The sequence below is a fragment of the Serratia sp. A07 genome (assembly GCF_058725505.1).
This window is the reverse complement of the sequence record NZ_JBZXDO010000015.1, coordinates 56,423-112,795: the sequence shown is the minus strand read 5'-3', so window position 1 is coordinate 112,795 and position 56,373 is coordinate 56,423. Positions and strand designations below refer to the sequence as shown.

Annotated in this window: 54 protein-coding genes (2 of these 54 only partly in view); 30 read left to right on the top strand and 24 right to left on the bottom strand. The window is 60.6% G+C overall.

Annotated elements, in window-relative coordinates:
• On the top strand, window positions 1-765 hold the 3' portion of the coding sequence (gene sthA / locus AC4PR2_RS16230; protein WP_004931047.1) for a Si-specific NAD(P)(+) transhydrogenase. The gene continues 633 nt to the left of window position 1, outside the view; only the last 765 of its 1,398 coding nucleotides appear in the window; its start codon lies off the left edge, out of view; the stop codon is at window positions 763-765.
• Here the strand turns inward: sthA and oxyR are convergent.
• The gene (gene oxyR / locus AC4PR2_RS16225) at window positions 748-1,665 is read right to left on the bottom strand and encodes a DNA-binding transcriptional regulator OxyR (protein ID WP_033636422.1); all 918 of its coding nucleotides are present in this window, start codon (window positions 1,663-1,665) and stop codon (window positions 748-750) included. The genes sthA and oxyR overlap by 18 nt on opposite strands.
• A 151-nt stretch (window positions 1,666-1,816) precedes the next feature.
• Here oxyR and AC4PR2_RS16220 point away from each other — a divergent pair, with 151 nt between their 5' ends.
• The 3 genes from AC4PR2_RS16220 to AC4PR2_RS16210 all read left to right on the top strand — a co-directional run bounded on the left by AC4PR2_RS16220 (window position 1,817) and on the right by AC4PR2_RS16210 (window position 4,577).
• Window positions 1,817-2,548, top strand: coding sequence for a glutathione peroxidase (locus AC4PR2_RS16220; protein WP_019452251.1), 732 nt, complete (start codon window positions 1,817-1,819; stop codon window positions 2,546-2,548).
• A gap of 72 nt (window positions 2,549-2,620) precedes the next feature.
• Window positions 2,621-4,069, top strand: a complete 1,449-nt coding sequence (locus AC4PR2_RS16215) for a dihydrolipoyl dehydrogenase (protein WP_197803994.1) — start codon at window positions 2,621-2,623, stop codon at window positions 4,067-4,069.
• Window positions 4,070-4,250: 181 nt separating this feature from the next.
• Entirely contained in the window at window positions 4,251-4,577 is a 327-nt protein-coding gene (locus AC4PR2_RS16210; RefSeq protein ID WP_197803993.1) for a toxin-antitoxin system HicB family antitoxin, read from the top strand.
• A 36-nt stretch (window positions 4,578-4,613) separates the two neighbouring features.
• On the opposite strand, the gene argH is transcribed toward AC4PR2_RS16210, so the two are convergent.
• The 4 genes from argH to argC all read right to left on the bottom strand — a co-directional run bounded on the left by argH (window position 4,614) and on the right by argC (window position 9,100).
• Entirely contained in the window at window positions 4,614-5,987 is a 1,374-nt protein-coding gene (gene argH / locus AC4PR2_RS16205; protein ID WP_043140965.1) for an argininosuccinate lyase, read from the bottom strand.
• 68 nt (window positions 5,988-6,055) lie between these two features.
• Window positions 6,056-7,276 carry an argininosuccinate synthase gene (locus AC4PR2_RS16200; RefSeq protein ID WP_019452247.1) on the bottom strand — a complete coding sequence of 407 codons (1,221 nt, stop codon included), beginning with the start codon at window positions 7,274-7,276 and terminating at the stop codon, window positions 6,056-6,058.
• Window positions 7,277-7,301: 25 nt separating this feature from the next.
• A complete protein-coding gene (argB, locus tag AC4PR2_RS16195) occupies window positions 7,302-8,075 on the bottom strand; it encodes an acetylglutamate kinase (protein ID WP_038872691.1) in 774 nt (257 codons plus the stop codon).
• 20 nt (window positions 8,076-8,095) lie between these two features.
• Window positions 8,096-9,100 (bottom strand): N-acetyl-gamma-glutamyl-phosphate reductase, encoded by a 1,005-nt coding sequence (argC, locus tag AC4PR2_RS16190; protein WP_025304655.1) that lies wholly within the window; start codon window positions 9,098-9,100, stop codon window positions 8,096-8,098.
• Between the two features lie 216 nt (window positions 9,101-9,316).
• Between argC and argE the strand changes: the two genes are divergently transcribed.
• Window positions 9,317-10,462, top strand: coding sequence for an acetylornithine deacetylase (gene argE, locus AC4PR2_RS16185; RefSeq protein ID WP_033649896.1), 1,146 nt, complete (start codon window positions 9,317-9,319; stop codon window positions 10,460-10,462).
• A 258-nt stretch (window positions 10,463-10,720) separates the two neighbouring features.
• On the top strand, window positions 10,721-13,357 hold the full coding sequence (ppc, locus tag AC4PR2_RS16180) for a phosphoenolpyruvate carboxylase (RefSeq protein WP_492175282.1): 2,637 nt from the start codon (window positions 10,721-10,723) through the stop codon (window positions 13,355-13,357).
• Window positions 13,358-13,466: 109 nt separating this feature from the next.
• Here ppc and metF read toward each other — a convergent pair whose 3' ends face one another.
• The 3 genes from metF to metB form a co-directional block, all read right to left on the bottom strand.
• On the bottom strand, window positions 13,467-14,363 hold the full coding sequence (gene metF, locus AC4PR2_RS16175; RefSeq protein ID WP_197803991.1) for a methylenetetrahydrofolate reductase: 897 nt from the start codon (window positions 14,361-14,363) through the stop codon (window positions 13,467-13,469).
• A 228-nt stretch (window positions 14,364-14,591) separates the two neighbouring features.
• Window positions 14,592-17,027, bottom strand: coding sequence for a bifunctional aspartate kinase/homoserine dehydrogenase II (locus AC4PR2_RS16170; protein WP_492175281.1), 2,436 nt, complete (start codon window positions 17,025-17,027; stop codon window positions 14,592-14,594).
• Between the two features lie 2 nt (window positions 17,028-17,029).
• Complete coding sequence (gene metB, locus AC4PR2_RS16165) at window positions 17,030-18,190, bottom strand: cystathionine gamma-synthase (RefSeq protein ID WP_060448501.1); 1,161 nt, start codon at window positions 18,188-18,190, stop codon at window positions 17,030-17,032.
• 304 nt (window positions 18,191-18,494) lie between these two features.
• Here metB and metJ point away from each other — a divergent pair, with 304 nt between their 5' ends.
• Window positions 18,495-18,812, top strand: a complete 318-nt coding sequence (gene metJ / locus AC4PR2_RS16160; protein WP_006317756.1) for a met regulon transcriptional regulator MetJ — start codon at window positions 18,495-18,497, stop codon at window positions 18,810-18,812.
• 77 nt (window positions 18,813-18,889) lie between these two features.
• Here metJ and rpmE read toward each other — a convergent pair whose 3' ends face one another.
• Window positions 18,890-19,105: a 50S ribosomal protein L31 gene (gene rpmE / locus AC4PR2_RS16155; RefSeq protein ID WP_004931078.1), complete on the bottom strand. Its 216-nt coding sequence runs from the start codon at window positions 19,103-19,105 to the stop codon at window positions 18,890-18,892.
• Window positions 19,106-19,304: 199 nt separating this feature from the next.
• Here rpmE and priA point away from each other — a divergent pair, with 199 nt between their 5' ends.
• The 7 genes from priA (at window position 19,305) to rraA (ending at window position 27,376) form a co-directional block, all read left to right on the top strand.
• Entirely contained in the window at window positions 19,305-21,500 is a 2,196-nt protein-coding gene (priA, locus tag AC4PR2_RS16150) for a primosomal protein N' (protein ID WP_492175280.1), read from the top strand.
• Between the two features lie 291 nt (window positions 21,501-21,791).
• Window positions 21,792-22,820, top strand: a complete 1,029-nt coding sequence (gene cytR / locus AC4PR2_RS16145) for a DNA-binding transcriptional regulator CytR (protein ID WP_038872675.1) — start codon at window positions 21,792-21,794, stop codon at window positions 22,818-22,820.
• A gap of 65 nt (window positions 22,821-22,885) precedes the next feature.
• On the top strand, window positions 22,886-23,821 hold the full coding sequence (gene ftsN, locus AC4PR2_RS16140; protein WP_087762548.1) for a cell division protein FtsN: 936 nt from the start codon (window positions 22,886-22,888) through the stop codon (window positions 23,819-23,821).
• A 102-nt stretch (window positions 23,822-23,923) separates the two neighbouring features.
• A complete protein-coding gene (hslV, locus tag AC4PR2_RS16135) occupies window positions 23,924-24,454 on the top strand; it encodes an ATP-dependent protease subunit HslV (RefSeq protein ID WP_004931085.1) in 531 nt (176 codons plus the stop codon).
• Between the two features lie 12 nt (window positions 24,455-24,466).
• A complete protein-coding gene (gene hslU / locus AC4PR2_RS16130; RefSeq protein ID WP_025304663.1) occupies window positions 24,467-25,801 on the top strand; it encodes an ATP-dependent protease ATPase subunit HslU in 1,335 nt (444 codons plus the stop codon).
• Window positions 25,802-25,897: 96 nt separating this feature from the next.
• On the top strand, window positions 25,898-26,815 hold the full coding sequence (locus AC4PR2_RS16125) for a 1,4-dihydroxy-2-naphthoate polyprenyltransferase (RefSeq protein ID WP_015379416.1): 918 nt from the start codon (window positions 25,898-25,900) through the stop codon (window positions 26,813-26,815).
• 75 nt (window positions 26,816-26,890) lie between these two features.
• On the top strand, window positions 26,891-27,376 hold the full coding sequence (rraA, locus tag AC4PR2_RS16120) for a ribonuclease E activity regulator RraA (protein WP_038872664.1): 486 nt from the start codon (window positions 26,891-26,893) through the stop codon (window positions 27,374-27,376).
• Window positions 27,377-27,436: 60 nt separating this feature from the next.
• Here the strand turns inward: rraA and zapB are convergent, their stop codons facing one another.
• On the bottom strand, window positions 27,437-27,676 hold the full coding sequence (gene zapB, locus AC4PR2_RS16115) for a septal ring assembly protein ZapB (RefSeq protein WP_004931092.1): 240 nt from the start codon (window positions 27,674-27,676) through the stop codon (window positions 27,437-27,439).
• A 524-nt stretch (window positions 27,677-28,200) separates the two neighbouring features.
• Between zapB and AC4PR2_RS16110 the strand changes: the two genes are divergently transcribed.
• The 3 genes from AC4PR2_RS16110 to glpX all read left to right on the top strand — a co-directional run bounded on the left by AC4PR2_RS16110 (window position 28,201) and on the right by glpX (window position 31,736).
• Window positions 28,201-29,046 carry an MIP/aquaporin family protein gene (locus AC4PR2_RS16110; protein WP_038872721.1) on the top strand — a complete coding sequence of 282 codons (846 nt, stop codon included), beginning with the start codon at window positions 28,201-28,203 and terminating at the stop codon, window positions 29,044-29,046.
• A 42-nt stretch (window positions 29,047-29,088) separates the two neighbouring features.
• A complete protein-coding gene (gene glpK / locus AC4PR2_RS16105) occupies window positions 29,089-30,597 on the top strand; it encodes a glycerol kinase GlpK (protein ID WP_019452234.1) in 1,509 nt (502 codons plus the stop codon).
• 128 nt (window positions 30,598-30,725) lie between these two features.
• Window positions 30,726-31,736 carry a class II fructose-bisphosphatase gene (gene glpX / locus AC4PR2_RS16100; RefSeq protein ID WP_060441465.1) on the top strand — a complete coding sequence of 337 codons (1,011 nt, stop codon included), beginning with the start codon at window positions 30,726-30,728 and terminating at the stop codon, window positions 31,734-31,736.
• Window positions 31,737-31,776: 40 nt separating this feature from the next.
• On the opposite strand, the gene tehA is transcribed toward glpX, so the two are convergent.
• Both tehA and emrD read right to left on the bottom strand, forming a co-directional pair.
• Window positions 31,777-32,751: a dicarboxylate transporter/tellurite-resistance protein TehA gene (gene tehA / locus AC4PR2_RS16095; RefSeq protein WP_060424970.1), complete on the bottom strand. Its 975-nt coding sequence runs from the start codon at window positions 32,749-32,751 to the stop codon at window positions 31,777-31,779.
• Window positions 32,752-32,885: 134 nt separating this feature from the next.
• Complete coding sequence (gene emrD, locus AC4PR2_RS16090) at window positions 32,886-34,070, bottom strand: multidrug efflux MFS transporter EmrD (RefSeq protein WP_004931102.1); 1,185 nt, start codon at window positions 34,068-34,070, stop codon at window positions 32,886-32,888.
• Window positions 34,071-34,367: 297 nt separating this feature from the next.
• Here emrD and AC4PR2_RS16085 point away from each other — a divergent pair, with 297 nt between their 5' ends.
• Window positions 34,368-34,979 (top strand): helix-turn-helix transcriptional regulator, encoded by a 612-nt coding sequence (locus AC4PR2_RS16085; RefSeq protein ID WP_047729617.1) that lies wholly within the window; start codon window positions 34,368-34,370, stop codon window positions 34,977-34,979.
• A gap of 3 nt (window positions 34,980-34,982) precedes the next feature.
• The gene (fpr, locus tag AC4PR2_RS16080) at window positions 34,983-35,729 is read left to right on the top strand and encodes a ferredoxin--NADP(+) reductase (RefSeq protein WP_047729616.1); all 747 of its coding nucleotides are present in this window, start codon (window positions 34,983-34,985) and stop codon (window positions 35,727-35,729) included.
• Window positions 35,730-35,740: 11 nt separating this feature from the next.
• On the opposite strand, the gene AC4PR2_RS16075 is transcribed toward fpr, so the two are convergent.
• On the bottom strand, window positions 35,741-36,160 hold the full coding sequence (locus AC4PR2_RS16075; protein ID WP_019452229.1) for a DUF805 domain-containing protein: 420 nt from the start codon (window positions 36,158-36,160) through the stop codon (window positions 35,741-35,743).
• 199 nt (window positions 36,161-36,359) lie between these two features.
• Here AC4PR2_RS16075 and AC4PR2_RS16070 point away from each other — a divergent pair, with 199 nt between their 5' ends.
• Together AC4PR2_RS16070 and tpiA are read left to right on the top strand one after the other, a co-directional pair.
• Window positions 36,360-36,944: a DUF1454 family protein gene (locus AC4PR2_RS16070; protein WP_047729614.1), complete on the top strand. Its 585-nt coding sequence runs from the start codon at window positions 36,360-36,362 to the stop codon at window positions 36,942-36,944.
• Window positions 36,945-37,071: 127 nt separating this feature from the next.
• Complete coding sequence (gene tpiA / locus AC4PR2_RS16065) at window positions 37,072-37,839, top strand: triose-phosphate isomerase (protein WP_004931113.1); 768 nt, start codon at window positions 37,072-37,074, stop codon at window positions 37,837-37,839.
• Between the two features lie 65 nt (window positions 37,840-37,904).
• Here tpiA and AC4PR2_RS16060 read toward each other — a convergent pair whose 3' ends face one another.
• The 4 genes from AC4PR2_RS16060 to cpxP all read right to left on the bottom strand — a co-directional run bounded on the left by AC4PR2_RS16060 (window position 37,905) and on the right by cpxP (window position 41,789).
• Window positions 37,905-38,894, bottom strand: a complete 990-nt coding sequence (locus AC4PR2_RS16060; RefSeq protein ID WP_060424973.1) for a sulfate ABC transporter substrate-binding protein — start codon at window positions 38,892-38,894, stop codon at window positions 37,905-37,907.
• Window positions 38,895-39,080: 186 nt separating this feature from the next.
• Window positions 39,081-40,043: a 6-phosphofructokinase gene (gene pfkA, locus AC4PR2_RS16055; RefSeq protein WP_004931116.1), complete on the bottom strand. Its 963-nt coding sequence runs from the start codon at window positions 40,041-40,043 to the stop codon at window positions 39,081-39,083.
• 231 nt (window positions 40,044-40,274) lie between these two features.
• Entirely contained in the window at window positions 40,275-41,177 is a 903-nt protein-coding gene (fieF, locus tag AC4PR2_RS16050; RefSeq protein WP_443014788.1) for a CDF family cation-efflux transporter FieF, read from the bottom strand.
• 132 nt (window positions 41,178-41,309) lie between these two features.
• Window positions 41,310-41,789 carry a cell-envelope stress modulator CpxP gene (gene cpxP / locus AC4PR2_RS16045; RefSeq protein WP_004931122.1) on the bottom strand — a complete coding sequence of 160 codons (480 nt, stop codon included), beginning with the start codon at window positions 41,787-41,789 and terminating at the stop codon, window positions 41,310-41,312.
• Between the two features lie 148 nt (window positions 41,790-41,937).
• Here cpxP and cpxR point away from each other — a divergent pair, with 148 nt between their 5' ends.
• The 5 genes from cpxR to AC4PR2_RS16020 all read left to right on the top strand — a co-directional run bounded on the left by cpxR (window position 41,938) and on the right by AC4PR2_RS16020 (window position 46,144).
• Window positions 41,938-42,636, top strand: coding sequence for an envelope stress response regulator transcription factor CpxR (cpxR, locus tag AC4PR2_RS16040; protein WP_004931124.1), 699 nt, complete (start codon window positions 41,938-41,940; stop codon window positions 42,634-42,636).
• Window positions 42,633-44,027, top strand: a complete 1,395-nt coding sequence (gene cpxA / locus AC4PR2_RS16035) for an envelope stress sensor histidine kinase CpxA (protein WP_048232185.1) — start codon at window positions 42,633-42,635, stop codon at window positions 44,025-44,027. Before cpxR ends, cpxA begins: the two co-directional genes overlap by 4 nt.
• Before the next feature lie 43 nt (window positions 44,028-44,070).
• Window positions 44,071-44,544: a tRNA (uridine(34)/cytosine(34)/5-carboxymethylaminomethyluridine(34)-2'-O)-methyltransferase TrmL gene (trmL, locus tag AC4PR2_RS16030; RefSeq protein ID WP_004931130.1), complete on the top strand. Its 474-nt coding sequence runs from the start codon at window positions 44,071-44,073 to the stop codon at window positions 44,542-44,544.
• 50 nt (window positions 44,545-44,594) lie between these two features.
• Complete coding sequence (locus AC4PR2_RS16025; RefSeq protein ID WP_197803988.1) at window positions 44,595-45,368, top strand: CHAD domain-containing protein; 774 nt, start codon at window positions 44,595-44,597, stop codon at window positions 45,366-45,368.
• Window positions 45,369-45,472: 104 nt separating this feature from the next.
• Complete coding sequence (locus AC4PR2_RS16020) at window positions 45,473-46,144, top strand: DUF3313 family protein (RefSeq protein WP_197803987.1); 672 nt, start codon at window positions 45,473-45,475, stop codon at window positions 46,142-46,144.
• Between the two features lie 61 nt (window positions 46,145-46,205).
• Here the strand turns inward: AC4PR2_RS16020 and cysE are convergent, their stop codons facing one another.
• The 5 genes from cysE to AC4PR2_RS15995 form a co-directional block, all read right to left on the bottom strand.
• Entirely contained in the window at window positions 46,206-47,027 is an 822-nt protein-coding gene (cysE, locus tag AC4PR2_RS16015) for a serine O-acetyltransferase (protein ID WP_004931135.1), read from the bottom strand.
• Window positions 47,028-47,130: 103 nt separating this feature from the next.
• On the bottom strand, window positions 47,131-48,150 hold the full coding sequence (gpsA, locus tag AC4PR2_RS16010; protein WP_038872626.1) for an NAD(P)H-dependent glycerol-3-phosphate dehydrogenase: 1,020 nt from the start codon (window positions 48,148-48,150) through the stop codon (window positions 47,131-47,133).
• Complete coding sequence (gene secB / locus AC4PR2_RS16005) at window positions 48,150-48,620, bottom strand: protein-export chaperone SecB (RefSeq protein WP_025304678.1); 471 nt, start codon at window positions 48,618-48,620, stop codon at window positions 48,150-48,152. The genes gpsA and secB overlap by 1 nt, the downstream gene beginning before the upstream one ends.
• A 57-nt stretch (window positions 48,621-48,677) precedes the next feature.
• Entirely contained in the window at window positions 48,678-48,926 is a 249-nt protein-coding gene (gene grxC / locus AC4PR2_RS16000; protein WP_004931142.1) for a glutaredoxin 3, read from the bottom strand.
• A 28-nt stretch (window positions 48,927-48,954) separates the two neighbouring features.
• The gene (locus AC4PR2_RS15995) at window positions 48,955-49,389 is read right to left on the bottom strand and encodes a rhodanese-like domain-containing protein (RefSeq protein ID WP_038872623.1); all 435 of its coding nucleotides are present in this window, start codon (window positions 49,387-49,389) and stop codon (window positions 48,955-48,957) included.
• Between the two features lie 298 nt (window positions 49,390-49,687).
• On the opposite strand from AC4PR2_RS15995, the gene gpmM reads away from it, so the two are divergent.
• The 3 genes from gpmM to AC4PR2_RS15980 are packed head-to-tail and all read left to right on the top strand — an operon-like array spanning window position 49,688 to window position 53,532.
• Window positions 49,688-51,232 carry a 2,3-bisphosphoglycerate-independent phosphoglycerate mutase gene (gene gpmM, locus AC4PR2_RS15990; RefSeq protein WP_060424981.1) on the top strand — a complete coding sequence of 515 codons (1,545 nt, stop codon included), beginning with the start codon at window positions 49,688-49,690 and terminating at the stop codon, window positions 51,230-51,232.
• A gap of 9 nt (window positions 51,233-51,241) precedes the next feature.
• Window positions 51,242-52,576, top strand: coding sequence for a murein hydrolase activator EnvC (gene envC / locus AC4PR2_RS15985; protein ID WP_049201812.1), 1,335 nt, complete (start codon window positions 51,242-51,244; stop codon window positions 52,574-52,576).
• 2 nt (window positions 52,577-52,578) lie between these two features.
• The gene (locus AC4PR2_RS15980; protein WP_492175279.1) at window positions 52,579-53,532 is read left to right on the top strand and encodes a divergent polysaccharide deacetylase family protein; all 954 of its coding nucleotides are present in this window, start codon (window positions 52,579-52,581) and stop codon (window positions 53,530-53,532) included.
• 40 nt (window positions 53,533-53,572) lie between these two features.
• Here AC4PR2_RS15980 and tdh read toward each other — a convergent pair whose 3' ends face one another.
• Window positions 53,573-54,598: an L-threonine 3-dehydrogenase gene (gene tdh, locus AC4PR2_RS15975; protein WP_025304682.1), complete on the bottom strand. Its 1,026-nt coding sequence runs from the start codon at window positions 54,596-54,598 to the stop codon at window positions 53,573-53,575.
• Window positions 54,599-54,607: 9 nt separating this feature from the next.
• Window positions 54,608-55,804, bottom strand: a complete 1,197-nt coding sequence (gene kbl, locus AC4PR2_RS15970; protein ID WP_004931154.1) for a glycine C-acetyltransferase — start codon at window positions 55,802-55,804, stop codon at window positions 54,608-54,610.
• A 239-nt stretch (window positions 55,805-56,043) separates the two neighbouring features.
• On the opposite strand from kbl, the gene rfaD reads away from it, so the two are divergent.
• Window positions 56,044-56,373, top strand: partial view of an ADP-glyceromanno-heptose 6-epimerase gene (rfaD, locus tag AC4PR2_RS15965; protein ID WP_047729609.1) — the beginning only. It continues 600 nt past the right edge of the window; the window shows 330 of its 930 coding nt (coding positions 1-330); its start codon is at window positions 56,044-56,046; its stop codon lies off the right edge, out of view.

The following is a 56,373-nucleotide window of genomic DNA, read 5'->3' as shown; positions in this document are numbered from 1 at the left end:
GCGTTCCTCGATCAGGAGATGTCGGATTCGCTCTCTTACCACTTCTGGAACAACGGCGTGGTGATCCGCCACAACGAAGAGTTCGAGAAGATTGAAGGCACCGAAGACGGCGTGATCGTGCACCTGAAGTCCGGCAAGAAGGTGAAAGCGGACTGCCTGCTTTACGCCAACGGCCGTACCGGCAACACCGATTCGCTGGGGTTGGAAAACGTCGGCCTGGAATCGGACAGCCGCGGGCTGCTGAAGGTGAACAGCATGTACCAAACCGCGCTGTCGCACATCTACGCGGTCGGTGACGTGATCGGCTATCCGAGCCTGGCTTCCGCCGCCTACGATCAGGGCCGCATCGCCGCGCAGGCGATCGCTTCCGGCGAAGCCAGTGGTCACTTAATCGAAGATATCCCGACCGGCATCTACACCATTCCGGAAATCAGCTCCGTCGGCAAAACCGAGCAGGAACTGACGGCGATGAAGGTGCCGTATGAAGTGGGCCGCGCCCAGTTCAAACATCTGGCGCGTGCGCAGATCGCCGGGATGAACGTCGGCAGCCTGAAGATCCTGTTCCATCGCGACACCCTGCAGATCCTCGGGATCCACTGCTTCGGCGAGCGTGCGGCGGAGATCATCCACATCGGTCAGGCGATCATGGAACAGAAAGGTGAAGGCAATACTATCGAGTATTTCGTTAATACGACCTTCAACTATCCGACCATGGCCGAAGCCTACCGGGTGGCGGCGCTTAACGGCTTAAACCGCCTGTTTTAACGCGTTGTCGATGTAGCCCTGCATGTGCTCGCGGATCGCTTCGGCCAACTGCTCATAACGGCTGCGCAGTGGGGAACCGGGGCGATACACCAACGCGATGGTGCGCTTCGGTTCCGGCTTGTAGCAATCCAGATAGCAGACGCCGTCGCGTTCGCGCTGCGGCGGCACCGCCAGTGACGGCAGCAGGGTAATGCCGCTGCCGGCCGCGACCATATTACGCAGCGTTTCCAGACTGGTGGCGCGGAAGTGAGTATCTTCATCCGCGCCCGCCTGGAAGCAGAAGCCCATCGCCTGATCGCGCAGGCAGTGGCCATCTTCCAGCATCAGCAGCTTCTCTCCCGCCAAATCCGGCATCGCCACGCGCTCGCGCTGCGCCCACGGGTGATCGGAATACACCGCCAGCTTCATCGGTTCATCGAACAGAGGCACTTCGATAAACGCCTCGGTTTCCTTCACCAATGCCAGAATGGCGCAGTCCAATTTGCCGCTGTCGAGTTGCGCCAGCAGTTGCTGGGTTTGCGCTTCGTGCAGGTACATTTCCAGTTTCGGGAAAGTTTTGTGCAGCGTCGGGATGATCTGCGGCAGCAGATAAGGCCCCACGGTCGGGATCAGGCCGATGTGCAGCGGCCCGGACATGGCTTCGCCCTGCTGGCTGGCCATCTCCTTCAATACTTTCACTTCGCGCAGCACGGTACGCGCCTGCTCCACCAGCAACAGACCCGCCTGGGTGAACAGCACCTTGCGGCTGGTGCGCTCGAGCAGCATGACGCCCAACTCGTCTTCCAGCTTGCGGATCTGCCCGCTCAGCGTGGGCTGGCTCACATGGCATGAATCGGCCGCACGGCGGAAGTGCCGGTGCTCGGCCAAGGCGACCAGATACTCTAAATCACGAATATTCATTGTTTCCCTCCATTCCATGATAGCTCATGGCGATAGATAAGATAGCAATGAGCGATTAGATCTATCAAGCCCCAGCGACAATAATGTGTCCCAACGAAGCGATATCGCGCTAAATGCTAAAAATTACTTTTCCTAATTAAGGGGTTAATCAATGTTTACCAGTCAAGAAGGCAAGAAAGTTCCTCAGGTTACTTTCCACACCCGTCAGGGCGACCAATGGATTGATGTGACCACTGATGACCTGTTCAAAAACAAAACGGTCATCGTGTTCTCGCTGCCGGGCGCGTTCACGCCGACCTGCTCTTCGAGCCATCTGCCGCGCTACAACGAGCTGTCCAGCGTATTCAAACAGCACGGCGTCGACGGTATTCTGTGCGTCTCGGTGAACGACACCTTCGTGATGAACGCATGGAAAGCCGATCAGCATGCGGAAAACATCACCTTCGTGCCGGACGGCAACGGTGAATTCACCAAAGGCATGAACATGCTGGTCGAGAAAGCGGATCTGGGCTTTGGCCCTCGTTCATGGCGCTACTCGATGCTGGTACGCGACGGTGTGGTCGAGAAAATGTTCGTCGAACCGAACAAACCGGGCGACCCGTTTGAGGTGTCCGACGCAGACACCATGCTGAAATACCTGGCGCCGGAATTCAAAGTGCAGGAGTCGGTCTCCCTGTTCACCAAACCAGGCTGCCCATTCTGCGCCAAAGCCAAACAGATGCTGCAAGAACGCGGCATTCAGTATGAAGAGATCGTGCTGGGCAAAGACGCCACCACCGTCAGCCTGCGCGCCGTCAGCGGCCGCGCCACGGTGCCGCAAGTGTTCATCGGCGGCCGTCACATCGGTGGCAGCGACGATCTGGAAACTTTCCTGTCAGCTTAATAAGTAATAACAAAGCCAACGTGAACTTTGGCGGGCTACGGCCCGCCCTTTTTTTACCTTTCAGGAGCGGATATGAAACTGTTGAACGTTGATGTCGCGGTCATCGGCGGCGGCACCGCAGGGCTCGGCGCCTATCGCGCGGCCAAACTGTCTACCCCCAGCGTGGTGATGATCGAAGGCGGGCCTTACGGCACCACCTGTGCGCGCGTTGGCTGTATGCCATCCAAGTTGCTGATCGCCGCTGCCGAAGCAGTGCATCAAATCGAACGCGCGCCGGGCTTTGGCGTGCACCCAACCGGTCAAACCCGCATCGACGGACGTGAAGTGATGGCACGCGTCAAGCGCGAACGCGATCGCTTCGTCGGCTTCGTGCTGGAAGGCGTGGACGAGATCCCGGCCGGCGACAAAATTCAGGGCTATGCCCGCTTTATCGACGACAACACGCTGCAGGTCGATGACCATACGCGCATCGTGGCGCAGCGCATTGTGATCGCCACCGGTTCCCGCCCCAGCTGGCCGGCGCCGTGGAGCGAACTGGGCGATCGTCTGATCGTCAACGACGACCTGTTCAACTGGGATGATTTGCCGCAGTCCGTCGCGGTATTCGGCCCCGGCGTCATCGGGCTGGAGCTGGGGCAAGCGCTGCACCGCCTCGGCGTCGACACCAAGGTATTCGGCATCGGCGGTGCCGTCGGGCCGCTGACCGACAGCGCCGTGCGCGATTACGCCGCCAAAGCACTGGGGGAAGAGTTCTACCTCGACGCCGACGTGAAAGTAGAGATGATGCAGCGCGAAGGCGACCGCGTATTTATTCGCTATCAGGACTTGCAGGGCCAACCGCAGGAGATCCTGGTGGACTACGTGCTGGCCGCCACCGGTCGCCGCCCCAACGTCGATCGGTTGGGCCTCGAAAACACCGGCTTACAGCTTGACGCCCGAGGCGTACCGCTGGCCGACCGCCTGACGATGCAAACCAGCGTGCCGCATATTTTCATCGCCGGCGACGCCAGCAACCAACTGCCGCTGCTGCATGAGGCCAGCGATCAGGCACGCATCGCCGGTGCCAACGCCGGCAGCTTCCCGGAGATCAATCCGGGCCTGCGCCGCAGCGCGATTTCGGTGGTGTTCACCGATCCGCAGATCGCCATGGTCGGCTCAACCTTCCGCGAGCTGAGCGAGAAGTTCAGCGCCTGCGGCTGCTTTGAAGTGGGCAACGTCTCGTTTGAGAATCAGGGCCGCTCGCGGGTGATGCTGCGCAACAAAGGCATTCTGCACGTCTACGGCGAGCAAGGCACCGGCCGCTTCCTCGGCGCGGAAATGATCGGCCCGGACGCCGAACACATCGCACACCTGCTGGCCTGGGCGCACCAGCAACAGATGACCGTCGATCAGATGCTGGACATGCCGTTCTATCATCCGGTGATCGAAGAAGGCTTGCGCACCGCGCTGCGCGATCTGCAGGCGAAGCTCAAACTCGGCACGGCCGAAATCGAGCGCTGCCAGCGCTGCCCGGGCGAATAACCTCTCATTCTCCGCTCATACCCACCGGGCCTTCAGGCCCGGTTTTTTGCGCAGCACTTTCCACATTTACCTCCCTCCTCTTGCCTCACGGCCCTTCTGCGCTCATTTTTTATGCGTCGACATTGAAATGATACCATTACTGATACTAAAATGAAGAAAGGAGCCAGAATGGAGGAAGAACATGGAAAGGCATGAACACTATACCTATCGCATCACCTGGTCAGCGGAAGATCGTGAATATGTCGGGCTGTGCGCCGAATTCCCCTCGTTGTCCTGGCTGGCGGCCACGCGTACCGGCGCACTGGAGGGTATCGAAAAATTCGTGAGCGAAACGATCGCCGATATGCTGGCGCAAGGCGAAACGCCGCCGCAGGCGCTGGCGGAAAAAAACTTCAGCGGAAAACTGGTGCTGCGCATGACGCCGGAACAGCATCGCCGGCTGGCGATCGGCGCGATGGAGGAAGGCGTGAGCCTGAACCGCTATCTGTGTGCACGTCTGGCGGGGTAAAGGTTCAAGGGCGGCGCCGGGCCGCCCTTGTCGTCGTCAGGCCAAACGCTGTTTCGCTGCGGCGATTGCCGCGGCCACCTGCTGCGGTGCGACGCCGCCTTTGGCCGCACGCTTGTCCAGGCAGGATTGCAACGCCAGGATCGGGTAAACGTCGTCACCGATCGTCGCGCTAAACTGCTGCAAGTCCGCCAGCGGCAGCGCTTCCAGCGGTTTACCCTGGCGAATCGCTTCTACCACCGCCTCGCCGACGATATGGTGCGCTTCGCGGAACGGCACGCCCTTGGCGACCAGGTAATCCGCCAGCTCTGTGGCGTTGGCATAGCCCTGTTCCGCCGCTTCCTGACAGCGTGGGCGTTTCACCTGGATCCCGTCCAGCACCAGCGCCGCCATCTGCAGGCAGTCCATCCAGGTGTCGAGCGCGTCGAACAGCCCTTCTTTGTCTTCCTGCATGTCTTTGTTATACGCCAGCGGCAGGCCTTTCAGCGTCATCATCATACCGGTCAGCGCGCCCTGTACGCGGCCGCACTTACCGCGGATCAGCTCCAGCGCGTCCGGGTTTTTCTTCTGCGGCATCAGCGAAGAGCCGGAGGTCACGCGGTCGGACAGCTCGACAAACGCCGCTTCGCCGCTGTTGAAGAAGATCAGATCTTCGGCGAAACGCGACAGGTGCACCATGCTGATGGCGGCGTTGGACAGCAGCTCCAGCACGTGATCGCGATCGGATACGCTGTCCAGGCTGTTGCGGGTCGCCGAGGCGAAGCCCAGCCAGCCGGCCAGCTGCTCGCGATCGATAGGATAAGCGGTGCCGGCCAGCGCGCCGCTGCCCAGCGGGCTAACGTCCAGCCGTTTCAGGGTATCCTGCAGACGGCTCTCATCGCGCGCCAGCATCTCGACATAGGCCAGGCACCAGTGCGCGAAAGTCACCGGCTGCGCGCGTTGCAGGTGGGTATACCCCGGCATCACCGCATCCTGGTTGGCTTCGGCGGTCTCCACCAGCGCCTGCTGCAGCTGGACGATCGCCTGATGCAGATCGCCGATCTGCTGTTTGCACCACAGCTTCAGATCGGTCGCGACCTGATCGTTGCGGCTGCGGCCGGTGTGCAGCTTCTTGCCCAAATCACCGACCTTCTCGATCAGCTTCTGCTCCACCCAGCTGTGGATGTCTTCGGCATCGCTTTGGACGATCGCCAAAGGGTCGGCCTGGACCTCCGTCAGTAGCGCATTCAGCGCCTGCTCCAGCTGCTGTTGCTCCGTTGCCGTCAACACGTTAACGGTCACCAGCGCCTTCGACCAGGCCACCGAGCCCACGATATCCTGCTCCGCCAGGCGATAATCGAACCGCAGCGAATCGTTGAGTTGCTTGAACCGCTGATCCGCCGCCTGAGTGAACCGTCCACCCCAAAGTGCCATATCTTACTCCTGAATTTTTATGCGAAAGGGCGCAGCATGCTGCGCCCTTGCAGAGTCACGCCAATCGATTATTTATTCTTTTTCTCGTTCAACGCGCGGATGCGTGAAGACAGAGAGAACAGGCGAATAAAGCCGCCCGCGTGGCTGTGATCGTAAACTTCGTCTTCGCCGAAGGTGGCGAACTCTTCGGAGTACAGGCTGTTGGCCGATTTCTTCTGGGTCGCCGTCACCTGGCCTTTGTACAGCTGCAGCACGACTTCGCCGTTCACCTCTTCCGCCAGCGCTTCGGCAGAAGCCTGCAGCGAGCGGCGCAGCGGCGCGAACCAGCGGCCGTCGTACACCACATAGGACATCTCCAGGCCCAGCTGCTCGCGCCATTTGAAGCTGTCGCGATCCAACACCAGCTGTTCGACGGCGCGCAGCGCCGCCACCATGATGGTGCCTCCCGGGGTTTCATAGCAGCCGCGGGATTTGATGCCCACCAGGCGGTTTTCCACGATGTCGATACGGCCGACGCCGTGCTTGGCACCCAGCGCGTTCAGGGTTTCCAGGCACTGGTAAGGCGACAGCGCTTTACCGTTAACCGCCACAACGCGGCCTTTCTCAACGGTAACGGTCACCTGCTCAGGCTGATCCGGCGCTTCCTGCGGATCGACAGTCCACACCCAGCAATCTTTGTTCGGCGCATTCCACGGGCTTTCCAGCACGCCGCCTTCGGTGGAGATGTGCCAGGCGTTCTCATCGCGGCTGTAGATTTTTTCCAGCGACGCGGTGGTCGGAATGTTGCGCTCTTTCAGGTAATCCAACAGCGCTTCACGGGAACGCAGGTTCCACTCACGCCACGGCGCCACCACTTTCAGCTGCGGCGCCAGCGCGGTGTAGGTGGTCTCGAAACGCACCTGGTCATTGCCTTTGCCGGTCGCACCGTGGCACAGCGCGTCGGCGCCCACTTTCAACGCCAGCTCGACCTGCGCCTTGGCGATGATCGGCCGCGCCATCGACGTGCCCAGCAGGTAGCTGCCTTCGTACAGGGCGCCGGTCTGCAGCACCGGATAAACGTAATCGCGGATAAATTCTTCACGCAGATCCACCACGTGACATTCAGAGGCACCGGACTGCAGGGCTTTTTGCTCCACGCCTTCCAGATCGCTGCGCTCCTGACCGATGTCCGCCACGAACGCCACCACTTCACAGCCGCCGTAGTTCTCTTTCAGCCATGGAATGATGGCCGAGGTATCCAGGCCGCCGGAGTACGCCAGAACGATTTTTTTGATGCCTTGGTTTTGCATGATCTATTCCTTTCTAATTCTAAAATTAAGCGAGGATCCGGGTGCCAATCGACACGCCGTTAAACAAAGCAGGAAGCTGATCGGCATGGCGCCAGCTGGCGATATCCACCGGGCGGCCGAGGGTGCGGGCCGCGTCGAGCGCCGCATTCACCTTCACCACCATACCATCGGTGATGATGCCTTGCGCGATCAGTTGTTCCGCTTTTTGCGCCGTCATTTCCGCAATGCGTTGCCCCTTGCCGTCGAGGATGCCGCTGACGTCCGACAGCAGGATCAGATCCGCCCCCAGCGTCGCCGCCAGCGCCGTCGCCGCCTGATCGGCGTTCACGTTCATTAACTGCCCTTCGGCGGTGATGCCGATGGAGCTGACCACCGGCAGGTAGCCGGCGCTCAGCAGGGTATTGAGCAGCGCGGGCGAACCGGGCTGCGCGTTGCCGACGTGGCCCAATGCCGGATCGAGCGGGGTCACGACCGCGCTGCCGCCATCCGCCAGGCTCAGGCCGACGGCGTTGATTTGGTGTTTAATCGCCCACGCCAGCAGCGTTTTGTTGGCGGTGCCGGCCAGCGCGCCGGTGATGATGTCGATCTGATCGGCCGGCGTGACCCGCAGGCCGTTCTTTTTCACCACCGGCAAAGAGAGCTGCTTCATCAGTTCGTCCACCACGCAGCCACCGCCGTGCACGATCACCAGTGGGCGCTGATGCTGCTGCCGGTAGCTGTCCAGCGCGGTAAACAGACGCTCCAGCGCTTCTTCACTGTCTAATAACACGCCACCTAACTTGATAATTAACGGGTTCATTGCTGTTTACTCACGCTGGTTTAAAGGAGTGACTGGGTTTCCGGGAAGCCGAAACGGATATTCAGGCATTGCACCGCCTGCGCCGCCGCGCCTTTCAGCAGGTTGTCTTCCACCGCTACGGCGATCAGATGCTCGCCCTGCACCGCAAAACCGATGTCGCAGAACGGCAGCCCCACCACCGCTTTCAGCGCCGGCACGCCCTGGTCGTACAACCGCACCAGCGGTTTGTCGTCATAGGCGGCATGATAGGCGGCCGCGACGTCCTGCGCGGTCACGCCGGCCTTCAGGCGGCAGGTGATGGTTTCAAGGATACCGCGCGGGAAGTTGCCCAGGTGCGGCGTAAAGATAACCGGCACGCCCAGGTGCGCGGCGATCTCCGGCTGGTGCCGATGAGTGAAAATACCGTACGGCTGCAGGCTCACTTCGCAGAAGCTGGTGGTCATGCTGGCCTTACGACCGGCGCCGCTGACGCCGCTGGTGGCGTTGATCACCGGCCACTGGTCGAGGTTCAGCAGCTGCTTCTCGATCAACGGCTTCAGCGCCAGCTGCGCCGCCGTCGGGTAACAGCCCGGCACGGCAATCAGCTGCGCCTGTTTAATCTTGTCGCTCTGCCACTCCGCCAGGCCGTACACCGCCTGCTCCAGCAGGGCGCCATGCTGATGTTCGAAACCGTAGTACTGGCTATAAAAACCGGCGTCCTGCACGCGGAAGGCGCCCGACAGATCGAACACCACGCAGCCCGCCGCCAGGAAGGCCGGTGCGATATCGTGGCTGACTTCATGGGCGGTGGCGAGGAACACCACGTCGATGCCCTGCGCCGCCTTGGCAACGTCGGTCAACGGCTGCAGCGGCAGATCGACGATGCCTTTCAACTGGGGATGGAGATCGGAAAGCAACTTTCCTGCATCTGCACTTTGCGCTGAAACCGCTAAAGCGGTTATGTTCATGTGTGGGTGGCGATTCAGGTAAGCCGTGAGCTCCGCTCCGGCGTAACCGCTGGCACCAACGATCAGCGTATTCAACATGTGGCCTTTCACCTTCTAAACTGACGTGCGGTCGCTTGCGACCCAGGTAACAGGGCTAGCCAGCGTTGTTGCGCCGTTCACCCACGGAGCCTGGCGTTGATGCTTTTATAAACATCCGGGTATCGGGTTCCCTTACGCTTCGGCTTACTGTATTTTTATTCAAAATAAATGCATGAATATTGATACTATCCTAACCAAAGGCTGTCAACAGTGAAGATGAAATTACCTCCATTTATTGAGCTGTACCGGGCGTTGATCGCAACGAAGTCGATCAGCGCCACCGATGCCGGCCTCGATCAGAGCAATGAGGCGTTAATCAACTTGCTGGCCGGATGGTTTGCCGACCTGGGCTTTCGCGTCGACGTACAGCCGGTGCCGGAATCGCGCCACAAATTCAACCTGCTGGCCAGCATCGGCGAAGGCAGCGGCGGCCTGCTGCTGGCCGGCCATACCGATACGGTGCCTTACGACGAAGGCCGCTGGACGCGCGATCCGTTCACCCTGACCGAGCACGACAACAAGCTCTACGGCCTGGGCACCGCCGACATGAAAGGCTTCTTCGCCTTTATTCTGGATGCGGTGCGCGACATCGACGCGAGCAAACTGACCAAGCCGCTGTACATTCTGGCTACCGCAGATGAAGAAACGACGATGGCCGGCGCACGTTATTTCGCCGCCTCCACCGCCATTCGGCCGGATTTCGCCATCATCGGCGAACCAACCTCGCTGCAGCCGGTGCGCGCACACAAGGGCCACATGGCCAACGCCATTCGCATCGTCGGCCAGTCCGGCCACTCCAGCGATCCGGCGCGCGGCGTCAACGCTATCGATCTGATGCACGAATCCATCGGCCGCCTGATGGAGCTGCGCAAAACCCTGCAGGAGCGCTACAACAACCCGGCGTTCGCCGTGCCTTATCCCACCATGAACTTCGGCCATATCAGCGGCGGCGACGCGGCCAACCGCATCTGCGCCTGCTGCGAGCTGCACCTGGATATCCGCCCGTTGCCTGGCATGACGCTCGACAACATCAACGAGCTGATGCATCAGGCATTGGAGCCGGTGAGCCAACGCTGGCCGGGCCGCCTGACCATCGAAGAGCTGCACGCGTCGGTGCCGGGTTACGAATGCCCGACCGACCACCGCATGGTGGCGGTGATCGAGGAACTGCTGGGCACCCGCACGCAGGTGGTCAACTACTGCACCGAAGCGCCGTTCGTGCAGCAGGTTTGCCCGACGTTGGTGCTCGGCCCCGGTTCCATCGATCAGGCCCACCAGCCGGACGAATACATCGACACCGCGTTTATCGAACCGACGCGCAAACTGTTGGGCCAGCTGGTCAATCACTTTTGCCGGCAATAAACCCGACATTTAACAGGGGAAATGTTTTATGCTTCCCCCTACCTCAAAATAAGTAGCAAACGGCGAAATAAGCCACGCTGATAACCGACGCGGCGTAATTAAATTTCAGAAAATGCGCCGATTTTGATGTTTTTTTGCTAAAAATAGTGTCAATTGACGATTGGACAGGAACGCGATGTGATCAGGCAGGCGGTCTGCGCCTGACGCGTGAAATTTATTTACAAGATAAAAATCATACAGAACTGGGTCAGGGGTTATATGAACGAACAATATTCGGCAATGCGCAGTAATGTCAGTATGCTCGGCAAATTGCTCGGCGATACCATCAAAGAAGCGCTGGGCGAGCATATTCTCGATCGCGTTGAGACCATCCGTAAGCTTTCCAAATCTTCACGCGCCGGCAACGAAGCGCATCGCCAGGAGCTGCTCTCCACCCTGCAGAACCTGTCCAACGACGAGCTGCTGCCGGTGGCGCGCGCCTTCAGCCAGTTCCTCAACCTGACCAACGTCGCCGAGCAGTACCACAGCATTTCGCCCAACGGCGAAGCCGCCAGCAACCCGGAAGCGCTGGCGCAGCTGTTCAGCCGCCTCAAAGACAAAAAGCTCAGCGACAAAGAGCTGCAGCATGCGGTGTCGCAACTTTCCATCGAGCTGGTGCTGACGGCGCACCCGACGGAGATCACCCGCCGCACCCTGATCCACAAGCTGGTGGAGGTGAACACCTGCCTCAGCCAGCTCGATCACAACGACCTGGCCGACTACGAGCGCAACAAGATCATGCGCCGCCTGCGCCAGCTGGTGGCCCAGTCGTGGCACACCGATGAAATTCGCAAACATCGCCCCTCCCCGATCGACGAAGCCAAATGGGGCTTCGCGGTGGTAGAAAACAGCCTGTGGGAAGGCGTGCCAGCGTTCCTGCGCGAGTTCAACGAGCAGTTGGAAAACTCCATCAATTACAGCCTGCCGGCGGAAGCGGTGCCGGTGCGCTTCACCTCCTGGATGGGCGGCGACCGCGACGGCAACCCGAACGTGACCGCCGAAATCACCCGCCATGTGCTGCTGCTCAGCCGCTGGAAAGCCTGCGACCTGTTCACCCGCGATATCCAGGTGCTGGTCTCCGAGCTGTCGATGACCGAATGCACCCCGGAGCTGCGCGCCCGCGCCGGCGGTGACGAGGTGCAGGAACCGTACCGCGAAATCATGAAGCAGCTGCGCAGCCAGCTGATGAGCTCCCAGGCCTATCTGGAAGGCCGCCTGAAGGGCGAACGCGTGCTGAAGTCGCACGACCTGCTGGTGAACAACGAGCAGCTGTGGGAGCCGCTGTATGCCTGCTACCAATCGCTGCAGGCCTGCGGTATGGGCATCATCGCCAACGGTCAGCTGCTGGATACCCTACGCCGCGTGCGCTGCTTCGGCGTGCCGCTGGTGCGCATCGACGTGCGCCAGGAAAGCACTCGCCATACCGAAGCCATCGCCGAGCTGACCCGTTATCTGGGGCTGGGCGACTATGAAAGCTGGTCGGAAGCCGATAAACAGGCGTTCCTGATCCGCGAACTGAACTCCAAACGCCCGCTGGTGCCGCTGAAGTGGCAACCGAGCGCCGACACGCAGGAAGTGCTGGAAACCTGCCGGGTGATCGCCGAAGCGCCGCAGGGCTCGATCGCCGCCTACGTGATTTCGATGGCGCGCACGCCTTCCGACGTGCTGGCGGTGCACCTGCTGCTGAAAGAGGCCGGCTGCCCGTTCGCGCTGCCGGTCGCTCCGCTGTTCGAAACCCTCGACGATCTGAACAACGCCGACGACGTAATGACCCAGTTGCTGAATATCGACTGGTATCGCGGCTTTATTCAGGGCAAACAGATGGTAATGATCGGCTACTCCGACTCGGCGAAAGACGCCGGCGTGATGGCCGCTTCCTGGGCGCAGTACCGTGCGCAGGACGCGTTGATCAAAACCTGTGAAAAAGCCGGCGTGGCGCTGACGTTGTTCCATGGGCGCGGCGGCTCCATCGGCCGCGGCGGCGCACCGGCGCATGCGGCGCTGCTGTCGCAGCCGCCGGGCAGCCTGAAGGGCGGCCTGCGCGTCACCGAACAGGGCGAGATGATCCGCTTCAAATTCGGCCTGCCGGAAGTCACCATCAGCAGCCTGGCGCTGTATGCCGGGGCGATCCTCGAGGCCAACCTGCTGCCGCCGCCGGAACCGAAGAAAGAATGGCGGGCGTTGATGGACGATCTGTCCGAGACTTCCTGTCGGATGTATCGCGGCTACGTGCGTGAAAACCCGGACTTCGTGCCTTACTTCCGCGCGGCCACGCCGGAGCTGGAGCTGGGTAAACTGCCGCTGGGCTCACGCCCGGCCAAACGCAAGCCGAACGGCGGCGTGGAAAGCCTGCGCGCCATTCCGTGGATCTTCGCCTGGACGCAGAACCGCCTGATGCTGCCGGCCTGGCTCGGCGCCGGTGCCGGATTGCAGGAAGCGGTGAAAGCCGGCAAGCAGGCGGAGCTGGAGGCGATGTGTCGCGACTGGCCGTTCTTCTCCACCCGCATCGCCATGCTGGAAATGGTGTTCGCCAAAGCCGACCTGTGGCTGGCGGAATACTACGATCAGCGCCTGGTGGATAAATCGCTGTGGCCGCTGGGCCAACAGCTGCGCGATCAGCTGGAAAGCGACATCAAGGTGGTGTTGACCATCGCCAACGATGCGCACCTGATGGAAGACCTGCCGTGGATCGCCGAATCCATCGCGCTGCGCAACGTTTATACCGACCCACTGAACGTCTTGCAAGCCGAGCTGCTGCATCGTTCGCGTCAGCAGGAGCAGCCGGACGCCCGCGTCGAGCAGGCGCTGATGGTCACCATCGCCGGCGTCGCCGCCGGGATGCGCAACACCGGCTAGTGAGCCTAATCGCGGCCCCGTTTATCGGGGTCGTTTTTTTATGTCTTGTCTTCCCCACAAAAAAGGGCGCCGCGGTAAAGCGACGCCCTTTTTCAACGGAACAAACCTGTCAGGCGGCGGCCACCGGGCGCACGCCCAGCGTGTGGCAGATGGCGTAGCTCATCTCGGCGCGGTTCAGCGTATAGAAGTGGAAATCTTTCACCCCTTCGCGGCTGAGGATCTTCACCATGTCCATGGCGATGTTGGCACCGACCATTTTGCGGGTCTCCGCATCGTCGTCCAGCCCTTCGAACATGCTGGTCATCCAGCTTGGCACCCGCACGTTGGTCATGGTGGCGAAGCGCTGCAGCTGCTTGAAGTTGGACACCGGCAGAATGCCCGGCACGATTTCCACGTCGATACCGGCGGCGACGCAGCGGTCGCGGAAGCGCAGGTAGCTCTCGACGTCGAAGAAGAACTGGGTAATGGCGCGACTGGCGCCGGCGTCGATCTTGCGCTTCAGGTTAATCAAATCGGCCTGGGCGCTCTTCGCCTCCGGATGCACTTCCGGGTAGGCAGCGACGGAAATGTCGAAGTCGCCCACGTCTTTCAGCAGCGCCACCAGATCGGTCGCGTACATTTCCGGCTTGCCGGCGCCCGGCGGCAGATCACCGCGCAGCGCCACGATATGGCGGATGCCGCTGTTCCAGTAATCGGTCGCGATGTCGCGCAGCTGCGCCGGGCTGGCGTCGATGCAGGTCAGGTGCGGCGCCGCCTCCAGGCCGGTGCGCTCCTTGATCCCCTTGATGATGCTGTGGGTGCGATCGCGCTCGCCGGAGTTGGCACCGTAGGTGACGGAAACGAATTTGGGTTTGAGGATGCTCAGACGATCGATCGACTGCCACAGGGTCCCTTCCATCTCGCTGGTGCGCGGCGGGAAGAACTCGAATGATACGTTAATCTGGCCGTTCAACTCCGCCAGACTCTGATTCAGCGCTTCCCGCTGGTTTGCGTGGAAAAAGCTCATACCCTGCTCACCTCTTATCGATCACTGTTTTTATTTCATTTTTATGAGCGTCTATACGTTTAGACGTCTAGATAGAAAATGCCGCATGTTGGCTAAAGAGTCAACAGGAAAATGAGGGGAATAAGATGATTAATCTTCACCCGCTCAACGAGGGAATTTCATGACGGCGGCAGGGATAAGTATGGCAGGAAAAGCAAAGGGGCGCGGTGAACCCGCGCCCGCAGAGAATTAAAGCAGCTGTGCCAACCGGTTAAGGTCTGACTGGATCGCGCCGGCGGTCACGTCGCGGCCGGCGCCCGGCCCGCGGATCACCAGCGGATTATCGCGATACCAGCGGCTTTCGATGGCGAACACGTTGTCGCACGGCAGCAGCGAGGCCAGCGGATGCTCAGGACGCACCGCCTCCACGCCGACCCGCGCCTTGCCGTTGGCGTCGAAACGCGCCACGTGACGCAGCACCAGGCCCATTTCGCTGGCGGCCTCAAAGCGCTGCTGCATCTGCTGGTTCAGCGCCTCACCGTTCTCGAAGAACTGATCGACAGAGCCCAGCTCGCAGCCCGCCGGCACCAGCGACTCGACCCGCACCTGGTTCGGTTCGATGTCGTAGCCCGCTTCGCGCGCCAGGATCACCAGCTTGCGCATCACGTCCTGACCGGAGAGATCGACCCGCGGATCCGGTTCGGTCAGCCCCTGCTGCCAGGCCTGATCCACCAACTCGGTAAACGGCACCGTGCCGTCATACTGCAAGAACAGCCAGGAAAGCGTGCCGGAGAAGATGCCGCTGATCGCCAAAATGCTGTCGCCGCTGTCGCGCAGATCGCGCACCGTATGGTTAACCGGCAGCCCGGCGCCGACGGTGGCGTTATACAGCCAGTGGCGGCCGGTTTTGGCGAAGGCGTCGCGAATTTGGCGATAGGTATCGCTGCACGAGGCACCCGCCAGCTTGTTGGCGCTGATGACGTGGAAACCGTAGCTGGCGAAATCCAGATACTGTCCGGCCAGCTCTTCGCTGGCGGTCACGTCGAGCACCACCAGATCGTCGAACGGGTGCGCGCGCATCCACAGGAACAGCGACTCTTCGTCGAGTTCCTGCGCCTCGTCCTCAAAGAACGCCAATGCACGGCTGGCGTCCAGCCCGTCGTAGTTCAGCAGGCTGCTGCGGCTGTCCACCACCCCCGCCAGGATAAATTCGAAACCGCTGCGCGCGGAGATATTGGTCTGCTCACGGGCGAACAGCTCCAGCCAGCGCGACCCGATGTTGCCCTTGCCGAACAGCACCAGACCGATGCGCTTCTCGGCGCGGAACAGGCTTTGGTGCAGCCCCTGAATCAGCAGCGCGGTCGGCCCCTGGCGCAATACCGCCACCAGGCTGATGCCATCTTCGGCCTGCCAAATAAACTCAACCGGCTGATCTTTCAGTTGCTGATAGAAACGGTGGCTGTGCAGCGGGTTCTTGCATACCCCGGCGCCGACCATCGCCACTAGCGCCAACCCTTCGCGTAGGTGCAGTTCACCCGGCAGCGCCGAGGCCTGCAGGGTCGCCAGCGCGCTGTTGACCACCTCGGAGGTGTAGCACAGCTGTATCCGATTGCGGTCAGGATGGATGCCCACCGCCAGCGGTTTGATCTGTGCGCGCTTGAGCACCAGATCCAACTCTTTCTGCGCCAATTTGAAGTCGTGCTGAGCGGCGACGTGCAGCTCAATCAGACACACGTCATCGTGGCTGGTGACAATCTTGGCGCCGGTGCCGGACGCCAATACGCGCTCGATGCGCGTCGAGCCCTGCTCTGGCTGGTAGCTGCAGCGCAGCTGAAGATCGATATCGCTGCCGGAGACCGGCTGCAGGGTGCGAGTATGCAGCACCGGCGCCGCCAGGCGCGCCAGCTCGCTGGCTTCGTCCAGGCGCAGCAGCGGCAGCAGGCAGGCGTCTTTCACCTTGCGCGGGTCGGCGCTGTATACCCCGGCCACGTCGCTCCAGATGGTGACGCGCGCCGCGCCGGCCAACGCGCCGACCTGAGTGGCAGAGTAGTCGCTGCCGTTGCGCCCCAACAGCACGGTTTCCCCGGCGTCGTTGCGCGAAATGAAGCCGGTCACCACCAGGCGCTTGCCCGGATGTTGGGCCAACAATTGTTGCAACAGCGGATAAGAACGGCCTTCATCCACCTGCGGCTGCGCGGCGCGCTCGGCGCGCAGGAAATCACGCGCATCCAGCCAGGCCGCCTGCATATCCAGGTGGTTGAGCACCGCCGCCATCAGGCGCGCCGACCAGATCTCGCCGTGCCCGACCACTTCGGCATAGCACACCTCGTCGACTTTGCCGTCCAGCAGCACCGCCAGACGTTCCAGATCCTGAATGAACTCGGCGATCAGCGGCTCGGCGCTTTCCGGCGGCAGCAGGCCACTGATAAGATCGCTATGATAACGACGCAACGTCTGCTGCACCTGGTGCGCAGACAGGCGATCGCTCTGGCTGAGCTTCAGCCAGTTGATCAACTGGTTGGTGGTACTGCCGGCGGCCGATACCACCATCATGTCGCCCGGCTGGCTGTATTCCGCCATAATCCCGGCCACACGCAGATAACACTTCACATCCGCCAGACTGCTGCCGCCAAACTTGTGCAGTTGACGCCCGCTCACCGGCCCTGCTACAGCAATTGCATTCATGCTTACCTCGTTGCCGCCGCCTGGAAAGCGCGTTCCAGATCGGCAATCAAATCTTCACTGTCTTCAATACCCACGGAAATGCGCAGCAGGCTCTCGGAGATGCCGGCCGCTGCCCGCGCCTCCGCCGCCATGCCGGCGTGGGTCATGGTCGCTGCATGCGAGATCAGGCTTTCTACGCCGCCCAGCGATTCTGCCAGAGTAAACAGCTCAAGGGCAGAGAGAAAACGGCGCAGCACCGCTTCATCGCCGTCCAGTTCAAAACTCAGCATCGCGCCGAAGCCACGCTGCTGCCGGCGGGCGATCTCATGCCCCGGGTTTTCCGGCAGGGAAGGATGATACAGCTTTTTCACCAGCGGTTGCTGCTGTAAATAGCCGACAATCGCTTCGGCGTTTTGCTGCGCCGCCTTGATGCGCGGCGACAGCGTGCGCATGCCGCGCAGCAGCAGATAGCTGTCGAACGCGCCGCCGGTCACGCCGATATTGTTCGCCCACCAGGCCAATTCGACCGCCAGCTCGGGATCTTTGGCAATCACCGCGCCGGCCACCACGTCCGAATGCCCATTCAGGTATTTGGTGCAAGAATGGACCACCAGATCGGCACCGAGTTCGATCGGCTGTTGCAGGGCCGGGCTGAGGAAGGTGTTGTCCACCACCGTCAATGCGCCCGCCGCGTGTGCGGCGGCGCAGATCGCCGCAATGTCCACCACCCGCAGCAGCGGATTGCTGGGGCTTTCAATCAGCACCAGCTTCGGCTTTTGCGCCAGCGCCTGCTGCAGGGCTTCTTCATTACCCTGATCGACGAACAGCACGCGATAGGCGCCGCGCTTGCTCAGACTGTCGAACAACCGATAGCTGCCGCCGTAGCAGTCGTGCGGCGCCACCAGCAGATCGCCCGGCTTCAGCAGCACGGTGGTCACCAGATGGATCGCCGACATCCCGCTGCCGGTCATCACCGCGCCGGCGCCGCCTTCCAGCTCCGCCAACGCGCGTTGCACCACGTCACGCGTCGGGTTGCCGCGACGCGAATAATCATGGGCTCGGGGTTGGTTGAAGTCGGTAAAGTTATAGGTGCTGGACAGATGAATCGGCGGGACAACGCAGCCGTACTGTTCGTCGTCGTTCAGGCCGCTGCGTACGGCAATCGTGGCTGGTTTACGCGTCATGGGCTCGCTCGGCTCTCGGTTCGGTGAATGAGGCCTAAAGAGTAATCGCAGGATTGATAGACGTCAATACATCTGGACATCTAAACTTCTCTGCGTATAGATTGAGCAATGGCACAATACCCGCTAAAATTATGCCGATATGACATGACGATAAGATGTTAAGCCACAATGTCCGGCCCAGGCGGGGCATTCAGTGACCCTGGTCGCGTAAAATTGACATTTATTTAGTGAGAACAGTGAAGATCGGGCATAATTGGCCGGTTTTTAGAATTTTGTAATTTTTCTGACAAAGTTAAGGTGTCCCATGGCTGAGTGGAACGGCGAGTATGTCAGCCCTTACGCTGAACACGGTAAAAAAAGCGAGCAAGTCAAAAAGATCACGGTATCCATTCCGCTGAAGGTCCTGAAAATCCTCACCGACGAACGGACCCGTCGCCAGGTGAACAACCTGCGCCACGCCACCAACAGCGAACTGCTGTGCGAAGCGTTTCTGCATGCCTTTACCGGCCAGCCGCTGCCGAACGATGAAGACCTGCGCAAAGAGCGCAGCGATGAAATCCCGGAAGCCGCAAAAGTGCTGATGCGCGAACTGGGTGTCGATCCCGATACCTGGGAATATTGAGAACCGTCCGGCGAACGCCGGCGGCAGAAACGAAAAAAGGCGCCAAAGGCGCCTTTTTCATCGGACGATAAGAAATCTTATTTCTTAGCGCCTGGTACGCTGAAACGCTTGTTGAAGCGGTCAACGCGGCCACCGGTAGCAACATCACGCTGCTTGCCAGTGTAGAACGGGTGGCATGCGCCACAAACGTCCAGGTTCAGATCGTGGCCCACGGTGGAGCGGATCTTCATCACGTTACCGCAAGAGCAGTTAGCAGTAACTTCTTCGTATTTTGGGTGGATACCTTGTTTCATGGGAAACCTCAGTTAAGGCCGTGTCGCTATCCAGCCCTGTTTCGCCAGACACCACACGTGGTTGATAATAGAATTTTGGTATCGAATTATACCAAAGGCGGCAAATTATACAGCATTAGTCGAGGCGCGCAATCGGAACCGTACATTTGCCGATGCGCCGTGTAAACTGATGCCCACTTTTTTCAATTTGGATGAGATCATGCCCGTCGTACACGTTGCCTTGCCGGTCCCCCTCGCCCGCACCTTCGACTATCTGCTGCCGCCCGGCATGCAGCCGGTGGCCGGCGCGCGCGTGGGCGTCCCTTGGGGCAGGCAGCATGCGATCGGCATCGTCACCGGCTGCAGCGACACCAGCGAACTGCCGCTGGACAAGCTCAAACCGATCGACAGCGTGATCGACGCCGAGTCGCTGTTCTCCCCCAGCCTGTGGCGCATCCTGCGCTGGGCCAGCGATTACTATCACTACCCCATCGGCGAGGTGCTGTTCCATGCGCTGCCGATCCTGCTGCGGCAAGGCAAACCGGCCGAGGCCGCACCGCTGTGGCAATGGTTCGCCACCGAAGAGGGGCGTGCCACCCCGCCCGAAAGCCTGAAACGCGCGCCGAAACAGCAGCAGGCGCTGGCGGCGCTGCTGCAACGCCCGGTCTATCGCCACCAGGTCAGCCAGCTGGAGCTGACGGAAAGCGCCCTGCAGGCGCTACGCGCCAAAGGGCTGATCGATCTGCGTGCTCAGGTCGCGGATACGCACGACTGGCGCCCCAACTTCGCGGTGCTCGGCGAGCGGCTGCGGCTGAACACTGAGCAGGCTACCGCCGTCGGGGCGATCAGAAGCGAGGATGAGCAGTTCGCCGCCTGGCTGCTGGCCGGGGTGACCGGCTCCGGCAAGACCGAGGTCTACCTCAGCGTGCTGGAGAACGTGCTGGCCAAAGGCCGGCAGGCGCTGGTGCTGGTGCCGGAAATCGGCCTGACGCCGCAAACCATCGCCCGCTTTCGCGAGCGCTTCAACGCGCCGGTAGACGTACTGCACTCCGGCCTGAACGACAGCGAGCGGCTGGCGGTTTGGCTGCGCGCGCGCAGCGGCGAAGTCGCCATCGTCATCGGCACCCGCTCGGCGCTGTTCACGCCGTTCCGTCAGCTGGGCGTGATCATCATCGACGAAGAGCACGACAGCTCTTATAAACAACAGGAAGGCTGGCGCTACCACGCCCGCGATCTGGCGGTGTTCCGCGCCCGGGAAGAGGATATCCCGATGGTGATGGGCTCCGCGACCCCGGCATTGGAAACGCTGCACAACGTGCAGCTGGGCAAATACCGCCAACTGAAGCTCACCCAGCGCGCGGGCAACGCCAAACCGGCGGCGCAGCACCTGATCGATCTGAAGGGGCTGCCGCTGAAGGTCGGCCTGTCGCAGCCGCTGCTGAAGAGCATGCAGCACCATTTAAAAGCCGGCAATCAGGTAATGCTGTTCCTCAACCGCCGCGGTTACGCCCCGGCGCTGCTGTGCCACGAGTGCGGCTGGATCGCCGAATGCCAGCGCTGCGATCACTACTACACCTTCCACCAGCATCAGCGCCAGCTGCGCTGCCACCACTGCGACAGCCAGCGGCCGGTGCCGCACCAGTGCCCGCAGTGCGGCTCCACCCACCTGGTGTCGGTCGGCGTCGGCACCGAACAGCTGGAGCAGGAGCTGGCGCCGCTGTTCCCCGATACGCCAATCACCCGCATCGATCGCGACACCACCAGCCGTAAAGGCGCGCTTGAGCAGCACCTGGCGGATATCCATCGCGGCGAAGCGCGCATTTTGATCGGCACGCAGATGCTGGCCAAGGGCCACCATTTTCCCGACGTCACCCTGGTGGCGTTGCTGGACGTGGACGGCGCGCTGTTCTCCGCCGACTTCCGCTCCGCCGAGCGTTTCGCTCAGCTGTATACCCAGGTCTCCGGGCGGGCCGGCCGGGCGGGCAAACAGGGTGAAGTGCTGCTGCAAACCCACCATCCGGAGCACCCGCTGCTGCAGGTGCTGCTGCAACAGGGTTACGACGCCTTCGCCAAACAGACGCTGGCGGAGCGCAACAGCGTGTTTCTGCCGCCTTACACCAGCCACATCATCGTGCGCGCCGAAGATCACGACAACCAGCAGGCCCCGCTGTTCCTGCAGCAGCTGCGCAACCTGCTGGAAGCCAGCCCGCTGAAGGACGACTCGCTATGGGTGATGGGCCCGGTGCCGGCGCTGCAGTCCAAACGCGGCGGCCGTTTCCGCTGGCAGCTGCTGCTGCAGCACCCGACGCGGCGCGTCCTGCAACAGCTGGTGAAAAGCTCGCTGCCGCTGATCGGCACCCTGCCGCAAACGCGCAAGGTGAAATGGACGCTGGATGTCGATCCGATCGACAGCTGATCCCGGAAAAGTCCGATTTAGCTGCCGCAGTGCAAACGTTTACCCTTGAAATTGCGAGCGAACGCTAAAAAACCTTCTCAGGTCACATTTTTTATGCAAATTAGGTAACAAAGGCGGGGCGTATTCTGTTTAGAATGTCTGCGAGGGCAAATTTTGTCGCCACATCGCAGCGCGACGGAGTGCCCGAACGCGAGTGGCGCTCAATGACAACAATCTCGCCACCGCATGCCGGACATTGTGAGCAAACAGCAGTAGTGGCGTCGGCATGGGGCTGACGCAAGGAGAAAGGCGTTGGAACACAAGAAAGAGTTATCCATGGCGACCATGAAAGACGTCGCCGAAATGGCGGGCGTTTCAACGGCTACCGTATCGCGTGCGCTGATGAACCCGGAAAAGGTGTCAACGCCGACGCGCCAGAAAGTGGAACAGGCCGTCCTGGCCGTGGGTTATTCTCCTCATGCTCTGTCACGCAATATCAAGCGCAACGAATCCCGCACCATCCTGGTGATCGTGCCCGACATCTGCGATCCGTTTTTCGCCGATGTGATCCAGGGGATCGAACAGACCGCCGCCCAACAAGGCTATCTGGTGCTGATCGGCGACTGCGCGCAGCAAAACCAGCAAGAGCGCACCTTCGTCAATCTGATCATCACCAAACAGATCGACGGCATGCTGCTGCTGGGCTCCAACCTGCCGTTCGACGCCAGCAAGGAAGAACAGCGCAACCTGCCGCCGATGGTGATGGCCAACGAGTTCGCCCCCGAGCTGGAACTGCCGACGGTGCACATCGACAACCTGACCGCCGCCTTTGAAGCCGTGCATTATTTGCATCAATTGGGCCACCGGCAGATCGCCTGCGTCGCCGGGCCGGAACAGATGCCGCTGAGCCATTATCGGCTACAGGGTTACGTTCAAGCGCTACGTCGTAATGGCATTACCGTCGAAAGCAGCTATATTACCCGGGGTGATTTTACCTACGAAGCCGGCGCGCAAGCGCTGACGGCGCTGATGGCGCAGCCGAAACCGCCAACGGCGGTATTCTGCCACAGCGACGTCATGGCGATCGGCGTGCTGTCCCAGGCGAAGAAAATGGGGCTGCGGATACCGCAGGATCTGTCGATCGTCGGCTTTGATGACCTCAAGCTGGCGCAGTATTGCGATCCGCCGCTGACCACGGTGGCGCAGCCGCGCTTCCAGATCGGCCAGCAGGCGATGTTGTTGCTGTTGGAGCAGTTGAACGGCCAGACGGTGGCCAGCGGCTCCCGGCTATTGGACAGTGAATTGATTATCAGAGGCAGCACCGCTGCCCCGAAACGCTAGTCAAATATTTTAGGGTTCAGTAACATGACGGACTTATCCTCTCATCAGGACACAGCGGAATAATAGTGGCACAAAAAGACTATGTAAGCCGTGGGCGCGCAGCAGGAGCTAAGCGTAAAACCCCCAGCCGTAAAAAACGCAGTTCTCCGAAGGTTTCCAAAACCGTGCTGGCGTTAGCCGCCGCGTTGCTGGTTGTCTTTGTCGGTGGCCTCTATTTCATTACCCACAACAAGCCGGAAGACGCGCCGTTGTTGCCTGCGCACACCACGCGCCCCGGCAACGGCCTGCCGCCGAAGCCGGAAGAGCGCTGGCGCTACATCAAAGAGCTGGAAAATCGGCAGATCGGCGTGCAAACCCCGACCGAACCGACGGCCGGCGGCGAGCTCAATTCCAAAACTCAGCTGACCGCCGAACAGCGGCAGTTGCTGGAGCAGATGCAGGCCGATATGCAGCAGCGCCCGACGCAGCTGAACGAAGTGCCGTATAACGATCCGGGCCAGGCCAACGCGCGCAGCACCCGCCAACAGCAGCAGATGCAACAACAGCAAATGCAGCAGCAGCCGGTACAGCAACAGCAGCAGGTCAGCCAGCCGCCGCGCAACCCGTTCAGCAACGGGGCCACTACCGCGCCGGTGCAGCCGCACCCGCAGCCAAAACCAACTACCCAGCAACCGGTGCAGGTGAAACAGCCTGAGCCGAAGCCGCAACCGAAGCCGGAGCCCAAACCGGAAGTGAAGCAGGAAACGGCCAAGCAGGAAACCAAACCGGAATCGAAGCAGAAGTGGATGGTGCAATGCGGTTCGTTCCGCGCCACCGATCAGGCTGAATCCGTGCGTGCGCGCCTGGCGTTCGAAGGCATCGAGAGCCGCATCACCGCCGGCGGCGGTTGGAATCGCGTGGTGCTCGGCCCGTACAGCAGCCGCGCCGCCGCGGACAAAACCCTTTCGCGCCTGAAGGGCGTCGGCATGTCGAGTTGCATTCCCCTCTCCGTTGGGGGTTGAAAAGCGTCAATCCCCCCCCATCTATACTCTCAATATGCCTCGTAGCGTCTGCGAAAGCAGGCGCTGCGGGGACTTCTTTCCGTCTTTAACGAGGGTCTGCTCGTGACAACAATTGTAAGCGTACGCCGCAACGGCCAGGTCGTCATCGGTGGTGATGGCCAGGCAACCCTGGGTAATACGGTGATGAAGGGTAACGTCAAGAAAGTGCGTCGCCTGTATAACGACAAAGTGATCGCCGGTTTCGCCGGTGGCACCGCTGACGCCTTCACGCTGTTTGAACTGTTTGAACGCAAACTGGAAATGCATCAGGGCCACCTGGTGAAAGCCGCCGTCGAGCTGGCGAAAGACTGGCGCACCGACCGCATGTTGCGCAAGCTCGAAGCGCTGCTGGCGGTCGCCGATGAAACCGCCTCGCTGATCATCACCGGCAACGGCGATGTGGTGCAGCCGGAAAACGATCTGATCGCCATCGGCTCCGGCGGCCCGTACGCCCAGGCCGCAGCCCGCGCCATGTTGGAAAATACCGAGCTGAGCGCCCGCGACATCGTTGAGAAATCCCTCAACATCGCCGGCGACATCTGTATTTACACCAACCATTTCCACACCATTGAAGAATTGCCTTCCAAAGCGTAAGGATCGAATACCATGTCTGAAATGACCCCGCGCGAGATCGTCAGCGAACTGGACAGCTATATCATTGGCCAAAACAAGGCCAAACGCGCTGTCGCCATTGCCCTGCGCAACCGCTGGCGCCGGATGCAGCTCAACGAGATGCTGCGTCACGAAGTGACCCCGAAAAACATTCTGATGATCGGCCCAACCGGCGTCGGTAAAACCGAAATCGCCCGTCGTCTGGCGAAGCTGGCCAACGCGCCGTTCATCAAGGTTGAAGCCACCAAGTTCACCGAAGTGGGCTATGTGGGCAAAGAAGTGGACTCCATCATCCGCGATCTGACCGATGCCGCCATCAAAATGGTGCGCATGCAGTCGATCGAGAAAAACCGCACCCGCGCCGAAGAGTTGGCCGAAGAGCGTATCCTCGACGTGCTGATCCCGCCGGCCAAGAACAACTGGGGCCAGCCGGAAGAGCATCAGGAGCCGTCCGCCGCCCGCCAGGCATTCCGCAAGAAACTGCGCGAAGGCCAGCTGGACGACAAAGAGATCGAAATCGATCTGGCCGCGGCGCCGATGGGCGTGGAAATCATGGCGCCTCCGGGCATGGAAGAGATGACCAACCAGCTGCAGTCGATGTTCCAGAACCTCGGCGGCCAGAAGCAAAAGCCGCGCAAGGTGAAGATCAAAGAAGCCTTCAAGCTGCTGGTGGAAGAAGAAGCCGCCAAGCTGGTGAACCCGGAAGAGCTGAAAGAGCAGGCGATCGAAGCGGTTGAACAGCACGGCATCGTGTTTATCGACGAGATCGACAAAATCTGTAAGCGCGGCGGCCAGAGCTCCGGTCCGGACGTCTCGCGCGAAGGCGTGCAGCGCGATCTGCTGCCGCTGGTGGAAGGCTGCACCGTATCGACCAAGCACGGTATGGTGAAGACCGACCACATCCTGTTCATCGCTTCCGGCGCGTTCCAGACCGCCAATCCGTCGGATCTGATCCCGGAACTGCAGGGCCGTCTGCCGATCCGCGTTGAGCTGCAGGCGCTGACCACCGAAGACTTCGAGCGCATCCTGACCGAGCCGAGCGCGTCGCTGACCGAGCAGTACAAAGCGCTGATGGGCACCGAAGGCGTCAACATCGAGTTCACCGCCGACGGCATCCGCCGCATCGCCGAAGCCGCGTGGCAGGTCAACGAAAGCACCGAGAATATCGGCGCGCGTCGTCTGCACACCGTGCTGGAACGTCTGATGGAAGATATTTCCTACGATGCGAGTGAAATTAATGGCCAATCCATTACAATTGATGCGGATTACGTGCGCAGTCATCTGGATGAACTGGTGGCGGATGAAGATTTGAGTCGTTTTATCCTATAATCGCTCAATCATTGTCTTGTCAGTCATCTGTGTGGGAGGCATTGCCTCCCACAATTATTTCTAACGGACACCGCAACTCACTGACAGAAGCGAAACATGAGCTCATCAACCTCCACCACCCCGATCTCCGCCTGGCTGGAAAGTCTACGCCCCCGCACCCTGCCGTTGGCTTTTGCCTCCATCGTGGTCGGCTCGGCCATCGCCGCCTGGCACGGCAGCCTGAAACCTGAAGTGGCGCTGCTGGCGCTGTTGACCGCCGGCCTGCTGCAGATCCTCTCCAACCTGGCGAACGACTACGGCGATGCGGTCAAAGGCAGCGACAAAGAAGATCGCATCGGGCCGTTGCGCGGCATGCAAAAAGGCATGATCACCCAGGCGCAGATGAAACGGGCGCTGGTGGTGACGGTGGTGCTGATCGCCCTCGCCGGCTGTTCGCTGATCGCAGTCGCCTGCGAGCAACCCAGCGACGTGGTGGGCTTCCTGGTGCTGGGCGGGCTGTCTATCGTGGCGGCCATCACCTATACCGTCGGCAACAAGCCCTACGGGTATTTGGGGCTGGGCGACATCTCGGTGCTGGTGTTCTTCGGCTGGCTGAGCGTGGCCGGCACCTACTATCTGCAAACGCACACCTTCGACAGCGTCGTGATGCTGCCGGCCACCGCCTGTGGCCTGCTGGCGACGGCGGTGCTCAACATCAACAATCTGCGCGATATCGAGAGCGATCGCGAAAACGGCAAGAACACGCTGGCGGTGCGCCTCGGCCCGCACAAGGCGCGCATTTACCATGCCCTGCTGCTCGGCGGCGCGGTGCTGTGTTTCGCGCTGTTTACGCTGTTCAATCTCCACAGCCCGTGGGGCTGGCTGTTCGTGCTGGCGATCCCGCTGCTGGTGCGCCACGGCCTGCGCGTGTTGCGCGATCCGACGCCGGTCGGCATGCGGCCGATGCTGGAACACATGGTCAAGGCGGCGTTGCTGGCCAACCTGCTGTTCGCCATCGGCGTGGCGCTCAGTTAAAAACTGATGATTTTGCCAACAGGGCGAATAAAGGGATATACTGAACATTCCAGCGGCAAACAGACGTAAAATCCTATGAAATACGATACTTCCGAACTTTGCGACATCTATCATGAAGAGGTGAACGTTGTTGAACCTCTGTTCTCCAATTTTGGCGGGCGTACTTCATTTGGCGGGCAGATCACCACGGTGAAATGCTTTGAGGATAACGGCCTGTTGTTCGATCTGCTTGAAGAAAACGGCCGCGGCCGCGTGCTGTTGGTCGACGGCGGCGGTTCGGTACGCCGGGCGCTGATCAACGCCGAACTGGCGCGCCTGGCCGCCCAGAACGAATGGGAAGGCATCGTGGTGTACGGCGCGGTGCGTCAGGTGGACGATCTGGAAGAACTCGACATCGGCATTCAGGCGATGGCGGCGATCCCGGTGGGTGCCGTGAGCGAAGGCGTGGGCGAAAGCGATATCCGCGTCAACTTCGGTGGCGTCACCTTCTTCTCCGGCGATCACCTGTATGCCGACAACACCGGCATCATCCTCTCCGAAGACCCGCTCGACATCGAGTGATTTTCGGTCATGAAAAAGGGCGCCTGAGGCGCCCTTTTCGTTGCTGCATGGCGTGAGGAATCAGACCTCTTCCATTTTGCCCAGCAGAGCGCGCAGGCGATCTTGCCATACGTGCTGTTCTTCTTTCAGCTGTTGGTTTTCGCGCACCAGCGCTTCGTGGTTGCCGGAGGCAGCCTGAACTTCCTGCGACAGAGAGTTGTTTTTGTCTTTCAGCTCTTCAATTTCCATCTGCAACAAGGTGATGGTATCAATCGCCTGCTGTACTTTTGCTTCCAGTTTCTCAAATACTTCAAATGACATGCTTCAGTCCCCTCATGATAGCAAGGCGTACATCTATAAGTAGCGGCCGCAACGTCGGCTGCAGCTACTGCGAATATTGCATCGCGCTCAGTGACGCGCGCCGTTACGGAAGGCGCGCCAGTCTCGATTCGTTAAAAACGATTGTAAGTAGCCAGTCTCCGCCTGTCTAGCAACATACCGGATCATCGCGCAGTCTGTTGCAATTTTCCTGCCCCCGCCATCAGCAAAAACTGAAAATCCCCGCCGCCACCGCCGCGAGTTGTTAACAACCCTCGCCAAACCACTGGTCAGATCACACTTTTATGGCTCAGAAAGAACACTAAACGACGCGAAATCGCTCAATTTTATGACGCGCCACACACATTTTGATTTCGCTATTTCTCGTTTATGTTCGTTAACGATAAATTTACATCACGTCCTTATTCAATAATTGGACGAGATGAAAAAAACTGTGCCCATAGGCCGGATGTATACCCAACTGAGCCTATAAACCAACAACCGCCGTTTTGCAGGACAACAACATTATGAGCCAAACCACCAGTCCGACATTAAAAGGCCAGTGCATCGCCGAGTTCCTCGGCACGGCGCTGCTGATCTTCTTTGGCGTAGGCTGCGTTGCCGCGCTGAAACTGGCGGGCGCCAGCTTCGGCCAGTGGGAAATCAGCATCATTTGGGGCCTGGGCGTCGCCATGGCCATCTATCTGACCGCCGCCATTTCCGGCGCGCATCTCAACCCTGCGGTCACCCTCGCTCTGTGGCTGTTCGCCTGCTTCGACGGGCGCAAAGTGGTGCCTTACATCATTGCACAGGTCGCCGGTGCCTTCTGCGCCGCTGCCCTGGTCTATGGGCTGTACTACAACCTGTTCTTCGACTTTGAAGCGGCTCACCACATGGTGCGCGGCAGCAACGAAAGCCTCGAACTGGCGGGCATCTTCTCGACTTACCCTAACGCGCACATCTCCGTCGGCCAGGCCTTCCTGGTAGAAACGGTGATCGCCGCCATTCTGATGTGCCTGATCCTGGCGCTGACCGACGACGGCAACGGCATTCCGCGCGGCCCGCTGGCCCCGCTGCTGATCGGTATTCTGATTGCCGTGATCGGCGCCTCCATGGGACCATTGACCGGCTTTGCGTTGAACCCGGCGCGTGACTTCGGGCCGAAACTGTTTGCCTACCTGGCCGGCTGGGGCAAAGTCGCCTTCACCGGCGCACGGGACATCCCGTACTTCCTGGTGCCGATCTTCGCCCCTATCGTCGGCTGTGGCCTGGGCGCTTTCGGTTACCGTGCGCTGATTGGCCGCCACCTGCCGTGCGACGTCTGCGTGACGGAAGAAGAGCCTGATGCCAAGACCCAGCAGCGCAAAGCGTGATGGGTGCAGTTTTACACGGTTAACAACAGCAGGATAATTACCATGACTGTAGAAAAAAAATACATTGTCGCACTCGACCAAGGGACCACCAGTTCACGCGCCGTCGTGCTCGATCACGACGCCAACATCGTTGCGGTATCGCAGCGTGAATTCCCGCAGATCTATCCAAAGGCCGGCTGGGTTGAGCACGACCCGATGGAGATCTGGGCGTCGCAAAGCTCGACGCTGGTAGAAGTGCTGGCGAAAGCCGACATCAGTTCCGATCAGATCGCCGGCATTGGCATCACCAACCAGCGCGAAACCACCATCGTCTGGGAAAAAGAGACCGGCAAGCCGATTTACAACGCCATCGTCTGGCAGTGCCGCCGCACCGCCGACATCTGCGAGAAGCTCAAGCGCGACGGCCTGGAAGAGTACATCCGTCACAACACCGGCCTGGTGGTTGACCCGTACTTCTCCGGCACCAAGGTGAAGTGGATCCTGGACAACGTCGAAGGCGCCCGCGAGCGCGCCAAGCGCGGCGAACTGCTGTTCGGCACCGTCGATACCTGGCTGGTGTGGAAAATGACCCAGGGCCGCGTACACGTTACCGATTACACCAACGCCTCACGCACCATGATGTTCAACATCCACGAGCTGGACTGGGATGAGCGCATGCTGGAAGTGCTGGATATCCCGCGCGCCATGCTGCCGAAAGTCCGTCCTTCCTCCGAGGTGTACGGCCAGACCAACATCGGCGGTAAAGGCGGCACGCGTATTCCTATCGCCGGTATCGCCGGTGACCAGCAGGCAGCGCTGTACGGCCAGCTGTGCGTTCAACCGGGCATGGCGAAGAACACCTACGGCACCGGCTGCTTCCTGCTGATGAACACCGGCAAAGAAGCGGTGCGCTCGAAAAATGGCCTGCTGACCACCATCGCCTGCGGCCCGCGCGGCGAAGTGAACTATGCGCTAGAAGGCGCGGTGTTCATCGGCGGTGCGTCTATCCAGTGGCTGCGCGATGAGCTGAAACTGATCAGCGACGCCGCCGACTCCGAATACTTCGCCACCAAGGTGAAAGACAGCAACGGCGTCTATGTGGTGCCGGCCTTTACCGGCCTGGGCGCCCCTTACTGGGATCCGTATGCCCGCGGCGCCATCTTCGGCCTGACCCGTGGCGCCAACAGCAACCACATCATCCGCGCCACGCTGGAATCCATCGCCTTCCAGACCCGTGACGTGCTGGACGCCATGCAGGCCGACGCCAACACCCGCCTGCAATCGCTGCGCGTGGACGGTGGCGCGGTCGCCAACAACTTCCTGATGCAGTTCCAGTCCGATATCCTCGGCACCCGCGTAGAACGCCCTGAGGTGCGTGAATCGACGGCGCTGGGTGCCGCGTTCCTGGCGGGCCTGGCCATCGGCTACTGGAACGATCTGGATGAAGTGAAGAGCAAAGCGGTGATTGAGCGCGAATTCCGCCCAAGCATCGAAACCACCGAACGCAACTACCGCTACAGCGGCTGGAAAAAAGCGGTGGCTCGTGCTCAGGCATGGGAAGATCACGAGTAATCTCGACGCTGCCGTTTCTCCAACAAGCGCTGCCTGCGGGCGGCGCTTTTTTTTGCCCCGCCCCGCCGCCACCGTGCTGTGATAGACTTTGCCGATATTTTCTTCCCTTTCTCACAGACAGGTTTGCCATGAAACGTGAATTAGCCATCGAATTTTCCCGCGTTACCGAAGCCGCCGCGCTGGCGGGCTACAAATGGCTGGGACGCGGCGACAAGAACGCCGCCGACGGCGCGGCGGTCCACGCCATGCGCATCATGCTCAACAAAGTGGATATCGATGGCCGCATCGTGATCGGCGAAGGCGAGATCGACGAAGCGCCGATGCTGTATATCGGCGAACAGGTCGGCACCGGCCAGGGCGACGCGGTCGACATCGCGGTCGATCCGATCGAAGGCACCCGCATGACCGCCATGGGCCAGTCCAATGCGCTGGCGGTATTGGCGGTGGGCGATCGCGGCACCTTCCTGCACGCGCCGGACATGTACATGGAGAAGCTGGTGGTCGGCCCGGCGGCGCGCGGCGCCATCGATCTCGACCTGCCGCTGGCGGAGAACCTGCAGAACGTCGCCGCACGGCTGGGCAAACCGCTGTCGCAGCTGACGGTGATCGTCTTGGCCAAACCGCGCCACGACGGCGTCATCGCGCAGATGCAGCAGCTGGGCGTGCGGGTGTTCGCCATTCCTGACGGCGACGTGGCGGCCTCCATTCTCACCTGCATGCCGGAAAGCGAGGTCGATGTGATGTATGGCATCGGCGGCGCGCCGGAAGGGGTGATCTCAGCTGCGGTGATCCGCGCGCTGGACGGCGACATGCAGGCGCGTTTGCTGCCGCGCCATGAGGTGAAAGGCGACAGCGCCGAGAACCGCCGCATCGGCGAACAGGAACTGGCACGCTGCCGGGAAATGGGTATCGAGGCCGGTCAGGTGCTGCGCATGGACCAGATGGCGCGCAACGACAACGTGATCTTCTCCGCCACCGGCATCACCAAGGGCGATCTGCTGGAAGGTATCAGCCGCCAGGGCAACATGGCCACGACCGAAACCCTGCTGATCCGCGGCAAGTCGCGCACCATCCGCCGCATCCGTTCGACCCACTATCTGGATCGCAAAGACCCGGCGCTGCACGAGTTTTTGCTGTAAGCCGACAAGAGACCGCCCCCAGCAGCCGCTGAGGGCGGGTTCATCCCGCCACCGGCGTTTTGGCGGGCAGCAGTTTCCCACGCAACAGCAGCCACAGCGTCTTCACCATCAGGCCGACGAGCAGCAGGTTAGCCAACGCGAACAGCCCCCAGGCCAGCACTTGCATATCTGCCCCGCGCTGGCTCTGCAACAACCGCAGCGACGCGTTCGCCATCGCCGATAAGCCGAACGAGAAAGCCCACATGCCCGGGCTGAAGCCACCGGCAAAAAACCAACGCACCAACCGGAACATAAAAAACAGCTGCAGCAGGCCGTAGCCCAACAGGATTAAGGCGAACGTATCGAAGTCGTTGCCATTGACGCATAACCACGCGTAGCAGGCGACAAAGGCCGGAGCCAGCTGAATACCGATAACGCCGCGGGCGGCGGCCGGCAGCGCGGCCTTGGTGCGCAGACGGTGGATGATGGCGGGTTCGAGGGTCAGCCATGAAATCAAACCGGCGCCAAGAAACATCATGCCGATATCAGGGTGGCCGGCGGTGCCAAACGCCATCGCGCAGATAAAGTTAGCGGCCACCGTCGGCAGGTAGAATCCCGGCGTCGTGGCCTCCGACGCGAACTCGCCGCGCCACAACGGCGCACAGCGCCAGGCCGAGAAGATGAGCTGGCCGACGGAGCCCGCGACCATCAGCCCATTCGCCAGCGGCAGGCTATAGGGGTGCAGACCGATGGACACCAACACGCCGCCTGCCGGAAGCAGGCTGATAAAACTGAACTGAGTGTTGCTGCGAAACTCGTCACGCACCGCGCGTGGGTCAATCAGGCAGCGGCAGAGATAGATCAGCGCCAACGCCAGCCAGATAGCACTGCCGAGAAAGATGAGCGACTCACCCAGCCAGCCGGGCCCATAGCCGAGCGTGGCGGCGTATCGCCAGGCGCTGCCGAGGCCGAAAACCCCCAGAACCATCCCAAAGAAGCCGACGGGAACACGTTGAATGCACTGCAGTGATGACATAGCGAATAACCCGGAAAAATACTGTCGGTAAAGTGTATACCGATCGCCTCAGCGCAGTAATAACCTGGGTCAAACCGGCGGCAGGACCTTAGTCGTCTTGCAAGACTAAGGCCTGCGCCGGTTCAGGAAGAGGGTTATGCGGTATGCCCCTGATGTTGCATCCGGTTGGACAGCGGCCACCAGCACAGCAGGATCAGCAGCGCCATCGCGAACATCAGCAATCCGAGGCTGAACTGCCCGGTTTGCGGCAGCATGGCGGAAAGCCAGGTCGCGAGCCCCGATCCCATGTTCTGCATGCCGCCCACCAACGCGCCCGCCGCGCCGGCCAGGTAAGGGAACGGCTCCATCGCCCCGGTGGTCGCCAGCGGGAACAGCATGCCGGCGCCGAAGAAGAACAGCGCGGCCGGCACGATCAGCGTCCAGATGTTCATCACGCCGAACCAGCCCGGGATCCACATCATCGCCCCCGCCAGCAGGCAGCTAATCACCGAATGCCACATCAGCGTGTGGAAGGTCTTGCCGTCGCGCCCGGCGTACCAGGCGCCGAAAAACGCCGCCGGGATCGGCAGAATGAACAGGATGCTGACGGTCAGACCGCTCAGCCCCAATACGCCGCCCATCAACACGCCACAGCTGGCCTCGAATACCGCAATCCCCGCCAGCGCGCCGATCAGCATCACCAGATAGCAGCTGAAGGTGCTGTCGCCCAGCAGCTGGCGAAAACTGGCCAGCATGCGGCGTTTTTCCGTCTGCACCGGGCGGGTCTCCGGCAACCAGCGAAACATGGCGAAGGCGACGCAGGCGCACAGCGCCAACAGGAAGGCATAACAGGCGCGCCAGCCGAACACCATTGCCAATGCGCCGCCGATCACCGGCGCCAGTAGCGGGCTAACCAGAATCCCCATGTTCAACAGGCTATTGGCGTAGCGCAGCGCGGTGCCGGCATACAGATCGCGCGGCATGGTGCGCGCCATCACGCCCGCCACGCCGGTGCCCATGCCCTGAATCGCGCTGGCGGCGACCAGCATCGTCAGGTTGGTGGACAGCAGCGCGCCCAGCGCACCGACCAGGAAGATCATCATGCCGGTCAGGATCACCGGACGACGTCCGATACGGTCCGATATCGGACCGTAAATCAGCTGGGAGAAACCGTAGGTCAGCAGATACGCCGCCATCACCCGTTGCACGGCGCCGGTGCGAACCGACAGATCGTGGGCGATATCAGCAATCACGGGAACATAAATGGTTTGCGCCATCTGACCGACGGCGACCAACAGGATAAGCATCACCAGCAGGTGAAAATTCTCTAGTTTTCTCATTATCTTCGTTAACGTTTCAACTCGTCACAGCGTCCCGGTATGGCCGTTGCAGCAGCCAGAACGGCGAGCAGCCCTCTATGGCGGCATAAACTAATCAAATCTGATTTTTTTAGCGAGTTTCAGGCAGATATTGATCCAGGTCACACTGGCAGCAAACCCGACCAGGCTCGTAAATTAAACTGTACGTCTAACGCTTTGGAGTTAAAAATAGCGCCCTTGCAGTAGCCGCGCTTTAGCATTTAATCGATAATTCTTTTCATCAACTTGAAATAAAATAACACCATAGGGATTTGGTTCATGAAAACACCTGAGCTGATTTTATTGCAGTTAAAGGCTCTCGGCCCGCACTCGGCCAAAATGCTGGCGGAGCGTCTGGACATTACGCCGATGGGCATCCGACAACATCTGCAATCCCTGGAAAAACGTGAGTTGGTTTGTTACGAAGAAGCGCGCAGCAAGGTCGGCCGCCCGACGCGCTACTGGTCGCTGACCGAGCGAGGGCACGCCTTTGCCGCCGCCGATCAGGAGCGGCTGCGGGCATCCGCGCTGCAGCTGTTTGGCGGCGCCGGGGTGGAGCCGTTGCTCAACGCGCGCGAAGAGCAGCTTTATCTGCGTTATGCCGAAGAGCTGTCCGCCGAGCGCAGCCATCAGGACCGGTTAGCCCGCCTGGTGCGCCTGCGGCAACACGACGGTTACATGGCCGAATTGTTCGACCACCCGCACGGCGCGCTGTTGGTGGAAAACCACTGCCCGATCGGCGTGGCCGGTTCCAGCTGCAGCAGCCTGTGCAATTCCGAGCTGCAGCTGTTTCACCGCCTGTTCGGCAACGACTACCGGGTAGAGCGCACCGCGCACGCCATTTCCGGCTCACGACATTGTGCTTATTTGATTCGACCACGGGAGCTTTAGAGTATGGCTGAATGGGTAAACGGCAAGGTTACGCAGGTAAAACAATGGACCGACGGGCTGTTCAGCCTGGTGGTCAATGCCCCCATCGATCCTTTCACCGCCGGGCAATTTGCCAAGCTGGCGCTGGAGATCGACGGCGAACGGGTGCAACGCGCCTACTCCTACGTCAATGCCCCCGACGACGCCAATCTGGAGTTCTATCTGGTCACCGTGCCGGAAGGCAAGCTGAGCCCGCGCCTCAGTCAGCTGCAGCCGGGCTCGGACGTGATGGTAACCAAAGAAGCGGCCGGCTTCTTCGTGCTGGACGAGGTGCCCGACTGCGATACGCTGTGGATGCTGGCGACCGGCACCGCCATCGGCCCCTATTTATCGATTCTGCAGCAGGGCGCCGGCCTGGAGCGCTTCAACAACCTGGTGCTGGTGCACGCCGCGCGCTTTGCGCGTGACCTGAGCTACCTGCCGCTGATGCAGCAACTGCAGCAGCGCTACAATGGCAAGCTGCGCATCCAGACCGTCGTCAGCCGCGAAGAGGCGCCCGGCTCATTGACCGGCCGCGTACCGGCGCTGATCGAGGACGGCCGGCTGGAAGCGGCGATCGGTTTGACTATCGACGCCGAAACCAGCCACGTGATGCTGTGCGGCAACCCGCAAATGGTGCGGGACACCCAGCAAACGCTGAAAGACCACCGCCAGATGCGCAAGCACCTGCGCCGCAAGCCGGGCCACATCACCAGCGAACACTACTGGTAACCCGGCGAGGGTCAGCGGAACTTCACCGGTTCGGCTTCCGGGCCAAACCGGTTATCTCCCGGCGTGCCGACGAAGGCCCCCAGATCGATCATCATCATCACGATAATCAGCGTCGGAATGAAGCGCCCGACGCCCCATTGCCAGATCGGCGCCAGCATCTGCCAGTTCCCCGCCGCCAGCATCCACGCCAGGATCAGCAGCAGCGCCCACCAGCCGGCCTTGTTGCGATCGTGCAGGCGCTTGACCAGCACCGCCGCCGTCGGCCACAGCAGCGCCACGATAAAGAAGGCGATGGATTGGATGGCGACCAGCTGATAATTGGCCAGCGTAAACGCCGCCGCCATCAGCACCAACCACAGCCCCATCCAAATCCAGAAGTCGCGCCGCCCGATGCGGCCCTTAAAAGAAAAACACCACTGTTGTAACGTCATCGATTCCTGCGCTCTAAGCCTGCCCATATTCTGCGCCGCAGTGTAACATAGGCGCTGCCGGGCCGAGTTTTCCGCCTCGCATAACGCGGTGCGCCGCACAGCTTTCTCGTCAGCGAACCGATAATGGCGTGGGATCTTTGACAAGCCCCGCGGGTTATCGCTTTAATCGGAGCCATCTTTGTCCTTGATGCCATACGCCATGCTGAGAAAAACCCTCGTCATCGCCTGCCTGCTGCAGGTGGCCGCCAGCGCCTGGGCCGATCCGCCGCCCGCCGATGCGACGCCCGCCGCACCTTACCTGCTGGCCGGGGCACCGACGTTCGATCTGACGGTGGTCAAATTCCGCGAAAAATACAACCGCGATAACCCGAAGCTGCCGATTGGCGAATTCCGCGCCATTCCCGCCGCCGAAGACGATTCGCCGCTGCTGACGCGCGCCGCCAGCAAACTCAACGAAAACCTGTACGCCTCCACCGCGCTGGAGAAAGGCACCGGTAAAATCAAAACGTTGCAGATCACTCACCTGCCGCTGCAGCAGGCCAATGAAGAAAAAGCCGCGCGCGCCATCGCCATCAGCTACATGGCGGCGCTGATGCGCCAGTTCGAACCGGCGTTGACGGTGGAACAGAGCCAGAACAAGGTGAACAGCCTGCTGGAAAAAGGCAAAGGGTCGCGCTTTTACCAACAGCAGGTCGGCGCCATTCGCTATGTCGTCTCGGACAACGGCGATAAAGGCGTAACCTTCGCGGTTGAACCGATTAAGCTGGCGCTTTCCGAGCCGTAACGGCGCGGCATTTAATGACGAAAAGCAAAGCCTTCGCGCTTAATGATCTCTATACTGTTGGGCAGGTAAACTGCCGGTCCGGCAGTTGTCATTTCGACTCTCGCGTTTTCTAGTTGGAGGAAAAAACATGCGTCATCCATTAGTTATGGGTAACTGGAAGCTTAACGGCAGCACCCACATGGTCAACGAACTGATCGCCGGCCTGCGCAATGAGCTGAGCAGCGTTGACGGCTGTGGCGTCGCCATCGCCCCGCCGGTGATGTATCTGGATCAGGCCAAGCACGCGCTGGCCGGCAGCCGCATCGCGCTGGGCGCGCAGAACGTGGACGTTAACCTGTCCGGCGCCTTCACCGGTGAAGTTTCCGCCAACATGCTGAAAGACGTCGGCGCCCAGTACATCATCATCGGCCACTCCGAGCGTCGCACCTACCACAAAGAGAGCGACGAAGTCATCGCCGAGAAATTCGCCGTGCTGAAAGAAGCCGGCCTGATCCCGGTACTGTGCATCGGTGAAACCGAAGCGGAAAACGCTGCGGGCAAAACTGAAGAAGTGTGTGCGCGCCAGATCGACGCCGTGCTGAAAACGCTGGGCGCACCGGCGATGAAAGGCACCGTGATCGCCTATGAGCCGGTCTGGGCCATCGGTACCGGCAAGTCCGCTACCCCTGCGCAGGCGCAGGCCGTGCACAAATTTATCCGTGACCACATCGCCAAACACGATGCCGCGGTTGCCGCTGAAATCATCATCCAGTACGGCGGTTCGGTGAACGACAAGAACGCCGCAGAGCTGTTCTCTCAGCCGGACATCGACGGCGCGCTGGTTGGCGGCGCTTCGCTGAAAGCCGACGCTTTCGCCGTGATCGTCAAAGCCGCTGCCGCAGCGAAAAAAGCCTGATTACCTTAGGCTTGCCATAAAAAAACCCCGGCTTGCCGGGGTTTTTTATTGCCGCTCAGACGGCATCAGCGTTTGCTTATCTCGTCGAACACGCCGCCGGTGGCGAAGTGCACCTTCTGCGCTTCGGTCCAGCCGCCGAAGGTGTCATCCACGGTAAACAGCTTCAGCTGCGGGAACTGCCCGGCAAACTTGGCCGCCACCGCCGCATCGCGCGGACGGTAATAGTGCTGTGCCGCGATGGTCTGCCCTTCCGGCGAATACAGATACTTCAGGTAGGCGGTCGCCACGTTGCGGGTACCGCGTTTATCGACCACCTTATCCACTACCGACACCGTCGGTTCGGCCAGGATCGATTCACTCGGGGTGATAATCTCGAACTTGTCTTTGCCCAGTTCTTTCTCCGCCAACAACGCTTCGTTTTCCCAGGCGATCAGCACATCGCCGATACCGCGCTCAACAAAGGTGTTGGTCGCGCCGCGCGCGCCGGAATCTAACACTTCGACGTTCTTGTACAGGTTTTTGACGAAGTCCTGCGCCTTGGCCTTATCGTTGTTGTTGTGGTGCAACGCGTAGCCCCAGGCGGCCAGGTAGTTCCAGCGGGCGCCACCGGAGGTTTTCGGGTTCGGGGTGATCACCGACACGCCCGGTTTGAGCAGATCGGGCCAATCGTGAATCTGTTTCGGGTTGCCTTTGCGCACCAGGAAGACGATGGTCGAGGTGTAAGGCGCCGAGTTGTCCGGCAGGCGTTTGATCCAGTCTTTCTCGATACGCCCGCGTTCGGCGATGGCGTCGACGTCATAGGCCAACGCCAGCGTCACCACGTCGGCCTCGATGCCGTTGATCACCGAGGTCGCCTGTTTGCCGGAGCCGCCATGCGACTGGCGCACCGTCACCTTGTCGCCGGTTTCCGCCTGATAGTGCTTGCTGAATGCCGTGTTGTAAGCCTGATAGAACTCACGCGTCGGATCGTATGACACGTTCAGCAGTTGAATATCCTTCGCCATGGCGCCGGACGCCAACAGCACCAATGTCAGACCAACACCCCATTTACGCATCGACAGGCTCTCCCAGAAAATTAAGCGCAACCTCAATCGGTTGATTTAGCATCAGAGCCTGCCAGAAACTTTCCCGGCAATTAAAGAATAAAAAATTTTGGGATAGATGATTCCGGAATATATCGCCGACGGGCATAAAAAAGCCCCCGCGAGCGGAGGCTTTTTTGTCGTGCGGTGAGCGGCATATCAGTACAGTTTTTTCGCCGTTTCCAGCCAGTCACCCTTGAACGGACGCTTCATGTTTTCGATCGCGTCGATGATGTCGTGATGCACCATTTTTTCGTTCTGGATACCGACGCAGCGGCCGCCGTAACCCTGCAGCAGCAGCTCGATGGCGTAGGCGCCCATGCGCGAGGCCAGGATGCGGTCGTAGGCAACCGGCGAACCGCCGCGTTGAATGTGGCCCAACACGGTAGCGCGAGTTTCACGCTTGGTTTCCTGCTCGATGTGGCGCGCCAGCTCATCGATATCGCAGATGTGCTCGGTGATCGCCACGATGGCGTGTTTTTTACCCTTGGCGATACCGGCCTTGATTTCGCACACCAGGTCTTCGCGGTTGAATTCGATTTCAGGCAGCACGATGAATTCGCAACCGCCGGCAATCGCCGCCGCCAGCGTCAGATCGCCGCAGTAACGGCCCATCACTTCCACGATGGAGATACGCTGGTGCGAAGAGGAGGTATCGCGCAGGCGGTCAATCGCTTCCACCACGGTTTCCAGCGCAGTGAAGTAACCGATGGTGTAGTCGGTGCCGGCAACGTCGTTATCGATGGTGCCCGGCAGGCCGATGCACGGGAAGCCTTCTTCCGTCAGGCGTTTGGCGCCCATGTAGGAACCGTCGCCGCCGATCACCACCAGCGCGTCGATGCCGCGATTCTTCAGGTTTTCAATCGCCTTGGCGCGCACGTTTTCATCCCTGAACTCCGGGAAGCGGGCCGAGCCAAGGAAGGTGCCGCCGCGGTTGATCATGTCGGACACGCTATAGCGGTCCAGCTGCTCCATGCGATCTTCGTACAAGCCAAGGTAGCCATCGTAAATACCAAAAACTTCCAGACCTTCTGAAAGCGCAGAACGCACAACGCCGCGGATTGCAGCGTTCATACCCGGCGAATCACCGCCGCTCGTCAGTACACCGATTTTCTTGATCATGACTACCTCTGAACTGTGTAGATGCAATTTCTTAAGAATTCTGTCTCCGCCGATCGTCTTGAAACCTCTCCGGCTGCAGAAAACCAGCTTTACGGCTTATTGCTGGATATTATATCAAAAACACCCAGCTGAATTGATTCAAGTCACGCAATATAACGGTAAAAACACCGCATGGCACGCTGAGCTAACTCAGATATTCATGATAATACTTCGATCTATGCCTCTATCTGATTATAGCTCCCAATGCCCCTGCCTACCCGGTGGCACCACGGAGCACGGATCCAGGTGAATGATGACGTCCGCCCCCGCAAAACGGTGCCGCAACGCCTGTTCCACCTGATCGGCCAACCGATGCGCCTCACGCAGCGGCAGCGTGTCTTCCATCTCCAGATGCAGCTGGATGAAACGCGTCGGCCCCGACTGCCGCGTGCGCAGATCGTGCGCGCCTTTCACCCCGGGCCAGGAGGAAACCACCTCGATAATCGCCTGGCGTTCGTCATCCGGCAACGCCCGATCCAGCAGCGACTGCACAGCTTCGTAGCCCATGCGCAGCGCGCTATACAGGATGTAAACGCCGATGCCCAGCGCGAACAGCGCGTCCGCCCGCTGGAAGCCGTACCAGCTTAGCCCAAGAGCGATAAGAATAGCACCATTCATCATGACATCTGACTGATAATGCAGCATATCTGCGCGCACCGCCTGGCTGCGCGTTTTTCTGACCACCCAACGTTGATAGGTGACCAGAATCAGGGTGCTGATCAACGCGATCACCATCACGACGATCCCGACGCCGGGATCGCGCAGCGTTTGCGGCGCATACAAATGCTGGAAGCCGGTGAGGAACAGAAACAGGGCGGAGCCGGAAATAAACATGCTTTGCGCCAGCGCCGCCAGCGATTCCGCTTTGCCGTGGCCAAAGGTGTGCTCGGCATCGGCCGGCTGCAGCGAATAGCGCACCACCAGAAGGTTGGTCAGCGAGGCGGCAATATCGACCAGCGAATCCACCAGCGCCGCCAGCAGGCTGACCGAACCGGTGTGGTACCAGGCGACGATTTTGATCAACAGCAGCGACGACGCCAGCGCGGTAGCGGCCAACGCAGCGGACTTTACCAGGCGTGCATAGCGCTGTTCCATGAAGGGATCCCGGTCAAAAGGTGTGGCGCTCAATATAGCGAAATGTCGGATAAAAAAAACCCCGCCATCATGGCGGGGAAGACAGGGATGGTGTCTATGGCAAGGAAAAACAGGGGACTACTCAGTCGTACTTCACTTCTGGGCAGAAGCTTGCTGCAAACCAGAAATTTGTTGCTCCATCTGCTGCATACGCTGCTGATGTTTCTGGTCTAAAACACTTTTTTGCTCTGGCGTCAGCAGGTTATACATTTGGTTGCGCACCCGGGCCATTTCGACCTGGCGCTTGACCTGCTGTTGGGCCATCTTTTCCGCCTGGGCATACACGGCGGCTTCGTCAAATTTCTCTGCGGTCACCAGTTTATGCATGGCTTCCATTTCAGCTACATTGACACCAGGCAGATCGTGCCGGGCCTGGCGCATCAAATCGCGCATTTGCTGGCGCTGCTGTTCGCTGAGGCTGACACCGTCGAACATATGGTGCTGGCCGGGTATTCGGGTCATCGCGTCGTTGCCGGGAGGTTGGGCTGTGTCCGGTATAGTGTCGGCAGCGAAGGCAGCGGTCGAACCAATTGCCAGCAGTGATGCCATAACTAATGCGGTCACCTTACGCATTTCAACTCCTCAAGCTTTCTCACTTTGCGAATCAACGAGGAGCAGTGTACCGCTACACCTGAAAACCTGCGTCAGTGCATGTAAAACTACGTAAAGTCATGGAATGGCAACAGTTGATGACGTATTTTGCGTCTGGAGGTAAATCATAATGAACAAGATTCTGTTAGTTGACGACGACCGCGAGTTGACCTCGCTGTTAAAAGAACTGCTTGAAATGGAAGGTTTTAATATCGTCGTCGCGCACGATGGCGAGCAGGCGTTGTCGCTGCTGGACAGCTCCGTCGACCTGCTGCTGCTCGACATCATGATGCCGAAGAAAAACGGTATCGATACGCTGAAAGAACTGCGCCAACATCACCAGACGCCGGTCATCATGCTGACCGCGCGCGGCAGCGAACTGGACCGCGTGCTGGGCCTGGAGCTGGGCGCCGATGATTACCTGCCGAAACCCTTCAACGATCGCGAACTGGTCGCGCGCATTCGCGCCATTCTGCGCCGTTCCAACTGGAGCGAACAGCAGCAGCAGGTCGACAGCGGCGCCCCGACGCTGGATGTCGATGGCCTGCAGCTCAACCCCGGCCGCCAGGAGGCCAGCTTCGACGGTCAGGTACTGGATCTGACCGGCACCGAATTCACCCTGCTTTACCTGCTGGCGCAGCATCTCGGCCAGGTGGTGTCGCGCGAACTGCTGAGCCAGGAAGTGCTGGGCAAACGCCTGACCCCGTTCGATCGCGCCATCGACATGCACATTTCCAACCTGCGGCGTAAGCTGCCGGATCGCAAAGACGGGCATCCGTGGTTCAAAACCCTGCGCGGGCGGGGTTATTTGATGGTATCTGCAACATGATCAACAGTTTGACGGCACGCATCTTCGCCATTTTCTGGTTCACGTTAGCCCTGGTGCTAATGTTGGTGCTGATGGTGCCCAAGCTCGACTCCCGCCAAATGACCTCGCTGCTCGACAGCGAGCAGCGGCAGGGGTTGATGCTGGAACAGCACGTCGAGGCCGAGTTGCAAAACGATCCGGCCAACGATCTGATGTGGTGGCGCCGCCTGTTCCGCGCCATCGACAAATGGGCGCCGCCGGGCCAACGCCTGCTGCTGGTCACCAGCGAAGGCCGGGTGATCGGCGCGCAGCGCAATGAAATGCAGATCGTCCGCAACTTCATCGGCCAATCCGATAATTCAGATCATCCGAAGAAGAAAAAGTACGGACGCGTCGAACTGGTCGGGCCGTTCGCGGTACGCGACGGCGAAGACAACTACCAGCTGTACCTGATCCGCCCCGCCAACAGCCCGCAATCCGATTTCATCAACCTGATGTTCGACCGGCCGCTGCTGCTGCTGATCGTCACCATGCTGATCAGCGCCCCGCTGCTGCTGTGGCTGGCCTGGAGCCTGGCGAAACCGGCACGCAAGCTGAAGAACGCCGCCGATGACGTGGCGCGTGGCAACCTGAAGCAGCATCCGGAACTGGAGGCCGGCCCGCAGGAGTTTCTGGCCACCGGCGCCAGCTTCAACCAGATGGTCAGCGCGCTAGAGCGCATGATGAACGCGCAGCAACGGCTGATCTCGGACATCTCGCACGAGCTGCGCACGCCGCTGACGCGCCTGCAGCTGGCCACCGCGTTGATGCGTCGCCGCCATGGTGAAGGCCACGAGCTGGCGCGCATCGAAACCGAAGCGCAGCGGCTGGATTCGATGATCAACGATCTGCTGGCGCTGTCGCGCGGGCAGCAAAAAGGCGAGCTGGCGCGCGAGCAGCTGAAGGCCAACGACCTGTGGGCCGACGTGCTGGACAACGCCCGTTTCGAAGCGGAACAGATGGGCAAGCAGTTGGAGATCACCGCGCCGCCCGGCCCGTGGACGCTGTTCGGCAACGCGAGTGCGCTGGATAGCGCGTTGGAAAACATCGTGCGCAACGCCCTGCGTTATTCGCACACCCGCATTGCCGTGGCGTTCAGCGCCGACAATCAGGGCGTGACCATCCAGGTTGACGACGACGGCCCCGGCGTCAGCGCCGAAGATCGCGAGCAGATCTTCCGTCCGTTCTACCGCACCGATGAAGCGCGCGACCGCGAATCCGGCGGCACCGGCCTCGGCTTGGCGATCGTCGAAGCGGCGGTCAACCAGCATCGCGGCTGGGTGAAGGCCGAAGACAGCCCGCTTGGCGGCCTGCGGCTGGTGCTGTGGCTGCCGCTGCATCATCAACGTCTATCGACTAAGACAGAACAGTAAGAGTTTGCTATCCTGCGCCCCTCGTTCACGAGGGGCCTGCAACATGCTGAACATCGTTTTATTTGAACCCGAAATTCCACCCAACACCGGCAATATCATCCGCCTGTGTGCCAATACCGGCTTTAACCTGCACCTGATCGAACCGCTGGGATTCCCGTGGGACGACAAGCGCCTGCGCCGCGCCGGGTTGGACTACCATGAGTTCACCCGCGTCAGCCGCCATGCCGATTACGCCGCCTTTCTGGCCGCCGAAAACCCGCAGCGGCTGTTTGCCCTCACCACCAAGGGCACGCCGGCGCACAGTGCCGTCAGCTACCAGGCCGGCGACTACCTGCTGTTCGGCCCGGAAACGCGCGGGTTGCCCGCCGACATCCTCGATGCGCTGCCTGCGCAGCAAAAAATCCGCATCCCGATGCAGGCGCAAAGCCGCAGCATGAACCTGTCGAATGCCGTATCGGTGGTGGTGTATGAGGCCTGGCGGCAGCTGGACTATGCCGGCGCGCTGATCAAGGCATAATCCGCGACGACGCGCCATACTGAAAGGGTTAACCTCTCCAGGCACGGCATATGGCTTTCGTCGCAGATATTGTCACCCAGCTTCGCCGGCTCGAACCGGCGCTGAACGAGGCGCTGCTGCGGCTGCAACAGGCGCAAGACACCGAAGCGCTGCACGACTTGCGCGTCTGCCTGCGCCGCATTCGCAACCTGCTGCGTCCGTTGCGCGGCTGCCCCGGCGCAACCCGGCTCGATCGGGCCGCCGCCGAGTTAGGGCGGCTCACGACGCCGCTGCGCGATCTCGAGGTGCTGATCGCCGAACTGGCACGCCATCGCCTCGATTGGCAGGCCAACGTGCGCCGGAGCGATCTTCAGGCTCGCTGCCGTCAACTGCTCGCCCATCCGCAGCTCATCGACTTTCCCTTGCTGTTGCACGCCTGGCCGCGCCGCTTCCGCCGCACCGCGCGACGCACCGCCAAATACCGCCTGAACCGGCGCCTACAGCGCCAGCAGCGGCAGCTGCGCCGGGCATTGGCCGATACCGGCTACGATCGCCACCGTCTGCGGCTGCTGATAAAACGCCTGCGTTACGCCGCCGAAGCCTATCCGCAACGCCTTCCCCTCTCTGCCGAAGCGACGGCGGGCCTCAAAGCGGCGCAAAACGCCCTCGGCGACTGGCACGATCGGGAGGTCTGGTGCCTGCAGGCCGAGCATCAGGCGGATCTCTGGCCGTTGTTGCCCCTATGGCAAGTTGAGCAACACCAGGCGCTGGCCAGAGCGGATACCCTACTCGCCGCCTTATCACCGGCGCTGGCGGCGAAAACCGGCGGCGCATCACGCTCCTGAAAAAAGGCCGCGGCAGGGCACACCCGGCCCCGAAAATGCCCGATGAGGCACAGATAATGCGCTATGTTTTGTAAGGGTAATCACCACTCATCATAGGAAACCATATGAAGAAACAACGCTTGAGCGTTGCCATGGCGGTTCTGGCAGCGGGCTTGTTGCTGGCGGGCTGTTCGTCCAAAGTCACCCAAACGTCTCAATATTCGGGCTTCTTGTCCGATTACAGCAAACTGCAGGAAACCACCTCGCCAAGCGGCCATAAAACGCTGCGCTGGATAGATCCAAACTACAAGGAATCCAACTACCGCGGCCTCTATTTCCAACCGGTGGTCTATTTCCCGGCGGAAAAACCGACCACGCGCGTCAGCCAGGACACGCTGAACAAAATCAAGGCGTATGCGACCCAGCGGATTAAAGCCGCGCTGCAGAACCGCTTCACCATTCTGCCCAGCCCGGCAGGCTCACGTGTGTTAGTAGCCAAACTCGCCATCACCGCCGTTTCCGCCGAAAACGAAGACATGAAGTTCTATGAGGTGGTACCGGTCGCGGCGGTCGTTGCCAGCACCATGGCGGCGACCGGGCACCGGACGCAAAATACCGCGCTGTATATCGAAGGCGAGCTGATCGATCAGGACACCGGTAAAACGGTGATGGAAGTGGTACGCAAGGCTTACGGCAAAACCGTCAACAACAACAGCACGCCGGTCACGGCGGATGACGTCAAGGCGGCGATCGACGACATCGTTACCGATATCACCAACTTCCCGAAACAGGGCTGACCGCCGCCGGAAAAACACAGGGGGAGCCGAAGCTCCCCCTGAATGGCTGCGCAGACGGCACTCAAATGCCGTCGCCGTACTCAAAGCCGTGATTGGTGCCGTTGAAGTATTGATCCATATCCATCGACGGCGTATCGCTCTCTGGACGCCCGACGATGCGCGCCGGTACGCCGGCGGCGGTGGTGTGCGGCGGTATCGCCTGCAAGACTACCGAACCCGCACCGATCTTCGCGCCCTTGCCCACTTCGATATTACCGAGAATTTTGGCGCCGGCGCCAATCATCACCCCTTCGCGAATTTTCGGGTGACGGTCGCCGCTGGTTTTACCGGTACCGCCCAGGGTGACCGACTGCAGGATAGAGACGTTGTTCTCCACCACCGCTGTTTCACCGATCACAATGCCGGTGGCGTGGTCGAGCATGATGCCGCAGCCGATGGTCGCCGCCGGATGGATATCCACGCCGAAGGCGACGGAAATTTGATTTTGCAGGTAGATAGCCAGCGCTTGCCGCCCTTGCTGCCACAGCCAGTGACCGATACGGTAAGCCTGCAGCGCATGGAACCCTTTCAGGTAGAGCAGTGGCGTGGAATATTTATCGACCGCCGGGTCACGCAGCCGCACCGCGAGGATATCGCGCGCCGCCGAAACGATCATCTGGTTGTCTGACTTGTAGGCCTCTTCCACCACCTCGCGCACCGCGATGGCGGGCATGATCGGCGTCGCCAGCTTGTTGGCCAGCATATAGCTGAGCGCGCTGCCCAGGTTCTCGTGCTTGAGCAACGTCGCATGGAAAAAGCTGGCCAGCATCGGTTCACAATCAGCCAGTGCTCGCGCTTCTGATTTAATGCTGTTCCAGACCTGCTCCAACTCTTCTGACGACATCACATTCCCCTCTGCCTTGCCAAACGGGCCGCTTCACACGGTAGCGCGAAGCGGCCCAGGTCATTTGCGGGGTCAGCACGCTGCCCCGGCATATCGTTTTATGTCACGCGCTGGGTTTTTCGTCCTTTCGGGCTCGCCCCAGCAGGCTCAGCGCCGCTTCGCGGGCGTCTTTATGGCAGTAAAGCACCTGATAAATCTGTTCGGTGATCGGCATTTCCACGCCGTGCCGCTGCGCCAGCGCCAACACCTCTTTGGTATTGCGATAGCCCTCGACCACCTGGCCGATGCTGTCCTGCGCTTCCTGCACGCCTTTGCCCTGCCCCAGCATAATGCCGAAGCGGCGGTTGCGCGATTGGTTGTCCGTGCAGGTTAGCACCAGATCCCCCAGCCCCGCCATGCCCATGAACGTCGAAGGATCGGCGCCCAGCGCAGAACCCAGACGGCTCATTTCCGCCAGCCCGCGTGTAATCAACGCGGTGCGGGCGTTGGCGCCGAAACCGATGCCGTCGGACATGCCGGCGCCGATGGCGATCACGTTCTTCACCGCGCCGCCAAGCTGCACGCCGATGAAGTCGGGATTGCTGTAGACGCGGAAGCTCTTGCCGCAGTGCAGCAGCTGTTGCAGATCGTCGGCGAACTGCGCATCGGTCGCCGCCAGCGCGATCGCCGTTGGCAAACCGGCGGCCAGCTCTTTGGCGAACGTCGGCCCGGAGAGCACCGCCAGCGGGATCGTCTCGCCCAACGCCTCACGCGCCACGTCCTGCAGCAACCGGCCGGTTTCCGCTTCCAGCCCCTTGGTGGCCCACACGATGCGGGCGTCCGGGCGCAGATGCGGCTTCAGCTGGCGCAGCACGTCGCCGAACACGTGGCTCGGCACCACCACCAGCACGTCGCGGCTGGCCGCCAGCGCACGCGCCAAATCGGCTTCAAGCAGCAGGGTGTCGGGGAAGGGAACGTCGGGCAGAAACGCCTGATTGCAGCGATCTTGCTGCAACGTTTGAATTTGCGCGGGGTTGTGCCCCCACAGCACCACGGAGTGGCCGTTACGCGCCAGCGTAATGGCCAATGCGGTGCCGTACGAGCCGGCACCGATGACAGTCATTGAAGCATTGACGGTGTTCATCAGGCATCCTGATGTGGTGCGGCACCTTCGCCTTCCGCCTGCTGCTGCAGATAGTTCATGAACAGCGCGTCAAAGTTGACCGGTGCCAGGTTCAGCTGCGGGAATGTACCGCGGGAAACCAGGCTGGTGATGCACTCGCGCGCATACGGGAACAGGATGTTCGGGCAGTATGCACCCAGGCAATGCGCCAGCTGCGTGCCTTCGATGCCTGCTACCGAGAAGATGCCCGCCTGTTGCACTTCGCACAGGAACGCAGTTTCTTCGCCCAGGCTCGCCGTCACGGTTACGCGCAGTACCACTTCATACACTTCGTCAGCCAGCTGGCTGGACGCGGTATCCAGATCAAGTTTAACTTCCGGCTGCCATTCCTGCTGGAAAACCTGCGGCGCGTTCGGCGCTTCGAAGGAGATGTCCTTGGTATAAATACGTTGGATCTGGAAAGCCATTTCGGTGCTGTTTTGTTCTGACATGTGAGTAATACCCTTGGTTAAACGTCCTTATTGACACTCGGTGAACCGGCAAGCTGCTTAAAGCAGCGGATCCAGGCCGCCGCGAGCATCGAGTTCATATAAATCATCGCAGCCGCCGATATGCCGGCCATCGATGAAAATCTGCGGCACCGTGGTGCGCCCGCTGCGCTCGATCATCACTTCGCGCTTGGCGTTATCGCCGTCGATGGCGATCTCGTTAAACGCCGCGCCCTTGCTGTTCAACAGCGCCTTGGCGCGGTGGCAGAACGGACAGGTCGCTTTGGTGTAGATATCAATGTTAGCCATGGATTGCCACCTCAAATAGGTTAAACGGTTACTTACCGCGCACCAGCGGCAGGTTTTCTCCGCTCCAGCCGGAAATGCCGTCTTTCAGCATAGTCACCTTTTCAAAACCGGCCTTGCTCAGGTTCTCCGCCGGCTCGCGGGAGGCGGTGCCGTTGGCGCACACGACGATGATCGGCTGCGCTTTGTGTTTTTCCAGCTCGCCCAGGCTGCCGTTTTTGATTTCGCTGGCGGTCAGGTTGATGGCGTTGGCCAGGTGACCACGGCGGAAATCGTCGCGGCTGCGGGTGTCGACCACCACGGCTTCTTCTTTGTTGATCAGGCGAATAGCTTCACCGCGGGCGATCTCTTTGACCTTGGAGAAACGGCTTTTGAAGGTCATGACGATCACGGCGACCAGCAGAGCGATCCAAGCCAGGCTCAGAATAGGGTGTCTGCTTACGAATGGCATAATTTCTTGCAGCATGGGGTGTAACAACTCCCGTCAGTTAAGGGATAAATAAGTCAAGGTTCCAGAGTATACCTGCCGAGTGCGGCAAATACAGCCAATAAGCAAGCGCGATTGTAGAAACTGCGGGCTGCGCTGAGAAATTCCCGACGTCAGAGCATAAAAGCCCGCGCGATTTGCCGCAACCTTGATCTCTTTGGGCTATTTATCGCCGCCGGCGGTGTAAAATCAGCCGGTTTTTTCGAGGGTGAATAGCCATGCCTGCGGCGGGCGCATGGCTATTCGCAGCTTAAAAAGTTCATAAGAGGTCAATGCAATGTCGAGCAACAAAAAACCGATGGTACTGGTGATCCTGGACGGTTACGGCCATCGTGAAGAGCGGCAGGACAACGCGATCCTGAACGCCGGCACCCCGGTGATGGATCGCCTGTGGCGGGAGCAGCCGCATACGCTGATCGCCGCTTCCGGGCTGGATGTCGGCCTGCCCGATGGGCAAATGGGCAACTCCGAAGTCGGCCACGTCAACCTGGGCGCCGGGCGCATCGTGTACCAGGATCTGACCCGACTGGACAAAGCGATCGCCGACGGCGACTTCTTCGCCAACCCGGTGCTGACCGCCGCCGTCGATAAGGCCGTAGCGGCCGACAAGGCGGTGCATATCATGGGCCTGCTGTCGCCGGGCGGCGTGCACAGCCACGACGAGCACATCCTGGCCATGATCAAGCTGGCCGCCCAACGCGGCGCCAAAGCCGTTTATCTGCATGCCTTCCTCGACGGGCGCGACACGCCGCCGCGCAGCGCCGAAGCCCCGCTGCAACGCTGCCGCGACGCTTTCGCCGCGCTGGGCGTCGGGCGCATCGCCTCGCTGATCGGCCGCTACTACGCGATGGACCGCGACAACCGCTGGGATCGCGTGCAGCTGGCCTATGACCTGCTGACCGCGGCCAAAGGCGACGCCGTGGCCGAGGATGCGATCGCCGGCCTGCAGGCCGCTTATCAGCGCGGGGAAAACGACGAGTTCGTCAGACCGACCGTGATCCGCGCCGCCGGTGAGGCCGATGCCGCAATGCAGGACGGCGACGCGTTGATCTTCATGAACTTCCGCGCCGACCGCGCGCGCCAGATCACCCGCGCCTTCGTGAACGCGGATTTCGACGGTTTCCCACGCGCCAAACAGGTGCAGTTCGGCGATTTCGTGATGCTGACCGAATACGCCGCCGACATCGCAACCGCCTGCGCCTATCCGCCGGCGTCGCTGGCCAACACCTTCGGCGAATGGCTGATGAAGCACGACAAAACCCAGCTGCGCATCTCGGAAACCGAAAAATACGCCCACGTCACCTTCTTCTATAACGGCGGCGTGGAAACGCCGTTCAAGGGCGAAGACCGCGTGCTGGTCAACTCGCCGAAGGTTGCCACCTACGATCTGCAGCCGGAGATGAGCGCCGCCGAGCTGACCGACAAGCTGCTGAGCGCCATCCGCAGCGGCAAATACGATGCCATTATCTGCAACTACCCGAACGGCGACATGGTAGGGCATACCGGCGTGTATGAAGCGGCGGTCAAAGCGGTGGAAACGCTGGACGCCTGCATCGCCCAGGTGGTTGATGCAGTGCGCGACGTCGACGGCCAGCTGCTGATCACCGCCGATCACGGCAACGCCGAGCAGATGCGCGATCCGGCCACCGGCCAGGCGCACACCGCCCACACCAGCCTGCCGGTGCCATTGATTTACGTCGGCAAACCGGCGCGGGCGGTCGAAGGCGGCAAGCTTTCGGACATCGCGCCAACCCTGTTAACGCTGATGGGAATGGAAATCCCGCAAGAGATGACTGGTAAGCCGCTGTTCATCGTGGAATAATCCTTCTCCATGAGGGAGAAGGCGTTTTTTGCACTATCAAGGGTAACCCGAAGCGCAAACGCAGGCAGCCGACCGCTGCCTGAACGCACCGCGCCAAGGACGTTCACCGCCATGTGCGCCAGCGTATTTTGCGCTGGCGTCTTGCTGTTGCCGCTCGCCGGCCAGGCGGCGGAAGACAATAAATCCCAGCTGAAAGACATCCAGCAGAGCATCGCCGAGAAAGAAAAAGCGGTGAAGCAGCAGCAACAGCAGCGCAGCTCGCTGCAGGATCAGCTGCGTCAGCAGGAAAAAACCATCGCCCAGGCCAGCCGCCAGTTGCGCGACACCCAGGGCACGCTCACCCAGCTGGGCAAAGACATTTCCGGCCTGAACGCCTCGATAGCCAAACTGCAAAAGCAGCAATCGACCCAACAAAACCTCCTCGCCAAACAGCTCGACGCCGCCTTCCGGCAAGGGCAGCACAGCGCCGTGCAGCTGATCCTCAGCGGTGAAGAAAGCCAGCGCAGCGAACGTATTCTGGCCTATTTCGGCTATCTGAACGAAGCGCGTCAGAAAACCATCGAAGAGCTGAAGCAGACCCGCGCCGAGCTGGCGAAGCAAAAAACCACGCTGGTGGCCAAACAGGGCCAGCAAAAATCCTTACTGGGCGAGCAACAGACGCAGCAGCAGAAGCTGGAGCAGGCGCGTGGCGCCCGCAAGAAAACGCTGACCGCGCTGGAAGCCTCGCTGGAAAAAGACCAACAACGCCTGGTGGAACTGCGCCAGAACGAAGCCCGCATGCGCGACAAGATCGCTCGGGCGGAGCGCGAAGCCCGTGCGCGCGCCGAACGCGAAGCGCGTGAAGCGGCCAAGGTGCGCGAACAGGTGCGCATCAAGGAGCAGCAGGCGAAGAAAACCGGCACGACCTACAAACCTAGCGAAGCCGATCGCTCGCTGATGGCGCGAACCGGCGGCCTCGGTCGTCCGGCCGGCCAGCTGATGTGGCCGGTGCGCGGCCGCACGCTGCACGGCTTTGGCGAACAGCAGCAGGGCGAGCTACGCTGGAAAGGCATGGTGATCGAAGCCCGCGAAGGCAGCGAAGTGAAAGCCGTCGCCGATGGCCGCGTGCTGCTGGCCGACTGGCTGCAAGGCTATGGCCTGATGGTGGTGGTCGAACACGGTAAAGGCGACATGAGCGTGTACGGCTACAACCAAAGCGCGTTGGTCAACGTCGGGGCGCAGGTGCGCGCCGGCCAGCCGATCGCTCTGGTCGGCACCAGCGGCGGCCAGGGAACGCCGTCGCTCTATTTCGAAATCCGTCGTCAGGGACAGGCGGTTAACCCACTGCCGTGGTTGGGAAGATAGATTTGCGCTATGTCAAAACCCGAACAGCTCTGTTAATAGGCTGTCTGCTGCAGGTTTACGCTGCGCAGGCAGGAAAACTCTCCATCGTCATCGATGACGTGGGCTACCGCCCTCACGAAGAAAACGCGGTGCTGCAAATGCCGACGGCGATCTCGGTCGCGGTGTTGCCCAACGCGCCGCATGCCCGCCTGATGGCCACCCGCGCCCACAGCCAGGGCCGCGAAGTCTTGATCCACATGCCGATGGCGCCGCTCAGCAAGCAGCCGCTGGAGCGCGATACCCTGCAGCCTTCCATGAGCAGCGACGAGATCCAGCGCATCATCCGCAATGCGGTGAACAACGTGCCCTACGCGGTCGGCATGAACAACCACATGGGCAGCGCCATGACCTCCAGCCTGCCGGGCATGCAGAAAGTGATGCAGGCGCTCGAAAGCTACCGCCTGTACTTCCTCGACAGCATGACCATCGGCAGCAGCCAGGCGACCCGCGCCGCGGCCGGCACCGGCGTGAAAGTGATCAAACGCAAGGTGTTTCTCGACGATACCGCGAACGAAGCCGACATCCGCCGCCAGTTCAACCGCGCGGTCGAATTGGCGCGGCGCAACGGCTCCGCCATCGCCATCGGCCACCCGCGCCCGGCGACGGTAAAGGTGCTGCAGCAGATGCTGCCATCGCTGCCCGCCGATATCGTGCTGGTCAAACCGAGCGCGCTGCTGAACGAACCGCAGGGCAACGCTGGCGGCAGCTACGTCCCGCCGCCGGTCAAACCGCAAAAACCGCAGCCGAACAACCCGTTCAGCGGCGGCATCAAGCAGTGCAAGGTCAAACCGCCGAAGGAAAAAACCAACGCCGGTACCGCACTGGGCATCATCGCCGACAGCATCGCCAGCTCGCCGCCGGTGACCTTCATCAAGCGTCATTGGCAGCACTGGACGCAAGCCAAACCGCAAGCATAAAAAAGGGCCGGCATGCCGGCCCTTTTCACGTTTGCCGAGATCAATCCCAGCTCAGCACCACTTTGCCCGATTTGCCGGAGCGCATGGCGTCGAAGCCCTGCTGGAACTCGTCGATCGAGAAGCGGTGGGTGATGATCGGGGTCAAATCCAACCCGGACTGGATCAGCGCCGCCATCTTGTACCAGGTTTCGAACATTTCGCGGCCGTAAATCCCTTTGATAAACAGCCCTTTGAAGATAACCTGGTTCCAGTCTATCGACATGTCCGAAGGCGGAATGCCCAGCATGGCGATACGCCCGCCGTGGTTCATCGCATTGAGCAGCGTGCGGAACGCCGGCGGCGCGCCGGACATTTCCAGACCGACGTCGAACCCTTCGGTCATGCCCAGCTCAGCCATCACGTCGTTGAGATTTTCCTTGCTGACGTTCACCGCGCGGGTCACGCCCATCTTGCGCGCCAGTTCCAGACGGTATTCGTTAACGTCGGTGATCACCACATGACGGGCGCCGACGTGTTTGCACACCGCCGCCGCCATGATGCCGATCGGGCCGGCGCCGGAGACCAGCACGTCTTCCCCGACCAGATCGAACGACAGCGCGGTGTGCACCGCATTGCCGAACGGATCGAAGATCGAAGCCAGTTCGTCGGAGATGTTATCCGGGATCTTGAAGGCGTTGAACGCCGGGATCACCAGGTATTCCGCGAAGCTGCCCGGACGGTTCACGCCCACGCCGACGGTGTTGCGGCACAGGTGCGTGCGGCCGCCGCGGCAGTTGCGGCAGTGGCCGCAGGTGATATGGCCTTCGCCGGACACGCGATCGCCGATGCTGAAACCTTTGACTTCCTGACCGATCGCCACCACTTCGCCCACGTATTCATGGCCGACCACCATCGGAACCGGAATGGTTTTTTGCGACCACTCGTCCCAGTTGTAGATATGCACATCGGTGCCGCAGATCGCGGTTTTGCGGATTTTGATCATGATGTCGTTGTGGCCCAGCTCCGGCTGAGGCACGTCGGTCATCCAAATCCCTTCTTCCGCTTTCAGTTTTGACAGTGCTTTCATGGTTTTACCTTATGCAATAACGCCAAGATCCTTACCGATACGTGTAAACGCCGCCACTGCGCGTTCGATTTGCTCCGGGGTGTGGTCGGCGGACATCTGGGTGCGGATGCGCGCCTGGCCTTTCGGCACCACCGGATAGAAGAAACCGGTCACATAGATGCCTTCCTTGAGCAACGCATTGGCGAATTCCTGCGCCAGCTTCGCCTCACCCAGCATGACCGGGATGATGGCGTGATCGGCGCCGGCCAATGTGAAGCCGGCGGCGGTCATTTTTTCGCGGAACAGACGCGCGTTGGCCCACAGGCGATCGCGCAGGGCGTCGCCCTCTTCCAGCAGTTCCAGCACTTTGATCGACGCGGCGACGATCGCCGGCGCCAGCGAGTTGGAGAACAGGTACGGGCGCGAACGCTGGCGCAGCCACTCCACCACTTCTTTCTTGGCGGCGGTGTAGCCGCCGGAAGCGCCGCCCAGCGCTTTGCCTAACGTACCGGTAATGATATCGACGCGGCCCATCACTTCGCAGTATTCATGGGTGCCACGCCCGTTGGCGCCGACAAAGCCCACCGCGTGGGAGTCATCCACCATCACCAGAGCCTGATACTCGTCCGCCAGATCGCAAACCCCTTTCAGGTTGGCGATCACGCCGTCCATCGAGAATACGCCGTCGGTGGCGATCAGGATGTGACGCGCGCCGTCGGCTTTGGCCTGCTTCAGCTGTGCGGCCAGCTCGGTCATGTCGTTATTGGCGTAGCGATAGCGCTTGGCCTTGCACAGGCGCACGCCGTCGATGATCGACGCGTGGTTCAGCGCATCGGAGATAATGGCGTCTTCCGGGCCCAGCAGGGTTTCGAACAGCCCGCCGTTGGCGTCGAAGCAGGAGGAGTACAGGATCGCGTCTTCCATGCCCAAGAAAGCCGCCAGTTTCTGTTCCAGCTGCTTGTGGCTGTCCTGGGTGCCGCAGATGAAGCGCACCGACGCCATGCCGAAACCGTGGCTGTCCATTCCCGACTTGGCGGCGGCGATCAGCGCCGGATGATTGGCCAAACCCAGGTAGTTATTGGCGCAGAAGTTGATCACATGGCTGCCGTCGGCAACGGCGATATCCGCCTGTTGCGCGGAGGTGATGATGCGTTCTTCCTTGAACAGCCCTTCACTGCGAGTGGCGGCAAGCTGTTGTTCCAACTGCTGATAAAAAGACGCTGACATTCGGTTATCTCCAGGATTGGGCTATTTGCGGCATATTTTACTGATTTGTAACCAAACTGACGAGAATGCGCGGGAGAGAATATTAAAATTGCAGCAGATATCACGGCAAAAGGCGGGCTTCAATGGCAATGCGGGATATTCGGAGCCCTTCCGCTGTTTGCCGCGGCATGAAATGCTATGATAACCGCCATTGAGCGTGGGGCATTGTGCTCCACCAGCAGCTTAGCAGGGGTAACCCAATGATTATCGTCACAGGCGGCGCCGGCATGATCGGCAGCAACATCATTAAGGCACTGAACGACAAGGGATATCGCGATATCCTGGTGGTGGATAACCTGAAAGACGGCACCAAGTTCGTCAACCTGGTCGATCTGGACATCGCTGACTATATCGATAAAGAAGACTTTGTCGCCAGCATCGTGGCCGGCGACGATCTGGGCGATATCGAAGCGGTCTTCCACGAAGGCGCCTGCTCCGCGACCACCGAGTGGGACGGCAAGTACATGATGGACAATAACTATCAGTACTCCAAAGACCTGCTGCACTACTGCCTGGATCGCGAAATCCCG

What these genes read in the sequence shown, in the direction of transcription:
- metB (WP_060448501.1), bottom strand. Translation starts at nt 18,190, where the DNA reads ATGACGCGTAAACCAGCCACGATTGCCGTACGCAGCGGCCTGAACGAC.
- AC4PR2_RS15995 (WP_038872623.1), bottom strand. Translation starts at nt 49,389, where the DNA reads ATGCTGCAAGAAATTATGCCATTCGTAAGCAGACACCCTATTCTGAGC.
- AC4PR2_RS16060 (WP_060424973.1), bottom strand. Translation starts at nt 38,894, where the DNA reads ATGCGTAAATGGGGTGTTGGTCTGACATTGGTGCTGTTGGCGTCCGGC.
- gpsA (WP_038872626.1), bottom strand. Translation starts at nt 48,150, where the DNA reads ATGAACACCGTCAATGCTTCAATGACTGTCATCGGTGCCGGCTCGTAC.
- ppc (WP_492175282.1), top strand. Translation starts at nt 10,721, where the DNA reads ATGAACGAACAATATTCGGCAATGCGCAGTAATGTCAGTATGCTCGGC.
- hslU (WP_025304663.1), top strand. Translation starts at nt 24,467, where the DNA reads ATGTCTGAAATGACCCCGCGCGAGATCGTCAGCGAACTGGACAGCTAT.
- AC4PR2_RS16200 (WP_019452247.1), bottom strand. Translation starts at nt 7,276, where the DNA reads ATGCAAAACCAAGGCATCAAAAAAATCGTTCTGGCGTACTCCGGCGGC.
- priA (WP_492175280.1), top strand. Translation starts at nt 19,305, where the DNA reads ATGCCCGTCGTACACGTTGCCTTGCCGGTCCCCCTCGCCCGCACCTTC.
- rraA (WP_038872664.1), top strand. Translation starts at nt 26,891, where the DNA reads ATGAAATACGATACTTCCGAACTTTGCGACATCTATCATGAAGAGGTG.
- gpmM (WP_060424981.1), top strand. Translation starts at nt 49,688, where the DNA reads ATGTCGAGCAACAAAAAACCGATGGTACTGGTGATCCTGGACGGTTAC.
- zapB (WP_004931092.1), bottom strand. Translation starts at nt 27,676, where the DNA reads ATGTCATTTGAAGTATTTGAGAAACTGGAAGCAAAAGTACAGCAGGCG.
- tpiA (WP_004931113.1), top strand. Translation starts at nt 37,072, where the DNA reads ATGCGTCATCCATTAGTTATGGGTAACTGGAAGCTTAACGGCAGCACC.
- tdh (WP_025304682.1), bottom strand. Translation starts at nt 54,598, where the DNA reads ATGAAAGCACTGTCAAAACTGAAAGCGGAAGAAGGGATTTGGATGACC.
- AC4PR2_RS16220 (WP_019452251.1), top strand. Translation starts at nt 1,817, where the DNA reads ATGTTTACCAGTCAAGAAGGCAAGAAAGTTCCTCAGGTTACTTTCCAC.
- AC4PR2_RS16075 (WP_019452229.1), bottom strand. Translation starts at nt 36,160, where the DNA reads ATGACGTTACAACAGTGGTGTTTTTCTTTTAAGGGCCGCATCGGGCGG.
- secB (WP_025304678.1), bottom strand. Translation starts at nt 48,620, where the DNA reads ATGTCAGAACAAAACAGCACCGAAATGGCTTTCCAGATCCAACGTATT.
- pfkA (WP_004931116.1), bottom strand. Translation starts at nt 40,043, where the DNA reads ATGATCAAGAAAATCGGTGTACTGACGAGCGGCGGTGATTCGCCGGGT.
- metF (WP_197803991.1), bottom strand. Translation starts at nt 14,363, where the DNA reads ATGAGCTTTTTCCACGCAAACCAGCGGGAAGCGCTGAATCAGAGTCTG.
- AC4PR2_RS16025 (WP_197803988.1), top strand. Translation starts at nt 44,595, where the DNA reads ATGGCTTTCGTCGCAGATATTGTCACCCAGCTTCGCCGGCTCGAACCG.
- grxC (WP_004931142.1), bottom strand. Translation starts at nt 48,926, where the DNA reads ATGGCTAACATTGATATCTACACCAAAGCGACCTGTCCGTTCTGCCAC.
- AC4PR2_RS16085 (WP_047729617.1), top strand. Translation starts at nt 34,368, where the DNA reads ATGAAAACACCTGAGCTGATTTTATTGCAGTTAAAGGCTCTCGGCCCG.
- AC4PR2_RS16070 (WP_047729614.1), top strand. Translation starts at nt 36,360, where the DNA reads ATGCTGAGAAAAACCCTCGTCATCGCCTGCCTGCTGCAGGTGGCCGCC.
- trmL (WP_004931130.1), top strand. Translation starts at nt 44,071, where the DNA reads ATGCTGAACATCGTTTTATTTGAACCCGAAATTCCACCCAACACCGGC.
- AC4PR2_RS16170 (WP_492175281.1), bottom strand. Translation starts at nt 17,027, where the DNA reads ATGAATGCAATTGCTGTAGCAGGGCCGGTGAGCGGGCGTCAACTGCAC.
- oxyR (WP_033636422.1), bottom strand. Translation starts at nt 1,665, where the DNA reads ATGAATATTCGTGATTTAGAGTATCTGGTCGCCTTGGCCGAGCACCGG.
- glpK (WP_019452234.1), top strand. Translation starts at nt 29,089, where the DNA reads ATGACTGTAGAAAAAAAATACATTGTCGCACTCGACCAAGGGACCACC.
- AC4PR2_RS16125 (WP_015379416.1), top strand. Translation starts at nt 25,898, where the DNA reads ATGAGCTCATCAACCTCCACCACCCCGATCTCCGCCTGGCTGGAAAGT.
- cysE (WP_004931135.1), bottom strand. Translation starts at nt 47,027, where the DNA reads ATGTCGTCAGAAGAGTTGGAGCAGGTCTGGAACAGCATTAAATCAGAA.
- AC4PR2_RS16110 (WP_038872721.1), top strand. Translation starts at nt 28,201, where the DNA reads ATGAGCCAAACCACCAGTCCGACATTAAAAGGCCAGTGCATCGCCGAG.
- argE (WP_033649896.1), top strand. Translation starts at nt 9,317, where the DNA reads ATGAAATTACCTCCATTTATTGAGCTGTACCGGGCGTTGATCGCAACG.
- metJ (WP_006317756.1), top strand. Translation starts at nt 18,495, where the DNA reads ATGGCTGAGTGGAACGGCGAGTATGTCAGCCCTTACGCTGAACACGGT.
- emrD (WP_004931102.1), bottom strand. Translation starts at nt 34,070, where the DNA reads ATGAGAAAACTAGAGAATTTTCACCTGCTGGTGATGCTTATCCTGTTG.
- cpxP (WP_004931122.1), bottom strand. Translation starts at nt 41,789, where the DNA reads ATGCGTAAGGTGACCGCATTAGTTATGGCATCACTGCTGGCAATTGGT.
- cpxR (WP_004931124.1), top strand. Translation starts at nt 41,938, where the DNA reads ATGAACAAGATTCTGTTAGTTGACGACGACCGCGAGTTGACCTCGCTG.
- argC (WP_025304655.1), bottom strand. Translation starts at nt 9,100, where the DNA reads ATGTTGAATACGCTGATCGTTGGTGCCAGCGGTTACGCCGGAGCGGAG.
- fpr (WP_047729616.1), top strand. Translation starts at nt 34,983, where the DNA reads ATGGCTGAATGGGTAAACGGCAAGGTTACGCAGGTAAAACAATGGACC.
- glpX (WP_060441465.1), top strand. Translation starts at nt 30,726, where the DNA reads ATGAAACGTGAATTAGCCATCGAATTTTCCCGCGTTACCGAAGCCGCC.
- AC4PR2_RS16210 (WP_197803993.1), top strand. Translation starts at nt 4,251, where the DNA reads ATGGAAAGGCATGAACACTATACCTATCGCATCACCTGGTCAGCGGAA.
- argB (WP_038872691.1), bottom strand. Translation starts at nt 8,075, where the DNA reads ATGAACCCGTTAATTATCAAGTTAGGTGGCGTGTTATTAGACAGTGAA.
- AC4PR2_RS16020 (WP_197803987.1), top strand. Translation starts at nt 45,473, where the DNA reads ATGAAGAAACAACGCTTGAGCGTTGCCATGGCGGTTCTGGCAGCGGGC.
- tehA (WP_060424970.1), bottom strand. Translation starts at nt 32,751, where the DNA reads ATGTCATCACTGCAGTGCATTCAACGTGTTCCCGTCGGCTTCTTTGGG.
- envC (WP_049201812.1), top strand. Translation starts at nt 51,242, where the DNA reads ATGAGGGAGAAGGCGTTTTTTGCACTATCAAGGGTAACCCGAAGCGCA.
- argH (WP_043140965.1), bottom strand. Translation starts at nt 5,987, where the DNA reads ATGGCACTTTGGGGTGGACGGTTCACTCAGGCGGCGGATCAGCGGTTC.
- fieF (WP_443014788.1), bottom strand. Translation starts at nt 41,177, where the DNA reads ATGGAACAGCGCTATGCACGCCTGGTAAAGTCCGCTGCGTTGGCCGCT.
- kbl (WP_004931154.1), bottom strand. Translation starts at nt 55,804, where the DNA reads ATGTCAGCGTCTTTTTATCAGCAGTTGGAACAACAGCTTGCCGCCACT.
- AC4PR2_RS16215 (WP_197803994.1), top strand. Translation starts at nt 2,621, where the DNA reads ATGAAACTGTTGAACGTTGATGTCGCGGTCATCGGCGGCGGCACCGCA.
- cpxA (WP_048232185.1), top strand. Translation starts at nt 42,633, where the DNA reads ATGATCAACAGTTTGACGGCACGCATCTTCGCCATTTTCTGGTTCACG.
- rpmE (WP_004931078.1), bottom strand. Translation starts at nt 19,105, where the DNA reads ATGAAACAAGGTATCCACCCAAAATACGAAGAAGTTACTGCTAACTGC.